Below are 57,671 nucleotides of genomic sequence, written 5' to 3'. Positions count from 1 at the left end.
TCTCCGATTCTTCCCTAGAATACGACAAAAGTGTGAAATTACCTCTCTATGCCGAAGCTGGTATTTCCGATTATTGGATATTTAATTTAGTTGACTATCATCTTGAAGCCTATCACGAACCCTATCAAGATAGTCAGGGTAAATTTGGTTACTTGTATAAGCAAATTTGCTTACCCCACCAAACAATCAAAATACCTTGTTTCCCGGAATTGGAAATTAATTTAAATCGAATATTTCCTGGAAGATTGCGATCGCCAAAATTTTAACTACTTTTTACTTTGTTACATAGTGAGGTTTATTTCCACCGACTTACTGAAGAACAGAATTTTAAAGGTATTGACAGCCAAAAATATTGAGATATACTGAGTATATAAGTACAGCTAAGTAAGTTGTCAAACACATTATTGATTTTTGCCTAAGATTTACTAGTTGTCTTATCCTTGCTAGCGTTCGGTAATCCATTTAGCCGAGTAAACCCCAGACTCATAAGAAACCTTCGTTTCAAATTATTTAATGGGCTTCAAATATCACTCGTCTGCTTGGATTATCGAGGGCTGGTAAGAATAGGATAATTAGTGGGACTTAGACTTTAATCAATAATCAATTAATAATACTTAAGCAGTTCTAACTTATCTGAATTGATGATGAGTGCCTAGTTTGCAGGATTTGGTACTGCTTATTCGTTTTGACGTTTTGCTGCTGTTAACTCAGAATCACTAAACTTTTTGGAGTTAACAAAAATATGTCTTCATTTAACAGCGAAAAACAAGCTTCCGTTGCAGTTTCCGTGTATTGGGACTACCAAAATGTCCGTGTGAATGGCAACAAAGTCGGATTACTGATGGAGTTTGTGAAACAGCAAGGAAAACCTATTGGATGTTCGCTATTATTGATACGCACAAAAAGATGAAATATCATGGAGGTATAAATGCATAAACTTCTACAATTTAAAAATGAAAAACTACTACGCTGCGCTTTAACCCATCGTTCCTATGTTCACGAAAATCCAGATGCTGGAGAAGATAATGAACGACTAGAATTTTTAGGAGATGCATTATTAAACTACTTAAGTGGACAATATTTATTTTTCCGTCATCCCGACATTAATGAAGACGAATTAACGCGACGACGTTCTGCTTTAGTTGATGAAAAACAGCTCGCAAAATTTGCTGTTGATGTTGGGTTAGATTTCCGGATGCGTTTAGGAAAGGGAGCAATTCGTGAAGGGGGATATCAAAATGAAAATTTACTCAGTAGCACCTTTGAAGCTGTAGTTGCAGCTTATTATTTGGATAATAATTCTGATGTTGAAGCAGTGCGAGCAGTCGTTGAACCCTTATTTGATTCGGTTCCCCAAAGTGTTGTTACTTATCGCTCAAATATAGATTCTAAAAATCGTTTTCAAGAGTGGGTACAGCGCCATATTACCACTACTCCACCTAAATATATTACCGAACAAATAGGTGGGTATCAACATGCACCGGAATTTTTGGCTAGGGTGATGGTTGGGGATAAAGAATATGGTCGTGGTCGAGGAAATAGTAAGAAGAAAGCAGAAATGGCTGCTGCGGAAAATGCTTTAGAGTTGATTGCGACAATTATGGAAGGTGGAAACAAAAAATCAGCAGCTATTAATCGCAAGATAGGGAAAGGAAATGTTTAGGAGGTGGTTTTAAAAGTCATTGGAATATTGAAACTATTGTATTTGGGAAGAAAAGAGATGCGATATATCGCGTCTCTCCCTACCTCACTACTCCCTGAACTTAACGAAAATTTTTACCACCCACTTACTTATCAGCTTTAAAACAGCATTTTGGGACTTAGGAGGATAGTCAAAATAGTCGTAACTGACATTTTCAAATATCCTCTAAACTTTATCGATTATGAGCATTATGGTGATGGGAAATTTAACATCGTTTGTCAAAGCGAGTGTACAAACCTCCATACTTGAACCAGTACTGTCTGACCTGATTACAAGGAACATTTAAACTAGCTTTTGCGCGATATAAAAATACTTGACGATGGTCTCCCATCCAAATTTTATCGATGGTATCAACGGAGATTAAACTACCTCCTAAAGCGGATATGCATGTGTGGAATCTCTCAATACAGGAGTAATCAATAGTATCAAATATAAAAAAGTTGCCATCACAAATGAGGTGACGACTGCGTATCCAAGATTTTAGTTTTTTTTCTGCTTCTGGTGGCAACATTTCTAACTCGTTACCAAGTAAGTAAATGGAAATGGAATTTAATTAATTAGAGTTTTCAAAAAGTAGATAAATAAGGATTTATTGACGAAAATCCGGTTTGATTCCAGAAATTATAAAGCCGTAGGAAATAATTAGTCCGGAGTTTGGAGGTAACTATGCAGGGAAGTAAATCGTGATACCTTTGAAGTCCGTCGGGTTTTTAAAAACCCGACTTCTCACTCCGGAAAAATTTTACTGGCATTTATTACTTAATAGGGGGAAATTTGCGGTAATAAACCCATGATTGGCAATAGATAATAGGAACCAATTACAAATATCAGGGAAACAACTAACCATAACACCACGTCTTTATTAGAGCCCTGGAGAAATGCTTGCAGACCCCAGGGTTTAATGGTTTGAGCAGTGATGGGTTGGGGTAAGCGATCGCGGTAATCTTCACTGTAGCGAGCTGTACGGAAAAAGGGTGATTCTCCCTGACTTCTCCCTGGTAGGATACGTCGCTGTTGGTAGGGTACTTGGTGTTCCCCAAAGTTTTGCAGATATTCTTGACTATCTAATAATGCGTCGATAAAAGCTGGTAATCCCTGGGTCGCAAGTACAATTGACCAGGCTAACTTTTCGCGATCGCTGTACACTTGACGACCTAGTAGTCGCTGTACGCAGATTTCCACAAATCGATAATTATTGTTGCTATCGTAGTTTAAGCGTCGAAATGCGTCAGAGGTCGCTAATCCCCGGATAAAACCCCGAACGGATATTTGACCGTTGCGTAACTGGGATTCTAAAGCTGGTTGACGGGTACTAGATAACATCTGTTGTTGATGGAACACTTGATAGTAAGCACTCCAAATCAATTCATCCATTTCCTCTGCTGATGGTTGATTGACAGCGCTATAAATTCGTGGTTGTTCCTCACTGGGTACTTCATACCCACAGACACGATGATTACGGGATGACAAGGGATAATCTAACAATGGTAAAGCCATAGGTTTTTCTGAAAATTTCTATAGGTTATTTTCTATTCTGTGGAGGGATAAACTATGCCAATTTAGTTAAGTAATTATATAGTCTGTCAAAAAAACGATTCATATATACACCATCGTCTATAAACCTAAATGCGCTCAGGATTCCCGCAATACCATAACTTCGACAAGCTTGCTACAAGATTCCGCCACAATTAAATTGACAGGCTAGTTGTATTGCAAGACAAAATTGACAAACTTACCCCAAATAGACAATTACATAGGGAAAGTAAGAAAGGTGGTAAGTAATTTGTAAAGAAATCGGAAAGATTTCCTCAAAAGGAAATATTGTTACTTCCTGCAATTTTTTTTCGTAAAAGTTAATAATCAAAAGGAAGGTTGGCTTCTAGCAGTTAAAATAGGTTTAAGCTTAAGATAAACAGTTCCCATGTCCCAGCAAATAGTATGCGCATTCTCCTGATTGAAGACGATGTAAGTCTTGCTGAAACCCTAGCAGAAGCTTTGATAGACCAGCGTTATGTGGTGGATGTGGTGACGGATGGAGAAGCGGGGTGGAATCAAACCCAGATGTTGGATTACGATTTGCTGTTGTTGGATGTAATGTTACCAGAGCTAGATGGGGTGAGTTTGTGTCATCGTTTGCGATCGCATAATTACACAATGCCTGTGTTGATGTTGACAGCTCGTGATACGGTTAGTGATAAGATTACCGGGTTAGATGCGGGTGCGGATGATTATGTAGTTAAACCAGTTGATTTACAGGAATTATTTGCTAGAATTCGCGCTCTACTCCGTCGTGGTCATGTTGCATCAACACCGATTCTGACCTGGGGAAATTTGCGTTTGAATCCCAGTACCTACGAAGTCAGTTATGGACAAGAATTATTACATTTAACGCCTAAAGAATACGGGTTATTAGAATTATTATTACGCAATGGTCGGCGAGTAATGAGTCGGAGCGTAATTATTGAACATGTTTGGTCACTGGAATCTCCCCCAGAAGAACATGCAGTCAAGGTTCATATTCGCAGTTTACGACAAAAACTGAAAGCTGCTGGAGCTAGCGGGGATTTGATTGAAACAGTACATGGAATCGGTTATCGTTTAAAGCAGTTGGAGTGAGTTTTGTCCCTATGGGCAAAATCGGGAGAATATTTAATTAATTAGGGTCTGCAAAAAAGTCTTTTCGTGAGGGTAGGGAACAGGGAGCAGGGAGTAGGGAATAGTTTTAACCGAACAATTCCACTTTTCATATGACTACAAAAAATTGCAGATGTGAGATTTTTTGAACTCTATAGGTCTATTTGTTTGTACTTTTTCAGAAGAAAATATCCTCCAAAGCTTACAGGATAAGAGTTTTACTATTTTTCAGCAAGCCCTAATTAGGTAATTAGGGTCTGGGGAAAAAGTCTTTTCGTGAGAGTAGGGAACAGGGAGTCGAATTTATAAATTTAAATTTCATTACATCAGCTGATTTTAGAAGCTCTAATTATTTTAGGATCAAAAGCAAACCATAAAATCACCCATCTCAAAACCTAGTTGCTCCCATCGCGATGAAGCAATACCAAAAACTCCTCCGGGTTTCCACAACCGCCAAATCCCTGCGCAATATTACATCGGAAATCGCCTCAATCGTAGCGGAATCAGAGGTAAATACGGGGTTATGTACCCTATTTTTACGCCATACCTCTGCCAGCTTAATTATTCAAGAAAATGCCGACCCGGATGTCCTCAAAGACCTGGCAAACTACATGGCCAAATTAGTACCCGAAGGACCCTACTATATCCATGATGCCGAAGGTCCCGACGATATGCCAGCCCATATCCGTACAGCTTTGACCCATACATCTGAGAATATTCCCATCAATCGCGGACAACTGGTACTAGGAACTTGGCAAGGAATATATATTTGGGAACATCGCCAGTATCCCCACACCAGGGAATTGGTAGTCCATGTTTCCGGAGTTGCGTAAATGCCATGAAAATCAGCAGAAAAAGGAATACAAATGGCATCAAATTTACTCCCTCTCCATCACTTTGAGCAACTCGACCAGATTATTTATCAGCATCAGATTATTACGCGATCGCTCAACCCACACAAAAATCAATGTACCAGTTTTCAACAACTAGGTGATTTAGTGGTGACGGTTTGTACTGATGGTAAAACCATCGATTTAATTCAAAATAGTCTGGAATTAATTTTAATTGCCCAAATCCAAAACTTTCCCGAAAACATCTTTTGGGATTTTGATTATATTGTCCGAGAAATCTTGCAAATAGCACTGAATAATCAATACAGTATTGAGCAGCACCTGGAAGAGTTTACCAACAAAATGGTATCCTTAATGGACTTATTTGGGAACAATCACGAAATTTGTTTTCGCTACGTCCACGACTTTAGCTATGGATTTGATTGGGCTAGATGGGTACAAAAACAACCACAACAACGCAGCCAAACCCATCCATTTAACGATACCTTTTTAAACGACCTACTGCAACGCGGTCACGCCATGATTCAAGCGATCGCATCAGACAGCAACGACCAATACCGCACTTGTCAAAACTCCTACCGCAACTCCTTTAACTTTTCCCGCGAACCAGAAGACGAGTACCGACTCATGACCATCCTCGCTAGCTACCAACTCATCCCCGTACCCACCTGGGATTGGAATGCGACCCCAACCTGGGATAAACCCTTTGATCAACTCCGCGAACAAGTATCGCGGAACTTAGGGAGTAGTTAGAGACGCGACATACATGTCGCGTCTGTACGAACAAAGCGAGGAAGGAAGATTGGGGTTTAATAGATATTTAGGATATGCGGGTTTTCCGTATTAAAAATCATTTCCCTTTATCTTCCGTCTCCTATCTCCTATTTACTCCAACGCCAATTATAGCGATTCCACTCATATATACCGTGGATTTGATACTCTGCACCATCAGGGAAACGAATCGTACAACTAGTAAAAGCCTCCTCCCCATCTTCCACTCGGTCGAGACCGATAACGGTACATGAAAACCACTCTTTTGTGGACGGATTACTTTCCTGTACCCATTCCCAAAGAGCATTACAAACCTCAATGCGATCGCCGATATGTAATTGCACCTCCGCAGGTTGTTGGTATTTGAGGAGATGGTGGGGTTGAATACGATCCAACCATTGCAAACCATAGCGATCGCGGATAAACTGAACCGCACCGGAGTCAAGTTGATGCAGCCAATCATTAAGTAATTTGACCTTCCACGATTGGTTTTCGGTTTCGTTGGCTTTGACAAACATGAAAAATGCTTCTAACTCATCACGAGTCAATTCATCCAATGGATTATTGTCATCACCTTGATTCTGTTCTGAAGATGCTCCCTGGAAATGTTGCGCAAATGCTTGCAAAAGTATTTGCTTTTGCTGTGCAGTCAGAGGACACCTCGCAATTTCACACTGCTCCAATGCAGCGCTTAAGGCAGATTCTATCTCCGAAGGCTTCATAGGCTTTTGCTTTCATCCAGGGTTGCTTTATTAAATATTACAAAAGTTAAATGTTTCACTCCAGTTTCTAGTAGACTTTTTGCAATATTATCGAGATAAAATTACAGAATAGTTAACCAATAACTCTATATTTGTTCGATACCTTTCCCCAAAGCAAAAGCAAGCAATACAACTTGAATTCCCCAAAACCCCATGCGAAAGTTCAGCTATCCCCAATTTTTCCAGCGACTCTTCCATATCGGCTTTCCAAGCCGAAAAAATAAAATATTTCTCTCCCTAATTCCTGTACAGACGACCCGACCACCTGTAGAGACGACCCGACCACCTGTAGAGACGACCCGACCCCCTGTAGAGACGACCCGACCACCTGTACAGACGACCCGACGGGTCGTCTCTACTCCCGACATCCTGTACATACGACCCGACGAGTCGTCTCTACTCCCGACTCCCAAATTCATGAAATTCCCCATACCCAAACTAACACTCATTTGTAGCCTGATACTTGTACTTTTCCTACTAATTACCCCCAATGCATTCGCACTGACACAAATTAGGTTATTTGATATTTCCTATAGCGAATGTCCCGAAGCGATTGGTAAAGGTGCTGTCACCAGTGGTGGAACTACAATGGCTGCAAACTGTTTTATCGTCACTGGTAAGGCAGAAAATGCAACCAACAAAACAGTCTACGATGCAGATGTTTTTGGTCGCATCTACGACGCAAATAATAACCCCGTTATGCAAAACCGCACCCGGATTGGTTCCATTGCTGAAGTTCCCCCCGGTGTGAGTGATTTTTCCATGCGGATCTCCGTCGCTGCTAACCAACCACTTCCCCTACAGCTAAAACAGTTTAAAGCCGCAGGATTTAGCGCTCAAGTACGTCGGTGACGAGGAGATATCTGATTTCCCTCACAAAATCCACAGGATTTTTCCCTAGCATGACAGTTAATGCCGGGGATAATCACATCACAAGGGGGAAACCATGAACTATCACTGCATCAACAAATTAAACCAATTATTGCTGACCGTTTACCCCTACAAGCTGCTGCTCATGCTCATGAATTACTGGAAAGCTCAAATGTTAGGGGACAACTGGTACTTCTATGTGATCACCAATCATAGATAGCTAATTCGGGTTTGCGTTCTTCGTTTCAGAAAGCTGTTTTCCTAGCTGGAAAGTGAGTAGTCTAGACCCGTAATATCTTTCCCCAGGGTGTGGGAAAAAACGATTTTTATCAGCTCTGGTGTCAGCAGTTCTCGACTAAAAGACTACTCCCTACTCCCTCTATTTAGAAACCGCAACCTGAATCATTGCTTCTAACTGTTCCTGGTCAAGGTCTGTGACAATAAATACCTCTTGCACTGATTTTCCATGACGAGCGATCGCTTTAAAACCTCCACGAATTGGCACGGAAATACGCAGTTGGAAATGGGGTGAGTGACCCTTGACTCGCCCCAAGACACCCGGTGTAATGGTATAAATTCCCTCATTCTGACACAGCCGTTCCAGGATAGGTATTAATCCGGCAATATGCGTAGAATGATTCCAAACTAATCTGCCTGTGGAGGGTTTTGTCATGGTGATTTTACGCAGTTTCTAGAGGAGCCATTGTTAAACCAGCACGAGAAAGTTGTTCGTGGTACAGTTCTGCTGGTTCTTGCGGTCCAACCCAAACCGTAGCTAAACCTTCAAAGTGAATTTGGTTGGTTAATTCCCAAGCGCGATCACTGGTCATCCCCGGAATATATTTCATTAGGCATTGGGCGACATGTTGAAATGTATTAAAATCATCGTTGAGAACGATGACTTTGTAGTTAGGATAAGGTTTTTGTACAACCTGGTTCGTCCGTTCAGGGGTTACAGTCGGAGCTGTCGCCATGCTGTACACTGCAACTGAAAGGCTCTTCACCATAGGAAATGTTCGCTCGTAAATATTTACAAAACTACACTACACGTAACTAGTTTAATCGATTGTTCGCCAGGCGAGGTTAAAATTGGTAACTTTGACCAAATTTTCATCTGGGAATATTGCCGCAGTTCATTTTCACGGAGTAGGGAACATTTATACTATACTTTTATACTTTGCAAACTGATATATTTCCCTTTTGGTTTGTTGATTGTTGAAACATGTGGCAATGGGAATGCTATGTCTCTCATCCCAGCAAAGTATAATCCAAAATCCAAAATCCATTTACCCTAAACTCACCTCATCTGCAAAGCTGTTCCATCTGACAAAATGGAATGGTCCAGCAATTGAACCCCAAGCATGTTCGTCGGTTTCGATATCCCGTCCCCGGTCTAAGCTCAAAAAAGTATCGGCGCTAATTTCAAATTCGTTATCTAGGTAAGTTTCCCGACCATTGCGGTTGACGCGACATCCCTTACCTGGTTCCACCCTACCTTTGAAACTGTTTCCAGTCCACTCCACAATCATATTACAACCATTCATTGGTTGCAATTCTTCTAAAGTCAGAGCTTGTAAGCGTTCCGGTTGACGAGATGCACCATAGTATTTTTGCTCTTCCTTCACCGTAAAATGCTCAATCACGATTTTTTCCTGTTCCGATACCATCAATTTCATCACCCGCATCCGATAGGGTTGGTTGAGGGTAAAATCGTAGGCTTGTTCTAAAAATAATCCCACACCTGACAATAAATCATAGGGTAAAGGACGGATGCAAACGCGGATATGGGCAAAAAAAGGAGGGTTTTCAAAAGCCTGTTCCTGGTTACTAAAATCAGCTGACATCCAGCGTGCTAATGTGGCAATATCAGTTGAATGGGTCATTATTAATAATTTTTCCTTACAAACAAACTAGGGAGAATTCACTACACCCGCATTTCTCACAAAACCCTAAAACCCACAGGGAATAGGGAGTAGTTAGAAAATCAATCCGTTACTCAAGGCTTACAACCTACTCGTGAGAAATCCAGGCACAAACCTCATTATAAAGTTATTGGGGTCGGGAGGTAGCAATGCTACATCTCTACCAAATGCAAAATACGATAGAATCAGATTATGAAGAAATATTAAGACACGACAACAGGATTTTCATGGGTGGGTTGTTTTCTGGACTGGGATTGATTGTGGGACTAATTGGATTAATTGCGATCGCAATTATTGTATACCTATTTACCGCTCGACGTTACCAATCGTCGGATACCGTTGCGAGTTCCTATGACCAGTGGACGGAGGATGGTATTTTAGAGTATTACTGGGGTGAGCATATTCATTTGGGTCATTATGGTTCCCCACCGCGAAAGAAGGATTTTCTAGTTGCGAAGTCGGATTTTGTCCATGAAATGGTACGTTGGGGAGGTTTAGATAAATTTCCCCCCGGTACAACTGTGTTGGATGTGGGTTGTGGTATTGGTGGTAGTAGTCGGATTTTGGCACGGGATTATGGCTTTGTGGTTACGGGTATTACTATTAGTCCCCAGCAGGTTAAACGTGCGATTGAGTTGACACCCCAGGAAGTTAGTGCCAATTTTTTAGTTGATGATGCAATGGCTCTTTCCTTTCCCGATGAGAGTTTTGATATTGTCTGGTCAATTGAAGCAGGTCCCCATATGCCAGATAAAATGGTGTTTGCCAAGGAGTTAATGCGGGTATTGAAACCGGGGGGAGTTTTAGTTGTTGCGGACTGGAATCAAAGGGATGATCGACAAATTCCCTTGAATTTTTGGGAAAAAATTGTCATGCAGCAATTACTTGATCAATGGTCACATCCAGCTTTTGCAAGTATTGAGGGATTTTCGGAGTTATTGACCGCAACGGGATTGGTGGAAGGGGAAGTAATCACCGCAGATTGGACTCAGGAAACCCTTCCTTCCTGGTTAGGTTCGATTTGGGAAGGAATTGTCAGACCCCAGGGATGGATACGTTTTGGTTTACCTGGTTTGATTAAGTCTTTGCGGGAAGTACCTACTTTATTATTAATGCGGTTAGCTTTTGGTACTGGTCTGTGTCGGTTTGGGATGTTTCGCGCTGTTCGCTCAAAATCCAGTGTATAGATTCAGATCATATTCATCAGATCATATTCACATCAATTACATAACTATTCGATTTGCTGTTGACGGTTGACTGTCATCCATCAAAAGTCGTGAATATACAATTTAAATGCGCAACTGCTGATCACTGTTTGACAACTTGTAAGGTCTGCAAACTCGGATCAGCACACCCGGTAATCGAACCACCGAGACTTTTAACAGTTTGTAAATATTCTAAAGCTTCAGCAGTGATTAATTCACCCGGTAGCAAAATCGGAATACCCGGTGGATAGGGACAAATCGTTTCCGCACAAATGCGATCGCATACTTGGGTCATTTCGATGGTTTCCGTTGTTGCAAAAAAAGCATCCCGTGGTGTTATGACTAATTGTTGGTTAATTGAGGTGAAATTTTTCGCCAGAACTTCTGTATTGATAGAGTTGAGAAGATATATATCCTTTTCGCAGGAGAGTAAATTAGTTAAGGCTGTTAATCCGGTAATTAATTTGTCAATATCTGCTGGAGTGTTACCAAAAGTAATGATAAATGTCAGATAATGTAGGGAGGAAAATTCACAGCGAACGCCATATTTGGTTTCTAAAAAATCATCTGCGGTAAAACCTGTGATTCCTAATGGGGAAACTATTACTGTTAATCGAGTTGGATCAATTTGGATTTGTGATTTGGGATTTTGGATTTTGGATTTTGAATTTAAGTTAGTGTTCAATTCAGGTTTCTGAACAGCATCATCCATTGAATCTACAGGTGTTTCCAGTACCAATAAACCGGGGATTTTCGCAATCTGTTCACGGGCAAAATTCGCCAAAGATAAAGCCTGCTCCATCAATTCTAAACCCATTGTTGCCATTTGATAGCGTGCTGCATCCAACCCAGCCATCAGAATATAACTCGGACTAGTAGACTGCACCATACGTAAAGCTTTCCTGAGACGATTTAAATCAATTAAATTCCCCTTCCCATGCAACATCGACCCTTGGGTCATCGCACCTAGGGTTTTGTGGATCGATTGCACGGATAAATCCGCACCCCCAGCTAAAGCGGAAATCGGTAATTGGGGGTGAAAACAGAAATGGGAACCGTGGGCTTCATCCACCAACAAGGGTATACCATAACTATGGGATAACTCTGCAAATCCACGGATATCCCCACAAAGCCCCTCATAACTAGGATAAACCACCATCACAGCCTTGGCATCCGGGTGTTGACCCAAGGTCAAAGCGAGGTCGCTGACGGTAATTCCGTAGGGAATCCCGAACTGAATATCATATTGGGATTGGATAAAAATTGGCACAGCTCCCGTCATAATTAGCCCAGAAATTACGGAAGCATGGATATGGCGTGGCAAAATAATTTTATCACCAGGATTGCAAGTTGCCATGATTGCCGCGATGATACCACAGGTAGAACCATTCACCAAAAAAAAAGTGTAATTTGCTCCAAAAGCTGCTGCTGCAAGACATTGTGAACTTGCGATCGCGCCACTCGGTGCAGCTAAATTATCCAACTCACTCAACTCCGATAAATCAGCGAAAAACAATTTTTCACCCAATAATTCCCGCAACCTCCCATCAATTCCCATCCCCTTTTTATGACCAGGAGTATAAAAAGCTGCATGGCCATCCTGAATGCATTTTCCCAGTGCATCCAACAAAGGTGTTTGGAACTGTTGTGAATTTTCCCTAACCATTCAATTTGAGATTTGATATCTGCAATTTTAATAATCTATCAATTTTATTGATTTTTTGATTGATTTTTGCATAAAACAAAATTACCGTAGAGACGACCCGTCGGGTCGTCTCTACAAACCGTCGGGTCGTCTCTACAAACCGTCAGGTCGTCTCTACAAACCGTCGGGTCGTCTCTACAAACCGTCAGGTCGTCTCTACAAACCGTCAGGTCGTCTCTACAAACCGTCGGGTCGTCTAATCCAAAATCCAAAATCTAAAATCCAAAACTATCCTCACCAAGCTTGAGTCGAACCACCATAATCATCATTACTGATTTCATAGGCTGTGGTTTTACATAAATTAACTTGATGAATCTCTCCCTCAGTTTCGTGTTCGCTCACAATCTTCATATCGTAATAACATTGCTTCTCATCATATTCGTATCGCATCTGCACAGATTCACCCTGTTTAATCATATATTCATGGGGATGCTGTGGAATATAAGCTTGTGAATTGGGGTGATAATCATCATTTTGATACTCAGCATCAACCTTCTTCCTATCATGATGGGGAGCATGGGATTCTAGTAAATTATCACTCCAGTGATTTTTCCCTGCATGGGACATGTAAATACCACGTATTTTATGCTGACTATTATTGCGAATCTGTAAATCACACCATCCCGCTAAAGCAGCAGATGACATGGATAAAAATAGGGGAAATGTCAGCAATACTACAGCACATTTTTGCAGCGATTTCAGTGCTTGGCAACCCAGAGATTTGTTCATATTAATTAATTGGAAGAATTTTATCTTCAACCAAAGTATGGAGATACAGCAGATTCGAGGTTTATGAGGTACAGTAGCAACAATTAGTAAACCAATTTTTTAGATGCTTTGGATCAACTAATGTCAGTGCAATTTTAATTAAACCATCAACTACAGATGCACTTTTAGGAGAAAACTGTTTTAAGAACGCTTTTAATTGTGACCACCAATGTTCAATTGGATTAAATTCAGGGGAATAAGGAGATAGATAAAGAACACTTGCTCCTACAGATTCAATCAAAGGCTTAATCTCTTCGACTTTATGTGCTGGCAGATTATCCATTACAACGACTGCACCAACCCATAATTGTGGAAGTAAAAAATGCTCTACAAAAACTTTATAAGCTTCTCCATTCATTGAGCCATTTAAAGTCATCACAGCTAAGACTTTTTTGAAGCTAATTCCTCCAATTACACTTATTTTTGCACCTCGGTAATATGGTTTAAAATCATAAGCTCTACTCCCGCGATCGCTTCGAGCATGAGTTCTAGTCAAACCAAGCAAAACACCCATTTCGTCTATAAACACAAGGTTTTCTGGGTCTATGTGTTTTACTTTCTCCCAATATTCTAATCTCAGTTTTTGGACTCTTTCTGTTTTCGCTTGGCTGCTACGTAAAGTCTTTTTTTTCGAGTTAATTCTTGTTTTTGCAATGCACAACACATCACACTTGCACACACCCAAATGTTATATTTTTCTCCAAAATACTCGCAATATTCCAATAAAGTTAAATCCGGGTAACTTTGAACCATTTCTGCTAATTCGCTACCGTAATCATCTAGCTTACCCTTCATTGCTCCACCTTGCTTTTTGGGTTCTAGATGCCCTTCCAATCTTTTTTGCCTGATTAGCTTCTGCACATAGCTTTTTGCTATACCAAACTGCACAGCTACTCCTCGAATTGATGTATCACCCTTTTCGTAAGCACTTACTATTTTTTCTCGTAAATCGATTGAGTAGGGTTTCATTTTAATTTTTGATGCACTAATAACAAGTGTACCTCATTTACCTCGAAAGTGCTGTAACATTACTTTACTCAATGTATATCTCCATAATCAATAAAATTTTTCTTAATCTTGTTAATCAATAAGTATGCTGTCAATATTCATCTATTTTTGACCTACAAATACCCCTGAGAGAATGTTTGTCAAGTGTCAATAAATACTTTATCAATCACTTATTGAACATAGTAAATAGGCTCAAACGGTATATTTATCATTAGAAACTGTACAGACGCAACATGTCGTGTCTCTCCCTATTCCTGGATTTCTCACGAGTAACTCCCTATTCCCTATGAGTTTTAGGGTTTTGTGAGAAATGCGGGTATTGCCTACTCCCCATTTCCCAAAACGATAATTCAAGTATTAAAATCGACTTTTAAAACATCCTCTGAATAGTAAAATATAGGCATAGTATTTGATTTTTTGAAAAAAAACAACTACACCTCCATTCTCCCTTCCCTAGCGACCCAAGTCATTTCAATATTCAAATCGGATTCCTATAGAGTCGGGACTTTACTAAAAACCATCACCACACCAGACGAAAATTCTGATATCCTGACAAAGGTAAAGATAAACAGTTAGATATACGGATATGCTCAGAGCTGGAATGGTCGGACTCCCAAATGTGGGAAAATCAACTTTATTTAATGCTTTAGTGGAAAATGCTAAAGCCGAAGCCGCAAATTTCCCATTTTGTACAATAGATGCCAATGTGGGGGTCGTTTCAGTTCCCGATGAACGTTTAGATGTGTTAGCCAAGATTTCCGCTTCTAAAAGTGTTGTTCCCACCCAAATAGAATTTGTGGACATCGCGGGTTTAATTCGCGGTGCAAGTCAAGGGTTAGGACGAGGTAACGCTTTTTTACAAGATATCCGCGAAGTCGATGCGATTGTGCATGTGGTCAGATGTTTTGATAATGATGATATTATTCACGTTGATGGTTCCGTTGACCCAGTGCGTGATATTGAAACTATTAATTTAGAATTGGTATTAGCTGATTTAGCTCAGGTAGAAAAGCGTTTAGAACGGACAAAAAAACAAGCTCGTGCCAATAAAGAAGCCCAGTATGAGCTAAGTGTTTTAGAAAAAATTGTCGCCGAATTAAACGAAGGTAAATCCGTTCGTCAGATGGATTTAAATGAGGAAGAAAAAGCTGCAATTAAATTTTTAGGATTATTAACTGCCAAACCAATTATTTTTGCTGCCAATGTTCCCGAAGATGACCTAGCAACAGGGAATAAATATGTAGAACAAGTGCAAAAAATTGCTGCCGAGGAAAATGCAGAAGTTGCAGTTGTTTCCGCACAGGTTGAATCGGAATTAATTGAATTACCAGAGGAAGAAAGGGCTGATTTTCTTGCATCTTTAGGGGTGAAGGAAGGTGGTTTAAAATCCCTAATTCGCGCAACCTACAAAATTTTGGGATTACGCACCTATTTTACCTCCGGAGAGAAGGAAACCCGTGCTTGGACAATTAAAGCAGGTATGCTTGCTCCTCAAGCAGCAGGTGTGATTCACTCAGATTTTGAACGGGGGTTTATCCGTGCAGAAACTGTGGCTTATGATGATTTAGTCACAGCTGGTTCGATGGTTGCAGCTAAAGAAAAGGGTTTAGTTCGTAGTGAGGGTAAGGAATATGTGGTGAAGGAAGGAGATGTGATGTTGTTTCGATTTAATGTCTGACCGTAAAAAAATACCCTTTTTCTGCTATAAACAGAAATATGGGTATTCGCAGCTACAAAAACGTATTCGGTCAATTTTTCGCAGTTTTCCGCTACAGTGGACGCGCTGTTCATCTGGTTTGGACTACTAACCGCAAACTGATGATTGTTTTGGCGGTTTTTACCTTGGTTGCAGGTTTATTGCCTGGGGTGGTGGCTTATCTGGGTAAACTTATCGTTGATGCGGTCATAGTTGCAAACAAAAATTCCACCCCTGGTTCAATTTACCATCCCCTCAAATTTGTGGCAATTGAAGCGGTGGTGGTGGCTATACTTGCAGCTAGTCAAAGGGGATTGACGGTTTCCCAAACCCTGTTACGGGTGCAATTAGGACAAAGGGTAAATGAGTTAATTCTGCATAAGGCTTTACAACTGAGTTTAGAACAGTTTGAAGATGCGGAATTCTACGATAAAATGACCAATGCTCGACGGGAAGCTTCTGTACGTCCGTTGTCCTTGGTCAATCGCACCTTTGGTTTAATCCAAAATTCCCTGTCTTTGATTACCTATGGTACGCTGTTACTCAAGTTTTCGATATGGGCTGTAATTATTTTATTTATGGCTGCGATTCCTCCTTTCATTGCTGAGACCCGGTTTTCGGGGGAAGCATTTCGGCTATTTCGAGGACGCGCACCTGAAAGCCGCCAACACTACTATATCGAAACTTTGGCGGCGAGGGAAGATTTTGCTAAAGAGGTGAAGTTGTACCAATTGGGGGATTTTTTACAGCGACGCTATCGACGTATCTTTGAGTTGTTTTATCGAGAAGACCGGGATTTAACTGTTAAAAGAGGGGTGTGGGGATATTTATTGAGTCTGTTAAGTACAGGAACGTTTTATCTCGCTTACGGTTGGATTGTCTGGGAAACGGTGATGGGGAAAATTTCCTTGGGGGATATGACGATGTATTTAACAGTCTTTCGTCAGGGACAAACTACTTTTGCCAGTGCTTTAACAGCAGTGGGGGGAATGTATGAAGATAATTTATATCTTTCTAATCTCTACAGTTTTTTAGAGGTGGAGGTTCCAGCTTGTTTCGGGACCGCAAGGGTCGGTTTAGTTCCTGGTGATGGCATTCGGTTTGAAGATGTTTCCTTTATCTATCCTGGTCGGGAACAACCGGCTTTAAGTCATATTAGCTTACATTTACGACCAGGGGAAAAGCTAGCGATTGTGGGTGAGAATGGTTCTGGGAAAACTACTTTAATTAAGTTATTAACGCGGTTGTATCATCCGACTTCTGGACGGATATTATTGGATGGGTTAGATATCCAGAAGTGGGATGTGGATGTTTTACGAAGGCGAATCGGTGTAATTTTCCAAAATTTTGTCCGCTATCAATTCACCGTGGGTGAAAATATCGGTGTGGGGGATGTGGAATATATTGATGATAGCAGGCAATGGCAATTTGCTGCCCAACAAGGTATGTCATGGGATTTTATTCAAGAGTTACCTGGCCAATTTAATACCCAATTAGGTAAGTGGTTTAAAAGTGGACAGGAATTATCTGGGGGTCAGTGGCAAAAAATTGCGCTTTCACGGGCTTTTATGCGCAGAAATGCTGATATTTTGATTTTAGATGAACCGACTTCTGCTATCGACCCCCAAGCGGAATATGAAATTTTTGAAAGATTACGGTTACTGACAAAAAGACAAATGGTGATTTTGATTTCTCACCGGTTTTCGACGGTGAGAATGGCTGATAAAATCGCTGTGATTGAGTCGGGAAAGATGATTGAATATGGTACTCACCAAGAGTTAATTAATCTGGGTGGTCGCTATGCAACTTTGTTTGCGTTGCAAGCTGCTGGATATCGTTGATTTTTTTCTGTGAAGGAGTGGGTAATTGGGAGTAGGGAGTAGTTGACTGGGATGCTAAATATGTTTTTGTGTGAAGATTTTTAAGATAAATGGATTTTTTTACCTTTTTTGTAGGATAATCATCCTGTATATAACATAATGGGATGGTTGTAATTTTTTTTTGACTAGACGCATTCCCATTATATAAAAGTCAAGTTTATTCTTTTCATAAACTAACCTTACCAGAAAACAAATCAAAATTTTTCCCAATTCAGCCAGTTTGAAAATTGTCCTTGACGAAAGGGGGAACTTGGGGAGCGCGTTTTGTGGGTAACAGTCCGAGAAATAGGAATCAACAACCTACTTGGCAGATATTTATTTTTGGGACACAAACATTGAGAATCAACAAAAATTCGCATCCGATACAGGCCAACAGGAAAACTATGCGCTAAGTGTAGAGACGCGAACGACACCTCTGTAGAGACATCGCAGTGCTACGTCTCTAGAATTGGTGGAACAGACTTCTAGGATGGGTTGGCGGAAATATCCAGACCATTTATCTGGTGACTATGTTCTGCGTGGGGACGTATTTCCGGAGGTTTCCTCCTACTTCCAATTAGAGACAGAGCCTCCCCTCTGGGTTCCCACGCTCCGCGTGGGAAGCAGTTATTCCTCTTAAAATGGGATGGAAGAGGGGGTATCAAGGGTTAGAGGTGCTGATTCCGGTTTTGTTGGGGAATTTGCTCCTTGCCAACTTTGCCAATTAACTAGTTGAATTCTGGTCAACATTTGTTCATCACGATATTGCCAAATTTGAAAGATTTCGGTTCTACCATCATTCATAGTTTCTGGGTCAATTTGATAGACATTGTAACCACAGCGCTGTAATTTTAATCCCAGTAACTTTAATAGTCTTCCCAGTATTTTCAAGGGCGAAATTTGTTCATTGTGATGGACTAAATTAATTCCCAATGCTCTTTTAATATGTTGACTACATTGAATGACAGAACTTTTGAGGAGAATTAAATCCGCATCATTTTCTGTAAATTTTCTTTCTGGTTGCAAGAAATCCAACATTCCCAAAGCACGCAAAGCTTCAATTTTCAAAGTATAATTTTTCAAATCTGGTAAAAACAACTTTCCTTCCCCGACCCACAGTTGCTGATTCATTTCCTGTTTATCATGCCAATGGAAATATTCACTTTCATGGGTCAGATAATAATGGGTCAAAAGCTGGGAATAATAACCTTGGTCATCGCGGATTTTTAAACTGGGAGTCACCTCTACTCCATAGCGCTGACGCAATACATACTTAGCTAATTGCTGTCGTTCCTGACTAGTTAAAGCATGTTTTGCTGTGAGGGATTCATATTGACAATAATCAATATCTACCGCGTGAGCAACAGCATTTGCTTCTTGGAGTTGATGTTCCCGTTTAATCTGTTTAATACTGTGACTAATTTCTTGATGCTTTTGACGGCTTTGCCACCAATCTTTTTGGACTTTCACTATTTCTAAAATTAATCGCTGTCGGGTTGCTGTATCTTGGGGGTCGGTAGCTAAAAAAGCATGACGTAAATCACAAATAATATTTTTATGGATTGCTTGACTGCGGAGGGTGACTTGATGTCCGTCACTAATTAATCCTTCTTTCATTGATTGTCGATAAATCGTAATCGATGCATTTACCCTCGCGGAAATTTTTGCCCAGGTACGTAAATGAATGGGGTCATAAACTAAGGGTAAATCTACATCAATTCGGTGTAAAGGACTTAATAAAGCTAAATTTTCCCTTTGATTTTCTTGATACCAATCGGCTAAAACTCGATAGTTGGTACTACCACTACCAATCATCCCGATTCCCCGTTTTGCACACCAAACAATTCGGGGTACATTGCTGCGTACCCTCGCTAAAGCTTGTCTGGCTTCGCTGTCGGGAATCACTCCCTGAAAAATGCCATAAACCCGGTCAAAATGCTCAATATCAATGCTAACACCCGTTCCCAAACTAGGAGTGACAAACACCGCATCATAGTTACTAACTTGCTGGTTAATATCAGCAATTAATTCACTGGCTTCATGACCAGGTATATTAGTAGTTAAACTACTCACCACTAGAGTACGGGGATATAATTTTTGTAGTTTGGCTAAACGTTCTTGGAGATAGCTAGCAATGGTTTCACAGCTATATCTTCCGGTGCGGCTGTCGGTGGTAATATAACATTTACGACCAGCCATTAAATCAAATTCTAACTGTTGAATTAAAGGGGTGGGATTGGGAGAATCATAAAATGTTACATCCCAGCCTTTTTCTGGTTGCCATTGATTATGCAGAATCCAAGGATTAATATTTATTCCCGCTAATTGCTGTAAATATTCCAAAGAGACATCCGATAAATCGGCATCTTGGGCAATAATTAATCCTCCACTGGTGAGGATGGTCGCAATTAATTGTTGAAAAACTTTGAGGATTTTGACCCGTCGTTCTTTACAGGTACTACTATTTAATAAATGCCATAGGGACTGTTCCACCTCATCCAAAATTACCACCGCACCACGCCAATTTTCGGGATTGAGTTTCCAAATCGAATCCACACACAATCCAAAAGCTAAAGGTTCCCAAAGGGATTTTTCTTGAATTCCCCAATCAATACCTATTTTTGTACATAAAAACTTACCCAGTTGAATCCGATGGGTAATCAATAAAACTGGACGGCGTTGATTTTTTGCTTGCTGAATTAATCCCTGTAAAGCAGTTGTTTTCCCTGTCCCTTTGGCCGATTTTACCCCCACTAATCCCGATGTCGGAAAAGCAATATCACCCAAATAACGACGATTTACGGTTAAATTTGGTGTAATTGTTAATTGATTATGGGGTTTAGTATAGGCAAGATAAACCTCCAAATCCAGACTTTGCTGATAAACCTTTTCAAACTTTGCCGCACCCTGATTGACAATAAACTCGTCCACCCCCTTCTCCTTTCCTGGAAGTTGCACCACTTGCACAGGACAGGATTGAGCTTGAAACAATAAACCTAACTGGGCGATCGCATTACTCACGGCATTGATTTTTCTCGGTTCCGTTTCATAGTCAAAACAGATATACACCGTCCGTTTGGTCAAGGCAAACACCGCTAAATCCGGGATCAACTGACGACCCATCACCCGACCAAAGTCGTCCTTAATCACCCGATACCCACTAGTTATCCCCGGAATTGCGATCGCGGCATAACCCTGGGATAATAATGCAGCTGCCTTCTTAGCTCCCTCACAAATAATAATCGGCACATTACTACCCATCACCCAACGCCAAAAACCCTGTCCAACCTGACCCAAATCGGCACAGTTAACCACCTCTTCTGGTAAACTGACATTGTATCGTTGACCCACTTTTTGCCAAATTTCCCCCGTCACCCGTAAACAAAATATTCGAGTCGGTGTACTGGGAGGATGTTCATACTTAATCGCCTTCCCTTTTTGATTTTGACGCGGTTGATTCGGCTTAAAACAACCCCACTCCATTACCTGCCAATCATTCAATGGGTCCAATCCCGAACACCACCAACCACCACTTTCCACATGGGCATAACGATTTAACCAATTCGTCCGTACCATTCCCGTATTAGTACGGGGTAACTGCTCGGAAATTAGCAAATAATCGTAGGCGTTTCCATCCTGAAGAGAACTAAAGTTTAAGTGAGCAATATTGAAATCAATACCGCTATCTTTAACTAACTCTTCCAGATGTTGGGGGTGGAGATGGGTCAAAGGAAGCATGGAAAATCAGCGCATACAAACTTCTTGAAGTTCAAAACTTACCATGCCTCAACTGGTTTTAACAGAAGTGTTTTCCACAGATATCTATGCTATTTACAACACATTGTTGCTTCAGACACATCGGTTGACAAATTGAAGTTATATTCCACCGGAATTAAACTCCAAAACAATAACTATGTATTGTACTTTTTATACTAAAATAATTTTTGTGAATCAGTATATCGTTGCCGACGAAATAATTCCCAATTGTATTTACTAATTGTAATATTCACTTTATAAAAAAATAATTTTTTCAGTATTTATGGGAAAATAATTTATTTAGCGAGGGTTGTAACTATATTTATTTCTCTCGGACTACCGAAAATAGTAGTGATTAAATTTACGTAATACCGGTAAAGTGTCAATTTTATCGGCTATATAGGCAATTTAAGTTTTCCCCTGCATAAAAACTTAACATTTTTGTCGTATAAAATTCAACTAAGTATTAAATTCCTGACTGTCCACATATTCAACATTAATTGCTATTGACATGACATCGCAGATGGTGAGTTGATTTTGATATTGACTGCGTAAAATAACTAAAGCTTTCCAAAGGGTTTTCCTTGAGCGATCGCTGTTTGAAATTGGTTTTTTTGCTCCGGATTGAGAACATTTTCAACTTGAGGGAGGGTTTGTTGACTTAACTGTTGTAATTAGCTTTCCTGCTCTTGAGTTAGGGAAATTCTGATAAAGCGGGAAATAGTTGAGTCAGGGAAGTTGAAATTTTGCAACTGATTGCTAAAGGTGCAAAAAACCGCGAAATATCACACCCATTTTCGACCGGTTAAACCGATGCGATCGCGCTCAAGCTGATCATGGCTAATTCGTCTTTTGAAACTCCCAACAGGTAAGATTTATCGAGGAAAGCGGGGGAAATCACCGCAAAAACTAACCTATCAAACCAGCTCGTTGAAATACTTCCTGGGGAGTAAATTCCAATCCTGGAAATAAATCATCACAAATGAACAAATCATCTCGATACGTTACAGGAACAGAAGCGGGTGCAAATATAGTAATAGTTTTAGCTTTTGTATCCACCACCCAAACCCGTAAAACCCCAGCATTGAGATAATCACTAACTTTTTCGGTTATCTCACCAAAAGTTTGACCAGGAGAAATAATTTCCACAACCAATTCCGGTGCAACCGGACAGGGTTCATCTTGCAACCAATCAGCAGGAAGCAGGTTATAGGAAACATAGGTTAAATCAGCTACCGGAACCCAACATTGATGATGACGTTTAAGTTTAATAGCCCACTCTATCACAACCCTTCCCCTTCCTTGTGCCCATGCAGACAACAGTATAAATAATGCACCAGTAGTCAAACTGTGAAAAAACTTCGGGGACATTTCATCGTTTTTAAATTTCGGGACAGCTTCTGCGTCAACTAGCTCATAAATGACATCACCTTCCGGGAGTGCAAGAAATTCTTCAAGAGTGAGTTGCTTTTTCAGTTGAGTCATAGTTAATTTTGGGATTGTGGGATACGACTCTATTTTAGGTTTTTGTATCGATACACGGGATTTATTAACGCCTATCGACATTTCATTTAAAGGTTAATTATAAATGATTGCAACAGACGGAAATATCAAAAGCCTGTACAGCAAATATTTCACAATCTAAAATCCAAAATCCTATTTATCCATACCACCAAGGGCAAATCATCGGATAAGATTGATCCGGTTTTGTTTTGCAGGTAACTTTTGGAGAAACACATGGGTCGCGCCAAGAAGGTCGTGTTAGCATATTCGGGTGGGGTGGATACTTCCGTATGTATTCCCTACCTCAAGCATGAATGGGGTGTGGAAGAGGTGATTACCCTTGCTGCGGATTTGGGTCAGGGTGAGGAGCTAGAACCGATTCGGGAGAAGGCTTTAAAATCGGGTGCAAGTGAGTCTTTGGTGATTGATGTCAGGGAAAGTTTTATTCGTGATTATGCATTTGCTGCGATTCAGGCTAATGCATTGTACGAAAATCGTTATCCTTTAGGAACTGCTTTAGCGCGTCCTTTGATTGCGAAAATTTTGGTAGAGACAGCTGAAAAATATGGTGCAGATGCGATCGCCCATGGTTGTACTGGTAAGGGTAATGACCAGGTGCGGTTTGATGTTTCCTGTGCTGCGCTGAATCCAAGTTTGAAAATCCTTGCTCCAGCGCGGGAATGGGGGATGAGTCGGGAGGAAACCATTGCTTATGGGGAAAGGTTTGGTATCCCTGCTCCAGTGAAAAAGTCTTCTCCCTACAGTATCGATAAGAATTTGTTGGGACGGAGTATCGAAGCGGGTGTGTTGGAAGACCCGAACGTGGAACCCCCGGAGGAAATTTATGAGATGACAAAAGCGATCGCGGATACTCCTGATGTTCCTGAATACATGGAAATTGGTTTTCGCAATGGTATTCCGGTGACAATCAATGGGGAGGAAAAATCACCTATTGGGATGATTGAGTGTTTAAATACTGCTGCGGGGAATCACGGGATTGGTCGGATTGATATGATTGAAAACCGGTTGGTGGGGATTAAATCGCGGGAGATTTACGAGTCTCCAGCAATGACGGTGTTAATCCAAGCTCACCGGGATTTGGAGAGTTTAATTTTGACCGCAGATGTCACCCATTACAAACGGGGAATTGAAGAGACCTATACCCAAATGGTTTACAATGGACTATGGTATAGTCCCTTGAAGGCGGCTTTGGATGCTTTTATTCAGAAAACCCAGGAACGGGTCAATGGTACTGTGCGGGTCAAACTATACAAGGGGAATGCAATCATTGTCGGTCGCAGTTCTGGAAATTCCATGTACACACCAGATTTAGCCACCTATGGCGCAGATGACAAATTCGATCACAAAGCTGCGGAAGGTTTTATTTATGTGTGGGGTTTACCAACACGAATTTGGGCCCAAATTGGGAAATAATGGGGAATAGGGAATAGGGAGTAGGGAATAACCTAGTACTCCATGTCATGAATAAGGTTCGTAGTAGCGCTAGTCTACGACAACCCTGCGGGTATAGCGCCCTTACCTTAATACTTTTTTTATACTAGAACCATAACTACGAACCCATCAGAACTAATGACACAGAGTACTACCCACTTGAGACTCAACATATTCCCCAACACTCTCAGTGGATGTTTGTCAAGTATTAATTATCACTATTTTGACTATCGTCCCGACCCTGGACATAGGGTTATAAAGCTGATTTTTCCTTCGAGGGAGAGACGCGACATGTCGCGTCTCTCCCCATTCCCAAGAGCGATAATTCAAGTATGAAAAATGACTTTTTAAACAATCTCTCAGTATATACTCTGAGGAAATAGTATAAAAATCCGGAATTAGCGTAATTACTGGTGTAGTCAACTGTATCTTTCATAGTGAGAATACAGACCTATGGCTATGCATTCATACGTAGGTAAGGATTTGACTGGAAGAGATTTTTCGGAAAAAAATTTGAATGGTTACGATTTCAGTAATGCAATTTTGATTGGTGCAAAGTTTAGAAAAGCAACGCTGGAAAATACAAACTTTACTGGTGCAAAGCTACATAATGCTGATTTTCTGGGTGCGAATTTGGCTGATGCAAAGTTGACTGATGCAGATTTAAGTGGTGCTAACCTGGAAAATGCAAATTTTAAAAATGCCATCCTCCGCAGGACAAATTTAACTCAAGCGATTCTCGTTAATACAAAGTTTCGAGGTGCAATTTTAGAACACGCGATTCTGGAGGATACCGATTTACGACAAGCAATATTTAATGGTGCATCTTTGCATTATGTTAACTTGTCGGGAAGCGATTTCTCAGAGATGGATATGAGCGGTGTTAGTTTTTTGAACGCAATTTTAATTAATGCCAAGTTCATCAAAGCTAAACTGCAAATTACTGATTTTAGTGGTGCAAATTTGCAACATGCTGATTTCAGTGATGGAAATCTGTTTGGTGCTAAATTTATTGGTGCAGATTTAACGGAGGCAAATTTTCTCAACGCTCATTTAGAAAGTACGGTTTTCAGGGATGGGACCTTAAATCAAGCCATACTCGTAAATGCTAAATTAAAAGCAGCAATTCTGGAAAATGCCACTTTAATCAAAGCAAATCTGACCAATGCTATTCTCACTGGTGGTTTTTTAGATGAGGTGAATTTATCCGGTGCAAATCTCAGTGGTGCTGATTTTAGCCATGCGAAGATGGAACATGCGGATTTACGTAATGCCATATTAGACCAAGCCAATTTTAGTCATGCGAATCTGCAAAGGGCTAATTTTCAAGGTTTTAATTTGATTCAAAATGTCAAATTTGAAAATACAAATTTAAAATCGGCTACTTTTTGGGGAGAAACCTTAGAAAACGTCAACTTCCAATCCGCTATCCTCGACAATGCTGATTTACAACAGGTCAAATTAACGAATGTCAGATTTCGCTTAACCAAACTACGAGGAGCGAATTTACGTAATAGTGATTTGTCGGAAATCTACTTCCGCAGAGCAGATTTAACAAATGCGGATTTAACCCACTCCAACCTAGAAGCAGCAAACCTGAGTAAAACTAATTTGACTCAAGCTAATTTCCAAAATGCGAAACTTGCAGGTGCAAATCTCGAAGGTGCAAATCTTCGTGCTGCGAAATTAGAAGGTGCTGACCTCCAGGGAGTCAATTTACAAAAAGCTAACCTGACGGTCACTGTTTTAAAAAATGTCAATTTGACTGGTGCTGATTTACGCAAAGCTAATTTACAAGCTGCGCAATTGTTACAAGCAAATCTCTTCGGTGTTCAGTTAGATGGTGCGTCTTTACAACTGACAAATGTTCAATCAGCCAATCTGGAAGGTGCAAATTTATACGGAACTGATTTATCACATATTAAAAACCTCACCCTTACCCAATTACAATCAGCCAGATGCTGGGAATGTGCAAAATACGATAGTAAATGGTTTGATGTTTTGTTTGTAGAGTCAAAGGTCGCTGATGTGCAGTAGATAAAAATAATTAACGTTGCGTGTAGAGACGTAGCGATGCTACGTCTCTACACTACATACAGCGATGCTACGTCTCTACCTTTTGCAATTGCGCTACCCTGGGGTCGATGATTTTTTGTCCTAGTTGATCAAACTTGATGGCAACGGATATTTTCTTGCCATTACCGAACACATGAGTAATATTACCGATACCAAACGTCTTATGTAAAACCCTATCCCCTACAGACCAAGTTTGATTTGTATTTGTGTCCCTGGGTTGGTCAGGGGTGCTAACTGGGGAAGTGTTCTTGGATGAATGACCTTTGCGACTGGGGTTGTAGGGGAATATGAACTCAGTCGGTAATTCATCGAGAAATTGCGATCGCACTGCTGGTTCTCGATTTCCGTACAATCTCCTTTCCCGTGCATGGCTGATGAATAATTGTTCTTGGGCACGGGTAATACCAACGTAGCATAATCGGCGTTCCTCTTCTAGGGCTGCGGGGTCTTGCATGGAACGATAGTTGGGAAATAATCCCTGTTCTAGTCCTACCAAGAATACCACGGGAAATTCTAATCCTTTCGATGAGTGCAAGGTCATCAAGGATACGGCTTCGTCCCCTTCTTTGAGGTTATCGAGGTCTGAATTGAGGGAGGTTTTTTCCAGGAATTTTTGTAAAGTCGCCTCATCGTCATTTTCCCGACTTTCCTCCTCAAATTCCAACACCGCATTATATAGGGATTGAATATTCTCAATTCGGTCTTTAGCTTCGTCGGTTCCTTGCAGTTGCAAATCCTGGATGTATCCCGAATCCTCAATTACTCCCTGAACCAGTTCGGAAAGGGGAACCTCTGCAATTTGTGCTTGCCATTTGCTAATCATTTTAGCAAAACTATTTACCGATTTAGCAGCCCTTCCAGCCAAGGTATTCACTGATGTTTCGTCGCTCAGTATTTCCCACAGGGTTGTCCCTAATTCTTGAGCTGCATTTGCCAAGTTATCCATGGTGGATTTACCGATACCCCGTCGAGGTGTATTGATGATGCGTAATAAACTTAAGGTATCTGCGGGATTGATGACTGCTTTCAAATAAGATAAAATATCCTTAATTTCCCGACGGTCATAGAATTTAAATCCACCGACAACCGTATAGGGTATCTGATACCGTACCAGTAAATCTTCAAAGGGTCGGGATTGGGCGTTAGTACGATACAAAATCGCAAAACTACCCCAATTTAAATCGGGATTACTACCAACTAACTGACGGATTTGATTAATCACAAAATCTGCTTCTACAACCTCATCGTCAGCGCGGAATAAACAAATTTTTTCCCCGGCTGACCGCGTTGGTTTGAGAATTTTATCAATTCTCTGGGTATTATTTTCAATTAATTGATTGGCAACTTCTAAAATATTCTCACAGGAGCGATAATTTTCCTCCAATTTCACCATTGTAGCGGTGATATCATCCGCTAAACCGTCGCCAAAATCATCTTGAAATTCCAACAAAATCCGGAAATCAGCCTGACGAAAACTATAGATAGACTGGTCTGCATCCCCCACCACAAACGTAGAGCGCTGATGCCAATTCCATTTTTGCTTATCAGTTTCCCCATTAGTTGTTAACAACCGAATTAACTCATACTGGGTACGATTAGTATCTTGGTATTCATCCACCAAAATATGACGAAACTTGCGATGCCAATATTCCAAAACCTGGGGATTTTGTTGAAATAACCGCGTCGGCATTAAAATCAAATCATCAAAATCCAAGGCATTATTTTCTGCTAACTTATCCTGATAGCAACTATATACCTGGGCAATGACCTTCCCCTTATAATCACCCCGTTCCCGTTCATATTCTTGCGGTGAAAATCCCTGATTCTTGGCATTCCCAATCGCATAGCGAACCGAACGCGGGTCAAACTTCTTCTCATCCAAATTTAAAGTCTTCGTCACCAACTCCTTAACCAGAGTTTGAGCATCCCCATCATCAAAAATGGAAAAATTCCGATTCCACTTCCGTCCCTTCTCATCCTCATACTTCTCAATATCCAACCGGAGAATCCGAGCAAACAAACTGTGGAAAGTACCACACCACATATCCTTGATCACACTTTTATAAACACGCGATCGCAAAATTGTTTGTTCATGTTCCGGTAGTAAATCATACCGTTCCCCGTACTCCCGTTGAGCAATTTGTTCTGCAAACAACTTTTGAATACGTTCCTTCATTTCTCTCGCGGCTTTATTGGTAAAAGTCACCGCTAAAATGTGTTCCGGTTCGACCTGATGTTGCAAAATCAAATTAGCAATACGATAGGTTAAGGCCCGAGTTTTTCCCGAACCCGCACCCGCAACCACCAACAATGGACCACAAAAATGTTCCACTGCACGTCTTTGACTAGGGTTGAGGTGACTAAGGAAATCGGCAGTTGTCGTCATCATAGACTTACATATCTAACGCAGGTTAATTCAATAGCACCCACGTTTTATCAAAAAAATACGGGTTACTATTGTTTAGCCTACAACATCTTACCCATTCTGACGCAACTAAAAGTTTAATTGTAGTCCGCTCTGATAAACCTACCCAAAATCACCCAAGTTTAGACTTAACTGGACATTAGAAAAGAAATTTTGGTGTTAACTTCCTGCTTCCGAAGCGGTTTTAGGATGACTCTACGCTGTAAATGCTTCATGCGCTGATTCATACGTTTGTAAGCTTTGGGATTTTTGAACACCTTACCATAGCGTTAATAATATAAAGCGCTATACCCGCAGGATTGTCGCAGACTAGCGCAACTACTTGCTTTTTCTCACGAGGGGAAAGGCAAGTTTTTTCACTATCTTTGCAGATTTACTGGTATGACGGGGAGGGCCAATTTCTCAGCCTAAAACATATCCATAATCAAGATGATGCTGAGACTTGTCAAGAGGACAACAACACCCATTGCAATTGACACACTAATTGAATTCGGAACTTTAGTGTCGTTCATTTTGTCGCACCGGATCAAATGTAATTTGTGATGCTATTTACAATATCGATATTCTTATTACTAAGATGAGAATAAACTTAAAACTTAATTTAACTTCACTTAACTTTGTCTATTTAGCAGTATTTACTAAGAATTATTTACATTTTATTTCCACAATCATAGCTCTTTACCAGTAAATACACGTAAATACACTGAGCTAAAAGGCAAAAAAAATAGGTTATGAGTTAGGTAATGAACCATATCATTACCAAAACCCATGTTAGAAGAAGTGGCAAATGCGTTTACCCATAAGGATTATGGAACTGCGGCAAAATTATTAAAAAAATTATTCCAAGAATCGCCTGATGATTTATGGGTACAATTTTACATTGGTCAATTAAAGGAAGTTTCGGGGAAAGAAGGGGAAGCAGAAAAAATTTACAAGCGAATTTTGCGCAAAAGCAGCCATCATCAGCTAACACTGCAAGCGAGAAAAGCTCTACAGCGTCTGGAAGTAATTCCCAAACAAAGCCAACCAGACCTTAAACCCGTCACAGATGAACCTGGTTTACTAATTTTAGAGCCAATTCCCAGGGAACAAAAACAACAAGCAGCTCAACAACTAGCAAAAATCATGCAAATAGACCCATACACAGCAAGATTACAGCTACCGAGTCGGGGATGGCGATACTACAAAACCGGGGGTATGGGGGAATTAACATCATGGGGTGAAGCCTTACAAACAGCAGCAATTCCCTGCTTTTGGGTTGATTTTGCGGCAATATCACAAATTCAAATCTTCCAAGTCGATTATTTTCAACCAGACACCAACCAACCAAGGGTTACTTGTCGTCATCATCGCACCCAAGGCAGTTTAGCATTTAACTGGTCAGAGGTGACAGATAAGACTACTGGTTTACTACCGATATTTGAACAAGTTGTGGACATAAATCTCCGTCGTCAACTGGAACGCAAAACCCAGACACAGGATTACGCCAACATTTGTGACCTCCACCTTCCAGGGAGAAACTCAATTTTACGTATTTGCGATCGCGCATATCAATTTTCATCTCACCCCCTTCCATCCTCCACGGAACAGAATACTCTGCGTAGCAGTTGGAATCAACTTCAGCAATGGTTAAACCAGCAACTTCCCCAAATTCCTACCTGGTCAGAATTTACACCATTTGCCGAATCAATTCTCGATCAAACCGAAATCCTCAGCAAATTTGACCCCCAGATGAACTTACACCGTCCCCAACCAAGTTTCTGGGATAATGCATTTCAACTCTACAGTTGTCTAATTTTCTTAAAAAACATCAAATAATTTGTAATTCGTAATTCGTAATTTGTAATACCCGCTACGCGGGAAGCTAGCTACGTAATAGCCTGCGGCAACGCTTCGCGTACGTAATTACAAATTAATAATTAGTTTCTTTTCCTCGCACCCATGCTCCGCGTGGGTGGGGAATCTAGGAGGCTCCTGCCTCGTGAATTAAGACGGAGCCTTTGCTGACTAAGCGACTATGCAGAGCATTGTCACTTGATAATTCGTAATTTGTAATTCGTAATTTGTAATACCCGCTACGCGGGAAGCTAGCTACGTAATAGCCTGCGGCAACGCTTTGCGTACGTAATTACAAATTAATAATTGGTTTATTTGGGTTTTAAGCCTTTGGTTTCAATCGTGGAGGGAGCAACATTTTAGGTCTACTATTTCCTGCTTGAGGTAAGTCCTGAGTTTTATCCTCCTTTTACTTGTCTCGGCATTTTTGCTTAACCAAATTGCTTCTCTACATCTAAATTAAATAACATTTGTAAAGATTGCATACAGCGACGACGAGCTTCTACGTCCTGTTGAGCGCGTAATTGCACCATCGGGTCATGGAGAATTTTATTCACAATTCCTTTGGTCAAGGCTTCTATTACTTCTTGATGTTTTTCGCCAAATTCTGAGCCTAAACGTGATAAGGCTTTTTCTAATTCCTGTTCGCGAATTGTTTCGATTTTATCCCGTAAGCAACTAATTGTGGATACTGTTTCTAAACTACGCCACCAAATATCAAATGCTTCTACTTCCTCATCTAAAAGGGTTTCTGCTTCCTGAGCCATTTTCCGACGACTTTCTTGGTTCTGAGCGACTACTGCTTTTAAATCATCCACATTAAAGGCACGAATATGTTCTAATTCATTCACATCCGCGTGGACATTCCTCGGTACGGAAATGTCAAATAACATTAAGGGTTGACCTGGTTCTAGGGCCATTTCTAGTTTTGCGCGGTCTAGTATTGGTTCTGTGGCAGAGGTGCTTGTAAAAACTATATGACTTTCGCTAATTACGGACATCATATCCGTCATGGGGCCGGTTTTGAGGGAATGTTCGGGATAATTTTTCGCCAGTTCCTGGGCACGAGCAAGGGAGCGATTTAGAATACAAATCTGTGTGGCTCCTTTGGATACCAGGTGTTGTACCAATAGTCTGGACATTTTCCCTGCGCCCAGAATTGTGATGCGACAGGCACTGAGATTTTCGACTTTCATCTGGGCTAATTCCACGGCTGCCGAGCTAATTGATACTGCTCCTGTACCGATACTGGTTTCGGTGCGAACTCGTTTTCCGGCGGTGAGGGCTTGTTTAAAGAGGCGATTGAGGATGGTTTTGATACCTCCATACTGTTGACCGAGTTTATGGGTTGTTTTTACTTGAGCGAGGATTTGTCCTTCTCCTAACACTAAGCTGTCTAAACCGCCTGCTACACGCATTAAATGCATTACTGCATCTTGATGGAGCAGCATAAATAAATGGGGTCGTAACTGGTGAACAGGTAGTTTACTGTGGTCGGACAGAAACTGGGTGACTTCTCGAATCCCTAACTCCGTTTCCGTTGTCACCAGATAAATTTCCAAACGGTTACAAGTACTGAGAATTGCCACTTCATCAACATGAGGATAATTGAGAAGTTGGGCGATCGCGCTTTCAAGTTGCGCTTCGGGAATACTCAGTTTCTCTCTCACCTCAACGGGGGCTGTTTTATGACTCAAGCCTACTACCGCAATCTGCATATTCGTCACTTTTTATCCGTTGTTTGTTATTAGTTTCGTCGTAGTTTCTCGTCTAATCTTTTTTGACCTGTTTGCTGCTTGGATACAGCTTAAGTGGCTTCATCTGTGGATCTAATCCCAAATGCATCAGTACGAGAGTTGGGTTTTTCCTACTAAGTACATTTCACAGCATAACGGGTTCAAGGTTCAAATATTTAATATTTTTGAGTTAAGTAATGTAAATATACTTTACACGCTCATACATTTTTCTTGGGGTTTGTTGACGGTGGACGGGTAACTGTTGACTTGTAATATTTATTTACTTTGATGTTGATATCTGACGGGGAGTTTTTGGGAGCAAGGGAAGAAAATGTATCAAATTTTGGGTGAAATGGTATGAGGTGTGGTGGCTGAATTCCATCCCTGAGTAGAGACGTAATATGTTACGTCTGTACATGTTACGTCTCTACATAATTACGTTAGTGCAGTTGAATTACCTTGGGTTCTTCAAACATGTGGATGGTATCGACGAAGCGAGCGGTTTTGGATTGGCTGGAGATGACCAAGCTTTGAGTCCGCGCACCACCGTGGAAGAAACGTACACCTTGCATTAAGTTTCCGGAGGTAATTCCGCAGGCTGCAAATAATACGGTTTCACCGGAAGCTAGTTCATGGGCATCATAAACCCGGTCGGGGTCTTCAATTCCCATTGATTTGAGACGGTCGATGTTGGCTTGCTTGCTTTCGCCGATTAAACCGGTTTTGACGACTTCCGGGTCATAAATTAACTGACCTTGGAAATGTCCGCCTAAAGCACGCATTGCCGCAGCCGAAATTACGCCTTCTGGAGCTGCACCAATCCCCATTAAACAGTGGATATTAGTTCCGGCAAAGCCGCAGGAAAGGGCTGCACCTACGTCACCATCGGAAATCAATTGTACCCGCGCTCCTGCCTCGCGGATTTCCTTAATTAAATCATTATGGCGATCGCGTTTCATCACAACCACAACCAATTCTTCGATGGAGCGGTCTAAACACTCAGCCAGAATTTTTAAGTTTTCGGTTGCGGATTTATTGATGTCTACTTTTCCTTTTGCTGCTGGAGGTGCAGCGAGTTTTTTCATGTAAAAGTCAGGAGCTGCAAACAGTCCGCCTTTTTCGGAAATTGCTAACACCGCCATCGAACCCGGTTGTCCGTAGGCAACCAAATTCGTCCCTTCACAAGGGTCAACGGCGATATCAATTTCAATTAATTCATCTGTATTGCAGAATTTGTCAGCATCGGGACGGGAACAAATGCCAACTTCTTCGCCGATGTAAAGCATTGGTGCATCATCCCGTTCTCCTTCTCCGATGACAATCCGTCCCCGCATGTAAATTTTATTCATGCGTTTGCGCATTGCTTCAACGGCGACTTGATCGGCGGTATTTTTTTCGCCTTTACCCATCCACCGCGCAGATGCGATCGCGGCTTGTTCTACTACCTCGATAATCTCTAACCCAAGGGTATTTTCCACAGACTCTGACCTCTCAATTGCTCGAATTTGCGTTGTTTCTGAAAGCGATCTCAGTTTTCAAGTCTACCAAAGCACGTATCCCTCTGGAAAATTTATTCGAGAATATTCGAGAAATTTTGCTTTCGATAAATATTTGAGTTGGGAGTGGGGAGTAGAGATGATCCGGTGGGTCGTCTCCAGGGGAGTAGTGAATCGGCAAAAAACCTTTTTATCTCTAAGATAAATGCCCTATGCACATCTGGGGTTTTTGTGTTGGCAATGCATCTAGGCTATTCCCGATTTTGGCTTTAAACTTTGGGTGGAGAGTTTTTACGTTACTGTTGGCTCTGAGGATCAAATGCGTTATCGACGATTTGGCAGAACTGAGTTGCAAATGCCTGTGTTTTCCTGTGGAGGAATGCGTTATCAATACAAATGGCAGGATGTACCACCTTCAGAAATTCCAGAGGATAATCAAGCTAACCTGGAAGCGACGATTCGTACTGCCTTTGAATTGGGTATTAATCACATTGAAACTGCACGGGGATACGGTAGTTCGGAGATGCAACTGGGGCGGATTTTACCTCAGTTACCGCGTCAGGAGTTGATTGTGCAAACTAAGGTCAGTCCGAAGGCTGATTCTCAGGAGTTTGCGCGGGATTTTGCCAAATCTCTGGATTATCTCCAGTTGGATTATGTGGATTTGTTGGGGATTCACGGGATTAATAATGCTGAGTTGTTGGCATATACGATGAATCCCGGTGGATGTTTATATGTGGCACGAAAATTACAAGCAGAAGGAAAGGTTCGCTTTATCGGCTTTTCCACCCACGGTTCCCCAGAGACTATTATTCAAGCGATCGCTACTGATGCTTTTGATTATGTGAATCTGCACTGGTACTATATTAACCAAACTAATTGGCCGGCGATTGCAGCTGCGACACACCATGATATGGGAGTGTTTATCATCAGTCCGGCGGATAAGGGGGGTAAACTGTATAATCCATCACCCAAGTTAACCAGGCTTTGCAGTCCCCTCAGTCCAATGGTATTTAATGATTTATTTTGTCTCAGCCATAGGGAAGTTCATACCCTGAGTTTAGGTGCTGCACGTCCTAGCGATTTTGATGAACACCTCAAAACACTGGATTTACTAGACTGTGCAGATGAAGTTCTCCCCCCCATTTTGTCCCGGTTGGAAGCCGAAGCAATGGCTATGCTGGGAGAAGAATGGGTCAAAACATGGCAGGAAAATTTACCTTCCTACGAACAAACCCCTGGCAATGTGAATATTCCCGTGATTTTGTGGTTACGTAATTTAGCGATCGCCTACGATATGGTTGATTATGCGAAAATGCGCTACAATCTGCTGGGCAATGGTGGCCATTGGTTTCCCGGTAATCAAGCTGCCTATGTTGACAAGTTGGATTTCACCGATTGTCTCCGTAATAGTCCCCATAAAAATATCATCCCTGATCTACTCCGGGAAACCCATCAAATGTTATCTGGAACTGAAGTCAAACGGTTATCAACCAGTTAGTTGAATTAGATTCATTAATTTCGATACATTTTCTTCCCTTGCTCCCGAAATTTCCCCGTCAGGTATCACCTCCAAAGTCAAACAATATCAGCATTATATGTAGGCTATTCCCTGTTCTTTTTTCCACTGTATTTGTAGCAAAAATACTTGATTCTATCAATTCACAAATGTTTTATTGAGGAGCGTGTTAACTTTTGTGAAGGCAATTGAGTGTGATTTATTTTTGGTCTGCGTTTATCCCATCAATTATGAAATCTAAGCAGACTACAATCAGTTTGCTAATTGCGAATTTTATCATCACATTGTGGATAGTCAGTATATATAGCTCATTGCATTTAAATCTAGAAGAATTAAATATAATTGGGATTTTAGCGATAGTATTTTGGCAAACTTTTTTACATACAGGTTTATTTATCACAGCCCATGATGCAATGCACGGAGTCATCTGTCCGCAAAACTTAAAAATTAATAACTTGATTGGCTCTATAGCATTGATATTCTATGGTTTTTTCCTATTTGCCAAGATGCAGAAAAGACATGGACAACACCATCAATATCCAGCTACCGCATTAGACCCTGATTACCATGACGGAAAACACCAAAATTTCCTGATTTGGTATCTATATTTTATGTTCCGTTATTGGGATTGGTTGCGATTTGCGGTCTTAGTCACAACCTTCCATTCCATCAAAGCTATCTTCCATATTCCGGAGCCTAATCTTCTACTATTTTGGATAATTCCCTTTGTTCTGAGTTCATTTCAATTATTTTATTTCGGTACTTTTTTACCCCACCGTGAACCAGTTAATGGTTATCCGGATCAACTAAGAACCCACAGCACCTATCTGCCATTTCTTTTATCTTTAATTACCTGCTATCACTTTCTTTACCATCGGGAACACCATGAAAATCCAGATGTTCCGTGGTGGGGTTTACCTCAAGTTACGATGAAAAATCAGGATTAATTGACCTGATATTGGGGGTATTCCTGATGTGTAGATCCGATGGTGTTTATATCTTCATTTTGGGTAAGTTTTTCTAGTTGTCCATCCATGTTAAACAAATAATTCAACGTCTCCTGGGAATTCATTGATTTTGCTGTATGGTGCTTGTTAACTTTTCTAATGATTTGCGCAATTAACCTCGGTTGAACCGGACATAATCTGAGATACTTAGCGATTTGTTCCGGATTGGGTGATACAACTTCTCCAAATCCAATCCAAGGATTATCAAAGCGGTATTTGACTGCTAACCACGGATTTTCACCTGATGGGGACAAGCATATTTTTAAATAAGCATGGTTTGTATCAAATTGTACAACAGTCCAGCAGTATTCCTGGTTATCCACCAGGATTTTTCGTATTTTTGCGGTCGATTGGGATAATACCATGATGAAAATTTTACGAATAGTAGATATTACCCGTAGTATATCTTATATTTTTGGTTGTCAAAGTCAAATAGATTCGACTTAACATAGAAAACGGAGAAAAATCCAGTAGATAGACTAGTACTTAACTATTGACTGCTTGCGGACTTTCATCTTCAATGGGAGGATGACTAGATAATTCCGGGGAACGATAACCATCTGGTTTGGGATTTTGTCCAGTTTTTGTGCCAGAAATGGGTCTATCGGGTGGGTCAAAGTTGTCAATTAAGGCTTGTAAACGTTTGATTTTCGTGAGTGCATTCGCTATTTCCACGTTTCTATTTAAATTTGAGGTGTTGCGGTTTTGAGCAGTATTGAGGAGATGGGTGGAAATTTCCTCCGTAAGTTGTCGCAATTGCTGTTTAATTTGGGAATTTTGTTTGATTTGCGGAAGATTAGTGCTATCTACTGTTCCTCGAATTGGACTTGATTGTCCAACTGCTTCGGTGACGACTTCTTTGGTGAGGTGCATTTCCACGGGATCGAGCAGACGTAATAGATTACTTAAGGTGACTATACCGATACCTTTTCCCCAATCCCAAGATACAACTAACCTTCTGACCCGCAAGCGTTGCATTTCTTGGTGAGCTGTCCACAATGAATCTTCCGGACTTAATAATAATAAAGGTGTACTCATCACCAAGTCGGCGGTTGTGTTGTGAAAGTCCACATAACATGATTGAAACTGAACTAAATCCCGCTCTGTGATGATACCAACGGGAAAATCATAAGCATCGTTACCATAGACTTGACGCAATTCGACAATCACAACACAGCTAACCCGTTGGGTTGACATTAATTGAGCGACTTCGGTTAGGGTGGATTGTAAGGGTGCGCAAATTACAGGAGTAGTCATGACTTCTCCTACCCGACGTAATTTCAGAAAATCGGCTGGACGAATGACTCGACGTAAACTTTCAGACGAAATCACCCCAATAATCTCACCGCGATCGCCGATAATGGGTAAATGGCGAACTTGGTAGCGACGAAACAAAAATAATGCCCCAAATACGTCCTGTAAGCCGTTGAGCGGGAAGGTAATGACTTTTTTTGTCATCACATCCCCAATCGTTAACGCGTCTAAATCACTTCCATTCGCTGCAAGACGCACTAAATCCCGTTCTGTAAAAATACCTACTAAACCCCCATTTTCCACAACTAAACCGCAACTAGAGACAACCGCTCGCTTTTGGGTATCGCTGCTGTTACTGTTCTGATTGATGCGATCGCTCATTTGCTGTACCGCTAGACGCACAGGTTGTTCCGGTGACAGAATTAGGGGCTGGTAATCGATCGCAGTTTCTAGATTCGCGGGTCTGTCTAGAGGGTTGTCTGGCTGCATAATAGGCTAAACATCTAATTTTTTCTCGGATCGGCTGACACCCAGAATTTGGTTTTGTGTGCACCGAAAAATTTCATACTCCATCGTTATTCTAAGGACATGGATGGAACACTTAAACGAAAACAAACAAAAAACACGTAACTGTGTACCAGCCTGACAGCTAAACGATACACAGTTACGATTGAAACATATTATCAGGGATGTAACAATGCAGTGACAATTATTCTTTGATTAAAGTAATTGGATTTATTCCTGCTTATCACAAGTTCGGGAAATTACTGATCCCGGATTTCTCACAAATCCCTAAAACCTGTAGGAAGTGGGGAGTAGTAGGAAAATCAACCCGTTACTCAATGCAGATAATTGGTATAGGAATGAGAAATACACCTATCTATTTAATTTCCATTCCTCGGTCAAATTTATCTACCGGAGGATTGTCCATTGGCTCTATGGTGTTCAATCCAGATAGAACGGGTTGATGCTCTTGGTCTAAATCCCTATGGGTTTGACAGGCGCTGGGATTTTTGCCGTACATGCGATCTAAAACCCTCTTGACAGAAATACGCTGCCACTTCTGTCCTCGTTTGGTGGTGTAACCACGCTCATTCAGCCAATTGGCGATTTGCTGTAGGGACTTTCCTGATTTATGGTGGCGACGAATTAGTTCAATCACAGCTTGCTCCTGGGGATGATCGACCAATTCTCCATTCACAGATGTTAATCCGTAGGGCGGAGAACCGTAACCAGCGTAACCACCTCGCAAAGCTTTTAACCTTCTTCCTTTTTCTAACCTTTCCCAAACACTTTCTGTAGGGGATTTTTCCGCAGTCATGAGTCTCAAAGTACACACATCATTAGTTATATTAACCGAACGACTCTAACTTGCGAATCCGTAAATCCATTACTTTTTTTAATAAAATATTAACATTTGTACGAATAATTAAGCACAAAAAAGGGTTTGAATCCGGAGCGGGAAAGGGCGAACAAGGGGAAGCATGGAAAGGAGAGGATGAGACAGAGAGTTTAAAACCTGCTATTTTTACCCTCTGTCTTTCCATCACGACTCCCCTGAAAATTTCAATATTTTTTAACAGATGGGGGATTTTGTCATATAAATTAACAAATGGGTTAATATTTGATGAAATTAATTTTGCTATCTGGGCATTCTGTCTGGATAAATGCAGGGTAAACTGAATGTGCATAGTTGGGCTGTAATTGCGGTGCAACAGTTATATGCACATCTGAGCGACTAGAAAACAATTCAGGATTCTGATGTTCAAAAAAATTGAACCGAGGATACTGATTCTATCTCATCCTGTGGCTTAATGACTAAGGATGTTTTTCCCAGTTAGACTTATAGTTTAATTAGTGAAGATCCATCCAAGGGCATCTTTAGGAATTGAAGTTGGATTAATTTTAATTCCTAAACAACCTCTCCGAACGGAATGCTTGTAGGCTGTTTCCCAGGAATCAGCCTGGTGATTATCGTCCGGATGAGAATAAAATCTCACTTTCAAACAATATGGAAGCGCAAATGCAAGAATCGGAAACTATGGAAACTAAGTCCCCAGAGGCAGCAACAATGCCTGAAATTAACAATCAAGCTGGAACCATCACCAAGATTCAAGCTCCCCAGTCTCAAGAACAGATCCAGAAATACCTCGATCAAGTTTCTAACTTTTTAAGTGGACTTCCTGAATATTTAGGAAGCATTTTTAACAAGTATAAGCAGCCTTTAGTGATTATCGGGTTGATTATTGGGGCGATTGTTACACTCAAAGTTGTCTTAGCAATTTTAGATGCACTCAATGATATTCCTTTGGTAGCGCCAACGTTTGAGCTAATTGGTATTGGTTACTCAGCCTGGTTTGTCTACCGTTATTTGCTCAAAGCGAACACCCGTCATGAATTAACAAACGAAATTCAAAGCTTAAAATCTCAGGTTGTAGGCAAAAATTAAGCCACTATCATTAATTCTATCAGCATATGACCATTTAACACAAAAGTGCTGATGTGCGGCATATATTCAGTTGGGTGCGGTCAAATTGAGTGATTAATCACTGGAAATTGACCGCATTTTTGTTTTTTGGCTTGAAAATAGGGAATAGCCCCCATGTACTGTTGAAAGTGGTTTTTCCTACTCCCTACTCCCTAATTTTCTAGGGAGGGAATAGGGAATATGAATCAGAATCTTGGAGAAAATCCTTACCGTCGAGGTTTGACAATATATTCGGATTCGATTGCTGGTAATCGACCCATTCTGACTAGGGTTTGGTGAATCATGGCTGTGACTTCTGCTCTAGTTGCTTCCCGATTGGGTGCAAAGGCTTGTGGGTCTGGGTGGTTGACAACTAATCCATTCGTGGTTGCGATCGCGACTTTTTCTTTGGCATAGTTGGGAATATCTTTGGCATCCTTATATATGGAAATCACCTGTTCTGGATTAGCAGGTGCTTTGAGGTTTCCTAAACCACTTACTAAAGCCACAATTACTTGTACCCTGGGAATTGGTTGCTCCGGTTTAAAGTTACTGTCGGGATAACCACTTAAAAATCCCATCCCCACAGACTTATTAATTGCTCCCTTTGCCCAAAAATCACCGGAAATATCAGAAAATTGTAACACTTTTCCAGTTCCAGCCTTATCAAAAGCTTGTTGCAGTATCGATGCAAATTCGGCACGAGTTACGGGTTTATTCGGAAGAAATGAGTTGTCATTAAACCCTTTGATCACATTTCGGGAGGATAGGGTGTCAATAAACTTACTTGCCCAGAAGTTATCAGGAACATCTGTAAATTCCTTGGGTGCTGGAATGGTAGGCATTTTATCCACTGGACTGGTCACCAGGAAATTACCGTCTGTAGGTGTTGCTGGTGGTACTATCGGTAACACAGGAGTTGATAAAGATGGTTGGGAGGAAATAATCTCCGTATCTTTGTCCTCTTCTGGTTGCGCTGTTGTTCCCGTTGTCGGTGTCGGAACAGTAACAGTGGGAGTGGGAACAACCGGGGTCGGAAGAAGATTATTTGCACCAGTGCTGTCGGGAGCAGGTGCGGTAGGGACTGGACGGTTAAAGGTAGATGGTAAACGAGTCCAATCCCAATCCGGAAACCGTCGTCCCAGCACCCAAAAGAGAATACCACCAATGGCTGCAAAGGCAACCAAAATACCAATTAGTTCATCATAATCCCAACTGCGACGCTGGGAAGAGGAGCGAGGGTCGGAGGGAGGTAGATTTGTCATTTTCCTTACCTGATTGAAAATTACAAGTTAAACAATTTTGAATTTTGGATTTGGCGGAAAGTTGAGCTTTTGCTGCATTATGATTCCCCGCATTTTCGCAACTGTCGCTGGTGGGAGATTTATTTAAATCAAACAGAACTTTAGAGATATGCTCCCAAAAGTTCGCTGTAGTTTTCTTATCGTTCAAAAGCACTACATTCCGAGCAAAAAAAATATTTTTAACTTTTAGACTTACTGGAAACAGTTACTTTGTCAAGGAAAGTGCGTAAATCAGGTTGTGTTATACAAATTAATTACCGATAAATCTGTGTAGGGTGGGGTTTTTCCAGACAACCTTTACTGACCGACAGATAGGAAAATAAATGTACCGGGCATTTTCCTTTCATTGAGCTATATTAGGGATGGGTCGTCTGTCCAGAATTCTGTTTTTGTCAGCCAATATCAGTTTCTATTTGACACATTAAGAAAAATGGAAGAAACAGTAGACTCCACAAAATTGTTATATTGTGTTCTGGAAAAACCTTCAGTTCCAGTGAAGTATGTATTCGTGTCAGTAAGTTAAAAGCTAGAGGTTTGAATGCGCAAGTATACCCAATCTTTATCGGTGAATTCATCCCATGATTTGAATTCGCAACCTCGTCCCGATATCCAATCCTCTAATCCATTAGGGTATTTATTAGCTTTAATTCCCGTCTTTCTCCTAGCCAGTATCATTAGTTATAAAAGTTATCAAAGCTACAGGCGTAACCGTCATCGTCGTCGCATCGAAATGCTAGAAAGGATATGGGAGGTAGATGCAGACCGTAAAACTCATTAATTAAATTTTATATTTAAATGTTAAATATTTTAATATTTTGAAGTCATTACTTAACTTATAGAAGTAAGTCGGTGGGTATATTTATCGCCTGAGTAAGTCAGCACCAATAAATCTCATTGTGTAACGGATTGTGAACAAAATTAACAGCCTGGAGATTGCGTCCTTTCACTACGTTTCACAAGCTTCGGATATACTTTGATTTTTTACACCGACTTACTTAAACTATTCCGAACAGGTGTGCTAAAAAATCAAATCTGTTCCCTGTTTGCTGTTATTGATTATGGGTAAATAAAATTAAATACTTTGATTGGAGCTTGATTTTATTACCGAGAAATACCAGGAATTAGGGCAGAAATCAATACCCACAGGAAATAAATCGCTAGAATATTCAAAATTAAAGTCAATCCTAATTTCCATTTATTTTTGGCACTAATTGGTAATCCTGTAAATAGGAGATAGACTAACAAAGATAATGAGTATAATTGCAGGAGAAAAAAGGGGAAGCCAAACAATCCAATAACTGCGACTTTAAAGGCTTGATTGAGAATGCGATCGCCCTTCGGGATAATTTCATTTTCTGATTCGATTTCTGCTGGATTAATATCTGCTCCTGTTTGATGAACTACCGGATTAACTTCAAAATTATAAGCAGTTAAAATATCAATAGCTTCTTCTAGATGGGATTGGGGAACCTTTAATTTAATCCAACCTACAGCAATACTTAAATGCCAAGCGGTTGTCACTGTCTCATCGTCCATTACAAAAGCCGGTATATTCTCTGCTTCTAAAGTTTGCTTTGCCAACGATGCTTCAAGGGAATTAGGAAAAGTGGCAATTGTTACAAGTTGATTACTCATAATATCAGTAATTATCAAATCGTTAGGAAGTTGACCTAATGATTTGCTGAATTTTCAGGGATTAAATTGTGAGAATTTTACCAAAAGACAGAGTTTAAAATCTCAGATTTTTGATTTAAAAATAAGCAGGGAGTAGGGAAAAACCTCTAACCACTCCCGACTCCCAAAAATAATAGGTTGATTATTCAAAACGACTTTTCAAACAACCTTTAAGAACAAAGTTTAGCTGTCCAGGTTTGACTTCCCCGTCCCCGTTGACATTTATTTTGTTCTCCCACCCATATCACTGACCAGCGACCGTTTTGATTACGTTGCATTTCGATGCGTTGACGCAAAGCTCTGACAGAATCATCTGCTAAACCTTCTTTGGTTAACATAATTACAGCTGTGTTGTTGCGGGAATATTTAATATCTATGCTTTCTGACTGTCTCCCTTCTGCTTCTTCTTTGTCTGCAAACAGTTTGACTGCGGTTTGATTAGGGTTTAAACCAGAGATACGGTTTTGGGATACAAATTGTTGGACATTAATTGCTCGATAGGGAGTACGACTTGATGATTGTGCTGGGGTTTGATGATTTGTCCATCCTATCACAGCAGCAGAAGTAACAACGCCGGCAATAGCTGCAAATACTAATTGATTTTTTAACATAATTTTTTCCATTTCTTAATTAAAACCCAGGCTTCTATTCTAATTATACAATTCTTATCAATGATTTTACGGATAATACCAATTTATTCATTAGAGACGTAATATATTACGTCTCTAAAAACTCTACAAACAAAATTCATCCGTCCCATTCCTTTTTCAAATTGGTGTAATCATCAGAAAATTTTGCGATCGCGTAACCATAGCATCTGTCTCCCAAGGTACGACGAAGAATAGAAACTGATGACTGCGATCGCTAGTTACTAAATATATTGACTCGATTATTTATGGTGCGGATACTACTTCCACTTTGACAATACCAAGTTTATCATTGAAAGTATAAGCTAAATAATTTTGACCATTAGTCACAAATACTTTCATCCAACATTCTTTGCCATAGTAATTAACATTTGCTGAACTACAGCCTGAAGAAATTTGAATTTTATCTGAAGGAATCCGCAAATTTTGAGTTGGTGTTCGTAACCGCTTACTAGCATTTCTGATGATTTTTTCAGCCAAATCATTAGGTAAATCATCAGTGCGAGGAGGCATATTTTTAATACCTTCTAATGCAATTTCATAATTTCCTACACTTGCATCTCTTCCTTTTCTAATTCGATAAACTGCGGTTTGCTGATTTTTAGTTTTGATGGTGACGCGAAGAGCGGGGAGGGAAGCCATTGTGCAAGCTTCCCAAGGAGCAGCTAAACCAAAACATCCGTCCACTTGAATATTTTCGACTTTGGTGAGCAAAACTTCTCCAGGTTTAACCTGAAAGTTATTAGTCACCCTACTGATTAATGCTAGTGTTTGTTCCGGTGTAATTTTCGATTTCAAGTCATAGTTGACTTGTGACCAGATTTTGAATTGACGAGGATTTTTTTGATTGACAAAATAAATCCAACGACTATTTCCATCAGCAATAATTACTTCCCAAAATCGATTGGATGGGTTTGCATCTGAAAAGTGCGGTTTTATAGGTAAGGCTGTAAAATCTTCTGCTGATGGCTCTAAACTTGCCCTTACACTAACAATTTGACCGCGATTTGGCAGTAAATCCCAGTTTTTTTGGGCATCTGCTAAAAGAATTTTTTCTACATTTCCAGGCAGTTTATTGGCTTTACCAAGATATTCCCTACTCCCTAACTTAATTGTTCCTGTATCACGCACATAATAAACAAGACGCTCAAAATAGGTGTCAACTGTAACCTTCCAAGTATCTCTATTTGCTCGAAGATTACAGGTTATTGGTTGATTTCGATTAGCTCCTAATTCATCACAATGAAATGGGTAGGAAACTCGCTTCGCTTCGACAATTTTCTCCACCTGACCTGCGTAATCAGCAATAGCTCTGCGATGAATCTGGTTCATGATTTTTTCGGGAAGTTTTTTATCGGCATCCGCAGGTTTTCCCGATTTTGTTTTCACCGAGGTAGAAGATAAATTATTTGCGATCGCAGGTGCAGAGTAAGAGTTTTTGGACGAATAATTCGCTGTAGCTAGTTGTCCATTGGCAGGTAAAATAGTCATAGATAATGAGATAAGTGACTGTATAGAAATCAAGCTTAAGAATACAGCAGATGAAGATTTGAACATATTTATTAGACCATTAAAATAGTTTCTATTTACTTTATATTCGATGCCATTATCTCAGGGAATCTGGTTACATTTTTAGCAACAATAATTTCCATGAGATTGCTAACTATCTGAGCATGAAAATAGGAACAGTCAAGTCGCTATTTTCCACTTTGAGAAATAAGTGGACTTATGCAACGACCTCATCAGAGTTATCGGAATCTGATTGGAATCTTGAAATAACTTAGGTAGCTAGGGAACAGGATTGGAGGAAACTCTTAGCGAAGGTGTACTTGGTTTTTTCCGCATAAGTACAAGCTACACCCAAAGAAATCAAGTACTAATCCTATATACTTGTGATAGTTGGCAACATTTCTAGCTATTAATAGACGACCCATGAATAAGTGTTGTCAGCAACCAGAATCAAAATTCACTGAACAGTTTTCCTCTAGACTCAAGCTAGAGGAAATATAGCATCAACGCATAATACAACGGCAAAATTGAAAATTCCGCAAGCAAATGAAAAATTTTGTTTGATTTGCAATACCCATGATTGCGTAGCGACTATTGTAAAGTATTGCACTTTAAATCGACTCCCTTCTACTCGGAAATTAATTAACCTACCGGGACTCAAACATTTTTGAGGTATAAATAAGCCTCAAACCCATACAGGGGAAGGAAAATACATTACAGGTTCCAAAATGCTTGAAACCCAGATATAGCAAGAAGCGATTCCAAACGATGTCAAAGTCTTGCTATATATACATTTGAGTAGTTTTTCTGGCGACTTTTTGTCTAAGTCCCACTAGGAGAGGTAATGACATGAGTATAAAATACTACATTTGTTTCGCAAAAATAAGGGTCAGGAGCATCTTCCGTAGCTTCTGACCCGAAAAATATCATTTTTTGGTTATTCATCTATGTACGAAAACATCACCGACTATTTTTCTGGAATTGCGGAAGAATGATGTTCTACAATTAGCCAATTATCGCCGATTTTTCGGTAGACAAATGTATAACGTGCTTTCACTTGGTTGACCTGGTTATGATTAGTTAAATTAAAAGTATATATACCAGAATTAATTGCTAAATCACAATATATACGTATATTCTGTTCGTTAATCTTTCCATAGGGTTTCATTTTTAAAAATGTCTCGAAGTATTCTCGTATTTCCCTTGGACTGTTCAAAACATGGTTTGATACTGTTGCTAACAAAACCGCATTATTGGCATAATTAGCAGCAACTTTTTCTGGCTTTCCCGTCTGTAGTGATTGATTCCATCGCTGAAAAAGTGATTCAATTTCTTCTGTACTAGATTTATGACATTGCCGATTTTCAGTCTTAGCTTCAATTTTATTTATTTGATTTGCATTTTGGGCTTGAACTGGAATCATCATCGATACCGTACCAATTATTCCTAGTCCAAATAAAGCAATAGTTTGATTCGGTTTATGCATCGGATTAATTTGATTAATTATAGTCAATTTGCTGCTACTTACTTCCAGAAAATTTTTAGTGATGACTATATAATGATAATAACAATAATCATCATTTGACTGATGTTTTGACTACAGATTTAACACAAATCAATTGTATAATAAAAGACGTTTTATCCGCTCAATCTATTTTTAACTTTCCCAGAGTACCTAAAGGTCTTTTTCCGCATTTCTCACAAAACCCTAAAACTTATAGGGAGTAGGGAGTAGTGAGTATAGGGGAAATTAGTCCGTCACTCAAGGCTTACAACTTACTCGTGAGAAATCCAGGTTTTGGATGACAAACCTGTATGTAATATCAATTCTCTTTTACTTTGAAATAAATGAAACTAGAATAATCAACGGTTATAGCTCCTGATATGTAGCAACCATTAGCGTAAACGATATCAACCTAGGATAATCCAAAATCTAAAATCCCAATGTCCCAACTATCCCTCCCCCAACCTCTCCACCCAGATTTACCCCTGACTGCTCTTGCTCCCATGCAGGACGTGACAAATCTTTGGTTTATGAAAATTATTGCCGATTATGGTAGTCCTGATTACTTTTTTACCGAGTATTTTCGCGTATACGAAACATCGCGTCTGAGTCCGAAAATTTTGGCATCAATTACCGAAAACGACACAGGTCGTCCCGTGTTTGCGCAAATGATAGGTGAAAGTATTCCCGATTTGGTGAGAACAGCACGGGAACTTTGCCGTTATAATGTCGCTGGAATTGACCTGAATATGGGTTGTCCAGCACCCAGGGTCTACCGTAAAAATGTTGGAGGGGGATTACTGCGGGAACCGGAAAAGGTAAATCGAATTTTGGCAGAATTGCGTTCCACGGTTAATGATCGCCCCTTCACTGTTAAGATGCGTATAGGTTTTGAGAATACGGATTTTTTTGGGGAAATTTTAGATGCGATCGCTCGTCACAATATTGATTTACTGTCTTTGCACGGTCGTACAGTCAAAGATATGTATCGGGGGGAGGTAAGGTACGATTTAATTGCCGAAGCAGTGAAGCGGGTTGACTGTCCCGTGCTTGCCAATGGTAATATTAATTCTGCTGCCAATGCATTGGAAGTGTTATCCCAAACGGGAGCAGCAGGGGTGATGATTGGTCGCTGGGCAATTGCCAATCCTTGGATTTTTCGTCAAATTCGCCAAGCTTTGCGAGGAGAAGAAATTACCCCTGTTCCTTTGGTTGAGGTACGCAACTATATTGATCGTTTATTGCAGACTCCTAATTCAGCAACAGTTCCAGATAGAGCGCGTGTTGGTTATCTGAAGATGTTTCTGAATTATATTGCCCTATTGGTTGATGCTGAAGGTCAGTTTCTGCGATTGATGCGAAAGACACAGACCGAGGTGGAATTACTCAATCTATGCGATCGCTTTTTGCTTGATAATAGTCATCAAAATTTCGCTTTCGCACCTTACTTGCAGGTTTAGCCGACAATTAAGACAACTTCGTCAACAATCCCAAAATCCGTTTTGAGGTTGGTGTTAATAAAGTCCGACGATAAGCATCTGCGGCTTTTTTAATGGCTTCAGCTTGGGTGGGATAGGGATGGATGACACCAGATAAACCATTTAAACCAACCTTATTAACTATAGCCGTGGTGATTTCACTGATAGTTTCCCCTGCGTGACGGGAGACAATGGTTGCACCCAAAATTTGATCCGTACCTTTTTTGTGAATGATTTTTAAAAACCCATCTTCTTCCCCATCTGCGATCGCCCGATCCACACTACTAAAAGGAATTTTAATCGTGTTGACATTAATACCCTGTGCTTGAGCTTGTTGTGCGTACATTCCCACATGGGCAATTTCCGGGTCAGTATAAGTCACCCAAGGCATCACCAAACTACTCAGCTTCGATTTTCCCAATCCAAAGGGAGAAAATAAAGTATTTTTAATCACAATTCTTGCGGCGGCATCGGCTGCGTGGGTAAATTTCCAATCCATGCAAACATCTCCAGCTGCGTAAATTTTCGGATTGGTAGTTTGTAGATAATCATTAACTTTCACTCCCTTGCGTTGGTCATATTCCACCCCAACCGCTTCTAAATTTAAACCTTCCACATTCGCTGCGCGTCCTGTACCCACTAAAATATCATCAACAACAACGCATATTTTAGAACCATTACTAATCCCGTGGATAATTTTTCCTTCCGCAGTTTTTTCCACACTGTGGATTTGACTATTTAAAAGTAGCTGAATTCCTTCACGCAGGAAAACATTTTGTAAAATTTCTGCCGCATCGGTATCTTCCTTATTTAAAATATGGGAAGCATTATGGAATAGAATTACTTGACTACCTAAACGTTGAAAAACTTGAGCCAATTCACAACCAATCGGACCACCACCAATCACAGCTAAACGTTTGGGTAATTTGGTCAGGGAAAAAACAGTTTCATTGGTCAAAAATCCTGCTTCCATAATCCCTTTAATTGATGGTCGCACAGGTCTAGCTCCTGTTGCAATTACAGCCTTTTTGTAGGGTAGAGTTTTATTCCCCACTTGCACCACGTTATTCTGCAAAAAATGACCACTACCCAAGAAAACATCAACCCCTAACTTTTGAAAACGCTGGGCAGAATCATGATGACTAATACCCGACCGTAAACGACGCATCCGTTCCATCACTGCGGGAAAATCAACGTCTATTTGTACTGGTGGATTAATTCCCAATGCCTTCGCTGACCAAATTTCACCGACAACACGAGAGGAACGAATCATACATTTAGAAGGAACACAACCCACATTCAAACAATCCCCACCCATTAAATGTTTTTCGACCAAAGCCACTTTTAATCCCACATCTAAACCTGCTGCACCAGCTGCAACTACTAACCCTGCTGTACCCGCACCAATGACAACTAAATCGTAACAATCAGCAGGTTGGGGATTAACCCAATCGGGGGGATGAACGTGGGAAATTAATTTTTGGTTATACTCATCCATCGGTGGAAGAGTAACTTGTTTAAATGGAGAATTCGCCATAAATTAGCTCCAGGAATCGTGAAAATAGTATGTAATTTAACTCGCTTTAAAAGGTATATAAAAATCCTTTTTTATTGTTGCATCCAGTCCACTTTGTACTGTAATTATTTAAGGCTTACACACTCATTACGAAAAATCAGGTGTTTACGTTGTCCTTGCATAAGTCCTGTTATTTTTCCGAAAGCGAGTTATTTGCAGATTTAGAGCCACTCCGTGCAGCTTACTAGAGAAATCATAAAGTTAAACTTTTAAAAAATTATGAAATATCTAATTCCTCTAGCAAGTTAGCAAGCAGTAAATATTGGAATTCGCTTTGATTTTTCAAATTATCTGTGTTGGTAGGGAGTAGTATTCGACAACATTAATTTTGATACAATCCGTTACGTAATTAGGTTTATTTATGCTGACTTACTTTGTGATTAATTTGACGCTTTGCACACTGATATATTTTCCTTGGGTTTTTTTGAGAGGTGACAGTAGAGATAGGACAATCCCAAGTATAGGAATCCTACTTGAATCTTGAACAAGACCCAGTAAAGTTTCTACTCACTACTCCCTGACCTTGACAGGTAAATTCAAAAATCAAAGAGGACTGCTATATATTCAAGTATTAAGCATCTGAACGAAAAGCTCACTTATTGACAGTGTAAAGTATAGAGTAAAATCAAGCTTAATTTTTGTATATTACATTCTTGATCCTGTTATGCTGTATTCTGTATCCCCCATTCTGCTCATTAAAAAAAGAGTAACCGATGACTACACATTTTATTGCCGCCGAAATTGACTTGCAAGCTAACCCTACTGAATTAGAAAAGGCGATTACCACCGAGTTAAAAAAACAAGGTGAACCCCTTCGCTGGGCTATAACATCCGTTGATGAGGACAAACAAAAAGTCACAGTTGAAGCGGTTGTGACGAAGTAGTCAACTACACCTAATTCTCCGGGATGATTGAAGACCCATAACTCCCGGATTTCTCACAAACCCCCCAAACTTTTGGTGAGTGGAGAGTGGGGAGTAGTAAAAACCACTTTTATCGGTTCTAAGTAAGTCGGCGTTAAAAAATCAAAGTATGTCTGAAGCGATTGGAACCCAGTTAAAGGAACCAATATCAAGGATTACGGACTATTCCCTATCCCTATGATTTTTAGGGTTTTGTGAGAAATGCGGGGTAAGCATTACTAAAAGAAATTTAGAAAAGGGAACATTGTTCTTAGGGTTCTGAGTAATTGAATCAGAAAAATTGTTTCCCGAATACTAGAATCTAACTTAGGTGGTGGAGCATTTTGGATTTTTGCCTGTAATTGGGCATATTCAGCTGCACTGAGGGGTTTGCCATCTATTGGCGATCGCGCAATTGTAATCACCTCTGTACGCAAAATTTCTTCGGGGATGTCCTCGACAGGAGGTAGGGAATAGGCAAAGTGATGATTGGCTAACAGCACTATCATCACCGTGAATATGACCATAAAGCCAAAGCGAGAAATTAGACGAGTACTCGCAATTTCCATCACTAACTAAATCTCCTAACAACACATCCCACACCTGACCACCAGATGTGGGATTAAATAATTTTTACTCAAGCTACAGCAGCAAACTATGGAGTTGTGGCTGGAGTTGCTGCTGGAGTTCCTGCTGGGGTTGTTCCTGCACCATCAGCAGGTTCCGCAGGAGTTGTGTTTCCACCTGGAGAGGTTTCTGTACCAGCTTCACAAGCCCCTAAAACAGCAGCCATGCTTAACATCAATGCTAAACCAAGTACTTTAATCTTCATAACTCCTCTTTTCACCAATAAATGGCATTTACAATTTTTAGCCTGTTCAATACGATACCTTATTTGTTTGTTTTTTTAAATTGTTTTCCTTTTTGTGATGCAATTTAGCTTTCTTATGCTTCTGCCCACGGAACTGGTATCGTCGGAGGATGCACTAGCAACCAACAGGAAGCCGCCTAGTCAACTATAATCTCGGGGAATTTTTCAAGCTCCTCGAAAAAATAGTGCCCATTGACCGAGATATCATACCAAAAATTTCTCAGAAATTACATCCTACTGAAAATTGAATTTATTCCCACTTGCTTAGTAAATTGGTGAGTGGGGAGTAGAGACGACCCGTGGGGTCGTCTCTACAGGGAGTGGGGAGTGGGTTCTTTTTTGGTTGTGTCCAAAGGACGTGGAGGACTGACTTGAAAGTGAGTGGGAGAAAAACCGCTTTCATCTTCGCTTTCATCTTAGATTTATATCTTGCACCTTTACGTATACATACGTTGAATTTCAAAATATACGCGATATAGCGACAGTACTATTGTTTGTTTTAAATGCTAAGATAATATTTTTAGCTTTATACTGGGTATTCTATTTCCATCAGTTTTTCTTGGTGCAAGATGTGAGTTAAAGAGAAACTGCGCTACGCGCATCTACGGTTCTGGTGTACTCAGTACATATAAACTACTCCCGACTCACCCTATTTACAAGGGAGAAATAAAATCAAACGCGGCAAGATGCTGAGATTTCTAGTTAAAATTGTAAATATTACGTCAAAAATGCAAACAAAACTCGATCCAAATGCCAAGTTCTGAAAATGGCAAAACCCAACCTCGCGTTATCGTTATCGGTGCTGGAATTGGAGGTCTAACCGCAGCTGCTCTTCTGGCTCATCGTGGTTATAATGTCCTTGTCCTCGAACAAGCTTTAATTCCTGGCGGTTGTGCATCCACATTTCAACGTAAAGGATTTACCTTTGATGTCGGTGCAACTCAGGTAGCAGGTCTAGAACCTGGTGGGATTCATCACCGTATTTTTACGGAACTAGGTATTGAATTACCAACGGCTACCCCCTGCGACCCTGCTTGCTCCGTCTTTTTACCAGGGGAAAATTATCCTATTAATGTTTGGCGTGACCCAGAAAAATGGCGGGCTGAACGGGAACGTCAATTTCCTGGTAGTGAGATGTTTTGGGATTTATTAGGAATTTTGTTCCAAGCGAGTTGGGACTTTCAAGCTCGTGATCCTGTTTTACCACCCCGCCATCCTTGGGATCTATGGCAACTCATCAGGGCTTTACGACCGAAAACAATGGTCACTGTTCCCTATACCCTATTCACGGTCGGTGATGCTTTGCGAGCTTACAAACTAGACGGAGATTATCGATTACGATTATTTTTGGATTTACAGTTAAAACTATACTCCCAGGTAGATGCGGAAGAAACTGCTTTGTTGTATGCAGCGACAGCCTTAGCCGTGTCCCAGGAACCCCAGGGGTTATTTCATTTACATGGAAGTATGCAAGTGTTATGCGATCGCCTGGTGGAATCTTTACAACGGGATGGTGGTCAACTCCTAACTCGTCATACCGTAGAAAGTATACATGTGGAAAAAAATCGAGCTTGTGGGGTGACAATCCGCAACCAAAAAACTGGTGAGGTTTGGCAAGAAAGCGCAGATCACATTATTGCCAATGTCACTGTCCAGAATCTTGTGCAACTATTAGGTGACCAAGCACCACGGGGATACAAACATCGTGTCGCCAAATTACCCCCCGCATCCGGTGCATTTGTGATTTATTTGGGTGTCACAGCAGCCGCCATACCCCCCAACTGTCCGCCCCATCTCCAGTTCCTCTATGATATGAATGGGCCCATTGGCGAAAATAATTCCCTGTTCGTCTCCGTGAGTCGTCCCGGTGATGGACGCGCTCCTACAGGTTATGCCACCATCATCGCTTCATCATTTGTTGATCCACAACCCTGGTGGGATGGGGACAATTATCCAGCCTTGAAACAAAAATTTACAGACGAAGCCATTTCCCATCTCAGTAAATTTTTTCACCTCACCCCCGAAACAATTGTTCATGTAGAAGCCGCCACACCCCGTACATTTTACCGTTATACAGCCCGTGAACGGGGAATAGTCGGTGGTATTGGTCAGAGAATTTCCACCTTTGGTCCCTTTGGTTTTGCCAATCGCACCCCCATCGACAAGCTTTGGTTAGTCGGTGATTCTACTCACCCTGGAGAAGGAACCGCAGGAGTTAGTTATTCGGCTTTGACGGTAGTCAGGCAAATTCAGGCAAGTAAGTAGTGGTCGATAAAAAACTAAAAAACTTGCAGCGTCGTGATTGCGGATAATAGCTCCCTAGTCACGGCAGCAGGGAAATAACCCTCTACCCCACGTCCGGAATTGAGAATAAAACGGAGAGAATATTCCTGGGGATAACCGGATATTTCTAGCCAAACAATATCACTTTCAACTTCAAGGGTAACTTTTTCCTCATCCATCAATTCCGATGCGATCGCATTCATCGCTGCAAGTAATTCCTCTAGCAACCGACAAAAGTCATCATACTCAGTTGCTGTCATTTCCACAGCCCAATCATCGGTTCCCAGTAAAGCTGTAAATTCTGCCACTCCTGGATTATAACCTACACGCCACCCTTTCCCTGATTTAACAACTCGCTTCATCTCATTTTCTGACTTTTTGGTTGATTGTACCTTATCCAGTCAGCGAGCTTTTTGTTTAAATAGTTAACTTTAGTTAACTTCAACTGATCACTATTACTCCATGTCGTTAATTTTGATGGGTTAAAAAAGGCACGTAGTAGCGCTTTAGCACCTTTATATTAAAGCTTTTTCGACACTAGAGCCACAACTACGAACCCCTCATAACTTACCTTGTGGAGTTTTCTGTTCAAACTTCCCCAATAATTTCTGGTTGGGTTAACTCGTCAGACATTTCGATAATAGCCCGCAAAACGGGTTTCATCACCATATCGTCACCACTATCAAAATCTTCATAGCGACGACGTTTAGCTCTATTCGCAACTTGAACCGTGATCCGATAACGGTTAGATGCGGCACTAATTAGGTCTTCCGCACGGTGCATAATCTGTGTCTGGGTAGTCTCGAATCGAGAGCGTTTGAGCATAATTACTGATTTGTGAATTCACTATTTTAGTTTAACAGCAAGAACTGGGAGATTTTGGATTTTGCAGAAAGTTGGTAGGAGATATATTCTTCCACCAAACTTTCCAAGACGAATTTTGGATTTTTATTTTCCCAGATGACCCGACAGGTCGTCTCTACCTGCGTTTTCCCCTCAAGAACCGTTGAGCGCGATCGCGAATATCGTTTAAACTGTAGTTCAGAATTTTTCCTCTGGTAATCAGTTGATAACCAGCAAATAACAAACCTGCGGCAATTATTACTGCTAACAAATTTACAGACGCAAATACGTTTCCGGTCAGGATAATTAAAATCCCCACCACGATTAAAACCCAGCCAATGTTTTTATTGATGCGGTGTTGAAATTGCAAAATTGCTCCAGCTGCACACAATATTAATCCTGGTATACGCACAAAAATCCCGATTTGGGTATTACTGGCAATCAAAACGATGGCGATCGCAATTAGGGTCAGTCCGGTTATTTTGCTGGTACGATTCCCAGTCCCCCCAGGATGGGATTTTTGCAGCGAACCACCCATATTCCGGGTTTGGAGTACCGTTTGCGAGGTCTGAGGAGATGGATTCACACCCAACGGAGTTTTGGCTTGAAAGATGAAAACTACCTTTTCCCCCATACCTAAAGAAATGCGATCGCCTGGTTTTAACTGGTAGGAATCTATTGGTGTGAGTTTTTCCCCATTCAGGTAGGTTCCGTTCGCACTACCATTATCCACCACATAATAATTTCCGCCTTGAACACGAATCAATGCATGTTGACGGGAAACTATTTCCTGATTGTCAAGGTTTGATACATCGATTTCCGGTACTAGCGAATCGTTCGCCTTACCAATTCGGAATACTCCTTTCCCTGAAGGTAAGTGAAAAACCCGATTGCTAGCCACATGCAATAACTCAAACTCCCGCAACATCTGATTCAGGATTTGTGTTTCGTCCATAACCGGCTGATCCTTTTTCCCCTCTTGTGCCCAACTAGCCCAACAGGATATAATATAGGTCTACTGTATTTGAGTTTAGTCGAAATCTATTTCAGGATGTACTAACTTTGTACATACCTAATCTAATTCGCAATTGTGGGGCATTCATATCTGACCTGGCGACAAAATCGCTTTGCCATTGTTCCAATTTCTCAGGCTCTGGCAACCCCTCAGTCTGCGCTGGCATTGTACTCGCGTTTTGCTCTTCCCTAGTTAGCCATAAACCATTCAAATCCAGGGATTCATCAATCAACTTTGTCCATATGTCGCTATTCCCCGTGTCCCCATAGGGTAAAGAAGTAATTTCACCATCACCACTACGAACTCTGATTCTCAAAGTTCCCCATAAATATTGAGTGATAAGTCTATTGACCCCGACTCTGGAATTTTTGAGAAATCTCGGTCGAAGTGTATAAGGTTTATCTAGATCGATTCAGGACGTGCGTTTATCATCCACATTAAATTTTTCTATAAATAGCAGGATCGGCAATCGTATACCAATAACATGGTAACACCATATCTGTAAGTTGTGGCTTTGGGTTTAGCGGTAGAAAATATCTAAGGCAAAATCTCAGACGAAAAACTATATAACTACACACAAGTATTAATCAATTCCGGAGTCGGCAAATTTCGTATCATTACCCATTTTTCGGGGAAATAGGGTTCGGAAATCTAGAACAGAACTGAAATCCGTTCTACACTTTTTCGCGTCACTATATACGTATGTGGTTTCGCCAGCGGATTTTTCGATTAGTTTGGCAATCGCACCATTTTAGTTTATAATGGTAAATTTTATCTGACTGCTTTACTTCTGCGAAAAATTGTCGTATTATATAGGTTAAGTAGAACTCGTACTGACTTCGTTTTAAATCCTCATTGTTTGTTTGCGATGGTGGGAATCAGGAATTGTAGGAATGCCAGAGTGTAGTTGTGAGAAGAAAGAAATAAATCCCTGAAGGGGGGGAAGGTAGGAACCGAAGAGGGGGGGCAAAACGTCTTGACAGACTTAAGTAAAGTAATTGTGATGAACCGTACCCGATGCTGCGTCAGACATCTACTGCTTTTCCAGGATTGCCCCAATTAATTAAACATTCATCGTGTTTACGGAGTAGAGGATAGCGCACCAATGCCAACAGTTAACATACAAGCAGATAACAACAACACCAAATTCACGGCTGATATGGTGCGAACCTATTTGCGCGAGATTGGTCGTGTGCCACTATTGACCCGAGAGCAAGAGATTGTGTTCGGGAAGCAGGTGCAGCAAATGATGATATTAGTGGAAGCGAAGGAGAAGTTAAGCAAGAAATTGCGACGGGAACCGACAGCAGAGGAATGGAGTGAGTATGTTGGTTTATCATCAGAGGAAATCAATCGGACATTGCGTCAAGGGAAATACGCCAAACAGAAAATGATTGAGGCGAATTTGCGCTTGGTTGTAGCGATCGCCAAAAAATACCAGAAACGGAATATGGAGTTTCTGGATTTAATCCAAGAGGGGACACTCGGCTTGGAGCGGGGGGTAGAAAAATTCGATCCGATGCGGGGTTATAAATTTTCTACCTACGCCTATTGGTGGATACGTCAGGCAATTACTCGTGCGATCGCCCAGCAGGGGAGAACCATACGCTTACCGATCCATATTACCGAAAAACTGAATAAAATCAAAAAAGTGCAGCGTGAACTAGCGCAAAAACTGGGTCGTTCACCCTCACCAGCCGAAATAGCCGAAGAACTGGAGTTAGAACCAGCCCAAATTCGTGAATACATGAATATGGCGCGTCAACCAGTATCCTTAGATGTGCGG

Annotated in this window: 52 protein-coding genes (2 of these 52 cut by a window edge); 21 read left to right on the top strand and 31 right to left on the bottom strand. The window is 40.7% G+C overall.

The features are described 5' to 3' along the window. Positions 1 to 266, top strand: partial view of a Uma2 family endonuclease gene (locus tag CDC37_RS21810; RefSeq protein WP_096625081.1) — the final stretch only. It extends 334 nt beyond the left edge of the window; only the last 266 of its 600 coding nucleotides appear in the window; its start codon lies beyond the left edge, outside the window; it ends in the stop codon at positions 264 to 266. Between the two features lie 662 nt (positions 267 to 928). Then, complete coding sequence (gene rnc / locus CDC37_RS21805; protein ID WP_096625079.1) at positions 929 to 1,663, top strand: ribonuclease III; 735 nt, start codon at positions 929 to 931, stop codon at positions 1,661 to 1,663. A 244-nt stretch (positions 1,664 to 1,907) separates the two neighbouring features. Here the strand turns inward: rnc and CDC37_RS21800 are convergent, their stop codons facing one another. Both CDC37_RS21800 and CDC37_RS21795 read right to left on the bottom strand, forming a co-directional pair. Then, complete coding sequence (locus CDC37_RS21800; protein ID WP_096625077.1) at positions 1,908 to 2,213, bottom strand: CpeR family transcriptional regulator; 306 nt, start codon at positions 2,211 to 2,213, stop codon at positions 1,908 to 1,910. 248 nt (positions 2,214 to 2,461) lie between these two features. Continuing rightward, positions 2,462 to 3,199, bottom strand: a complete 738-nt coding sequence (locus CDC37_RS21795) for a phycobilisome rod-core linker polypeptide (protein WP_096625075.1) — start codon at positions 3,197 to 3,199, stop codon at positions 2,462 to 2,464. Positions 3,200 to 3,640: 441 nt separating this feature from the next. Between CDC37_RS21795 and CDC37_RS21790 the strand changes: the two genes are divergently transcribed. The 3 genes from CDC37_RS21790 to CDC37_RS21780 all read left to right on the top strand — a co-directional run bounded on the left by CDC37_RS21790 (position 3,641) and on the right by CDC37_RS21780 (position 5,940). Continuing rightward, positions 3,641 to 4,318 carry a response regulator transcription factor gene (locus CDC37_RS21790; RefSeq protein WP_096625073.1) on the top strand — a complete coding sequence of 226 codons (678 nt, stop codon included), beginning with the start codon at positions 3,641 to 3,643 and terminating at the stop codon, positions 4,316 to 4,318. A gap of 431 nt (positions 4,319 to 4,749) precedes the next feature. Then, positions 4,750 to 5,169: a secondary thiamine-phosphate synthase enzyme YjbQ gene (locus tag CDC37_RS21785; RefSeq protein ID WP_096625071.1), complete on the top strand. Its 420-nt coding sequence runs from the start codon at positions 4,750 to 4,752 to the stop codon at positions 5,167 to 5,169. A 33-nt stretch (positions 5,170 to 5,202) separates the two neighbouring features. Continuing rightward, positions 5,203 to 5,940 carry a hypothetical protein gene (locus CDC37_RS21780; RefSeq protein WP_096625069.1) on the top strand — a complete coding sequence of 246 codons (738 nt, stop codon included), beginning with the start codon at positions 5,203 to 5,205 and terminating at the stop codon, positions 5,938 to 5,940. A 128-nt stretch (positions 5,941 to 6,068) separates the two neighbouring features. Here the strand turns inward: CDC37_RS21780 and CDC37_RS21775 are convergent, their stop codons facing one another. Continuing rightward, positions 6,069 to 6,680 carry a hypothetical protein gene (locus CDC37_RS21775; protein WP_096625067.1) on the bottom strand — a complete coding sequence of 204 codons (612 nt, stop codon included), beginning with the start codon at positions 6,678 to 6,680 and terminating at the stop codon, positions 6,069 to 6,071. A gap of 456 nt (positions 6,681 to 7,136) precedes the next feature. On the opposite strand from CDC37_RS21775, the gene CDC37_RS21770 reads away from it, so the two are divergent. Beyond that, on the top strand, positions 7,137 to 7,571 hold the full coding sequence (locus CDC37_RS21770; protein WP_172892846.1) for a hypothetical protein: 435 nt from the start codon (positions 7,137 to 7,139) through the stop codon (positions 7,569 to 7,571). A gap of 60 nt (positions 7,572 to 7,631) precedes the next feature. After that, positions 7,632 to 7,805 carry a hypothetical protein gene (locus CDC37_RS24580; protein ID WP_157780815.1) on the top strand — a complete coding sequence of 58 codons (174 nt, stop codon included), beginning with the start codon at positions 7,632 to 7,634 and terminating at the stop codon, positions 7,803 to 7,805. Between the two features lie 163 nt (positions 7,806 to 7,968). Here the strand turns inward: CDC37_RS24580 and CDC37_RS21765 are convergent, their stop codons facing one another. The 3 genes from CDC37_RS21765 to CDC37_RS21755 all read right to left on the bottom strand — a co-directional run bounded on the left by CDC37_RS21765 (position 7,969) and on the right by CDC37_RS21755 (position 9,472). After that, positions 7,969 to 8,262, bottom strand: coding sequence for a DUF2103 domain-containing protein (locus tag CDC37_RS21765; protein ID WP_096625065.1), 294 nt, complete (start codon positions 8,260 to 8,262; stop codon positions 7,969 to 7,971). Between the two features lie 7 nt (positions 8,263 to 8,269). Continuing rightward, positions 8,270 to 8,596: an ATP-dependent Clp protease adapter ClpS gene (clpS, locus tag CDC37_RS21760; protein ID WP_096625063.1), complete on the bottom strand. Its 327-nt coding sequence runs from the start codon at positions 8,594 to 8,596 to the stop codon at positions 8,270 to 8,272. Between the two features lie 279 nt (positions 8,597 to 8,875). Then, the gene (locus tag CDC37_RS21755) at positions 8,876 to 9,472 is read right to left on the bottom strand and encodes a chromophore lyase CpcT/CpeT (RefSeq protein ID WP_096625061.1); all 597 of its coding nucleotides are present in this window, start codon (positions 9,470 to 9,472) and stop codon (positions 8,876 to 8,878) included. A gap of 266 nt (positions 9,473 to 9,738) precedes the next feature. Between CDC37_RS21755 and CDC37_RS21750 the strand changes: the two genes are divergently transcribed. After that, entirely contained in the window at positions 9,739 to 10,698 is a 960-nt protein-coding gene (locus CDC37_RS21750) for a methyltransferase domain-containing protein (RefSeq protein ID WP_096625059.1), read from the top strand. A gap of 121 nt (positions 10,699 to 10,819) precedes the next feature. Here CDC37_RS21750 and CDC37_RS21745 read toward each other — a convergent pair whose 3' ends face one another. The 5 genes from CDC37_RS21745 to CDC37_RS25040 form a co-directional block, all read right to left on the bottom strand. Next, the gene (locus CDC37_RS21745; RefSeq protein ID WP_096625057.1) at positions 10,820 to 12,382 is read right to left on the bottom strand and encodes an aminotransferase class I/II-fold pyridoxal phosphate-dependent enzyme; all 1,563 of its coding nucleotides are present in this window, start codon (positions 12,380 to 12,382) and stop codon (positions 10,820 to 10,822) included. A gap of 44 nt (positions 12,383 to 12,426) precedes the next feature. Continuing rightward, the gene (locus CDC37_RS24575; protein WP_157780814.1) at positions 12,427 to 12,633 is read right to left on the bottom strand and encodes a hypothetical protein; all 207 of its coding nucleotides are present in this window, start codon (positions 12,631 to 12,633) and stop codon (positions 12,427 to 12,429) included. Positions 12,634 to 12,655: 22 nt separating this feature from the next. Next, positions 12,656 to 13,150 (bottom strand): hypothetical protein, encoded by a 495-nt coding sequence (locus CDC37_RS21740; RefSeq protein ID WP_157780813.1) that lies wholly within the window; start codon positions 13,148 to 13,150, stop codon positions 12,656 to 12,658. Between the two features lie 61 nt (positions 13,151 to 13,211). Beyond that, positions 13,212 to 13,853, bottom strand: coding sequence for an IS630 family transposase (locus CDC37_RS24570; RefSeq protein WP_197707004.1), 642 nt, complete (start codon positions 13,851 to 13,853; stop codon positions 13,212 to 13,214). Next, positions 13,766 to 14,158: a helix-turn-helix domain-containing protein gene (locus CDC37_RS25040; protein WP_096619923.1), complete on the bottom strand. Its 393-nt coding sequence runs from the start codon at positions 14,156 to 14,158 to the stop codon at positions 13,766 to 13,768. Before CDC37_RS25040 ends, CDC37_RS24570 begins: the two co-directional genes overlap by 88 nt. A gap of 625 nt (positions 14,159 to 14,783) precedes the next feature. Here CDC37_RS25040 and ychF point away from each other — a divergent pair. Together ychF and CDC37_RS21720 are read left to right on the top strand one after the other, a co-directional pair. Next, positions 14,784 to 15,875 (top strand): redox-regulated ATPase YchF, encoded by a 1,092-nt coding sequence (gene ychF, locus CDC37_RS21725; RefSeq protein WP_096625053.1) that lies wholly within the window; start codon positions 14,784 to 14,786, stop codon positions 15,873 to 15,875. Positions 15,876 to 15,913: 38 nt separating this feature from the next. Continuing rightward, a complete protein-coding gene (locus tag CDC37_RS21720) occupies positions 15,914 to 17,734 on the top strand; it encodes an ABC transporter ATP-binding protein (protein ID WP_096625051.1) in 1,821 nt (606 codons plus the stop codon). 654 nt (positions 17,735 to 18,388) lie between these two features. Here CDC37_RS21720 and CDC37_RS21715 read toward each other — a convergent pair. Together CDC37_RS21715 and CDC37_RS21710 are read right to left on the bottom strand one after the other, a co-directional pair. Beyond that, positions 18,389 to 21,490 (bottom strand): plasmid replication protein, CyRepA1 family, encoded by a 3,102-nt coding sequence (locus CDC37_RS21715; protein ID WP_096625049.1) that lies wholly within the window; start codon positions 21,488 to 21,490, stop codon positions 18,389 to 18,391. 927 nt (positions 21,491 to 22,417) lie between these two features. Further along, the gene (locus CDC37_RS21710; RefSeq protein WP_096625047.1) at positions 22,418 to 22,993 is read right to left on the bottom strand and encodes a Uma2 family endonuclease; all 576 of its coding nucleotides are present in this window, start codon (positions 22,991 to 22,993) and stop codon (positions 22,418 to 22,420) included. A gap of 252 nt (positions 22,994 to 23,245) precedes the next feature. On the opposite strand from CDC37_RS21710, the gene CDC37_RS21705 reads away from it, so the two are divergent. Both CDC37_RS21705 and CDC37_RS21700 read left to right on the top strand, forming a co-directional pair. Beyond that, a complete protein-coding gene (locus CDC37_RS21705) occupies positions 23,246 to 24,445 on the top strand; it encodes an argininosuccinate synthase (RefSeq protein WP_096625045.1) in 1,200 nt (399 codons plus the stop codon). Positions 24,446 to 24,916: 471 nt separating this feature from the next. Further along, on the top strand, positions 24,917 to 26,500 hold the full coding sequence (locus tag CDC37_RS21700; RefSeq protein ID WP_096625043.1) for a pentapeptide repeat-containing protein: 1,584 nt from the start codon (positions 24,917 to 24,919) through the stop codon (positions 26,498 to 26,500). Between the two features lie 67 nt (positions 26,501 to 26,567). On the opposite strand, the gene pcrA is transcribed toward CDC37_RS21700, so the two are convergent. Further along, the gene (gene pcrA / locus CDC37_RS21695; protein WP_096625041.1) at positions 26,568 to 28,925 is read right to left on the bottom strand and encodes a DNA helicase PcrA; all 2,358 of its coding nucleotides are present in this window, start codon (positions 28,923 to 28,925) and stop codon (positions 26,568 to 26,570) included. 807 nt (positions 28,926 to 29,732) lie between these two features. Here pcrA and CDC37_RS21690 point away from each other — a divergent pair. After that, entirely contained in the window at positions 29,733 to 30,782 is a 1,050-nt protein-coding gene (locus CDC37_RS21690; RefSeq protein WP_096625039.1) for a tetratricopeptide repeat protein, read from the top strand. Between the two features lie 449 nt (positions 30,783 to 31,231). On the opposite strand, the gene CDC37_RS21685 is transcribed toward CDC37_RS21690, so the two are convergent. After that, a complete protein-coding gene (locus CDC37_RS21685) occupies positions 31,232 to 32,518 on the bottom strand; it encodes a glutamyl-tRNA reductase (RefSeq protein WP_096625037.1) in 1,287 nt (428 codons plus the stop codon). A 458-nt stretch (positions 32,519 to 32,976) separates the two neighbouring features. Next, positions 32,977 to 34,014, bottom strand: a complete 1,038-nt coding sequence (gene glpX, locus CDC37_RS21680; RefSeq protein WP_096625035.1) for a class II fructose-bisphosphatase — start codon at positions 34,012 to 34,014, stop codon at positions 32,977 to 32,979. Positions 34,015 to 34,351: 337 nt separating this feature from the next. Between glpX and CDC37_RS21675 the strand changes: the two genes are divergently transcribed. Both CDC37_RS21675 and CDC37_RS21670 read left to right on the top strand, forming a co-directional pair. Further along, positions 34,352 to 35,533 (top strand): aldo/keto reductase, encoded by a 1,182-nt coding sequence (locus CDC37_RS21675; RefSeq protein WP_096625033.1) that lies wholly within the window; start codon positions 34,352 to 34,354, stop codon positions 35,531 to 35,533. A gap of 248 nt (positions 35,534 to 35,781) precedes the next feature. Beyond that, the gene (locus CDC37_RS21670; RefSeq protein ID WP_096625031.1) at positions 35,782 to 36,498 is read left to right on the top strand and encodes a fatty acid desaturase; all 717 of its coding nucleotides are present in this window, start codon (positions 35,782 to 35,784) and stop codon (positions 36,496 to 36,498) included. On the opposite strand, the gene CDC37_RS21665 is transcribed toward CDC37_RS21670, so the two are convergent. The 3 genes from CDC37_RS21665 to CDC37_RS21655 form a co-directional block, all read right to left on the bottom strand. Continuing rightward, the gene (locus CDC37_RS21665) at positions 36,495 to 36,923 is read right to left on the bottom strand and encodes a hypothetical protein (RefSeq protein WP_096625029.1); all 429 of its coding nucleotides are present in this window, start codon (positions 36,921 to 36,923) and stop codon (positions 36,495 to 36,497) included. The genes CDC37_RS21670 and CDC37_RS21665 overlap by 4 nt on opposite strands. Positions 36,924 to 37,044: 121 nt before the next feature. Further along, a complete protein-coding gene (locus CDC37_RS21660) occupies positions 37,045 to 38,301 on the bottom strand; it encodes a CBS domain-containing protein (RefSeq protein ID WP_096625027.1) in 1,257 nt (418 codons plus the stop codon). A gap of 391 nt (positions 38,302 to 38,692) precedes the next feature. After that, the gene (locus CDC37_RS21655) at positions 38,693 to 39,133 is read right to left on the bottom strand and encodes a recombinase family protein (protein WP_096625025.1); all 441 of its coding nucleotides are present in this window, start codon (positions 39,131 to 39,133) and stop codon (positions 38,693 to 38,695) included. 690 nt (positions 39,134 to 39,823) lie between these two features. Between CDC37_RS21655 and CDC37_RS21645 the strand changes: the two genes are divergently transcribed. Beyond that, on the top strand, positions 39,824 to 40,261 hold the full coding sequence (locus tag CDC37_RS21645) for a CAAD domain-containing protein (protein WP_096625021.1): 438 nt from the start codon (positions 39,824 to 39,826) through the stop codon (positions 40,259 to 40,261). Between the two features lie 245 nt (positions 40,262 to 40,506). Here the strand turns inward: CDC37_RS21645 and CDC37_RS21640 are convergent, their stop codons facing one another. After that, entirely contained in the window at positions 40,507 to 41,544 is a 1,038-nt protein-coding gene (locus CDC37_RS21640) for an S-layer homology domain-containing protein (RefSeq protein WP_096625019.1), read from the bottom strand. 577 nt (positions 41,545 to 42,121) lie between these two features. Here CDC37_RS21640 and CDC37_RS21635 point away from each other — a divergent pair. Next, positions 42,122 to 42,361, top strand: a complete 240-nt coding sequence (locus tag CDC37_RS21635; protein WP_096625017.1) for a hypothetical protein — start codon at positions 42,122 to 42,124, stop codon at positions 42,359 to 42,361. A gap of 323 nt (positions 42,362 to 42,684) precedes the next feature. Here the strand turns inward: CDC37_RS21635 and CDC37_RS21630 are convergent, their stop codons facing one another. The 4 genes from CDC37_RS21630 to CDC37_RS21615 form a co-directional block, all read right to left on the bottom strand. Continuing rightward, positions 42,685 to 43,218, bottom strand: coding sequence for a putative signal transducing protein (locus CDC37_RS21630; protein WP_096625015.1), 534 nt, complete (start codon positions 43,216 to 43,218; stop codon positions 42,685 to 42,687). A 209-nt stretch (positions 43,219 to 43,427) separates the two neighbouring features. Beyond that, the gene (locus CDC37_RS21625; RefSeq protein WP_096625013.1) at positions 43,428 to 43,868 is read right to left on the bottom strand and encodes a hypothetical protein; all 441 of its coding nucleotides are present in this window, start codon (positions 43,866 to 43,868) and stop codon (positions 43,428 to 43,430) included. A 282-nt stretch (positions 43,869 to 44,150) separates the two neighbouring features. Further along, on the bottom strand, positions 44,151 to 45,395 hold the full coding sequence (locus tag CDC37_RS21620) for a hypothetical protein (protein ID WP_096625011.1): 1,245 nt from the start codon (positions 45,393 to 45,395) through the stop codon (positions 44,151 to 44,153). Positions 45,396 to 46,380: 985 nt separating this feature from the next. Next, a complete protein-coding gene (locus CDC37_RS21615) occupies positions 46,381 to 46,899 on the bottom strand; it encodes an SgcJ/EcaC family oxidoreductase (protein ID WP_096625009.1) in 519 nt (172 codons plus the stop codon). 458 nt (positions 46,900 to 47,357) lie between these two features. On the opposite strand from CDC37_RS21615, the gene CDC37_RS21610 reads away from it, so the two are divergent. Next, positions 47,358 to 48,377 carry a tRNA dihydrouridine synthase gene (locus CDC37_RS21610; protein ID WP_096625007.1) on the top strand — a complete coding sequence of 340 codons (1,020 nt, stop codon included), beginning with the start codon at positions 47,358 to 47,360 and terminating at the stop codon, positions 48,375 to 48,377. A 7-nt stretch (positions 48,378 to 48,384) separates the two neighbouring features. On the opposite strand, the gene CDC37_RS21605 is transcribed toward CDC37_RS21610, so the two are convergent. Continuing rightward, positions 48,385 to 49,932 (bottom strand): mercuric reductase, encoded by a 1,548-nt coding sequence (locus tag CDC37_RS21605; protein WP_096625005.1) that lies wholly within the window; start codon positions 49,930 to 49,932, stop codon positions 48,385 to 48,387. A 752-nt stretch (positions 49,933 to 50,684) separates the two neighbouring features. On the opposite strand from CDC37_RS21605, the gene CDC37_RS24790 reads away from it, so the two are divergent. After that, positions 50,685 to 50,855 (top strand): hypothetical protein, encoded by a 171-nt coding sequence (locus tag CDC37_RS24790; RefSeq protein WP_172892812.1) that lies wholly within the window; start codon positions 50,685 to 50,687, stop codon positions 50,853 to 50,855. A 257-nt stretch (positions 50,856 to 51,112) separates the two neighbouring features. Here the strand turns inward: CDC37_RS24790 and CDC37_RS21600 are convergent, their stop codons facing one another. Together CDC37_RS21600 and CDC37_RS24785 are read right to left on the bottom strand one after the other, a co-directional pair. Then, a complete protein-coding gene (locus CDC37_RS21600) occupies positions 51,113 to 51,400 on the bottom strand; it encodes a glutathione S-transferase (RefSeq protein ID WP_231943511.1) in 288 nt (95 codons plus the stop codon). A gap of 128 nt (positions 51,401 to 51,528) precedes the next feature. Further along, positions 51,529 to 51,705 (bottom strand): hypothetical protein, encoded by a 177-nt coding sequence (locus CDC37_RS24785; RefSeq protein WP_172892811.1) that lies wholly within the window; start codon positions 51,703 to 51,705, stop codon positions 51,529 to 51,531. 789 nt (positions 51,706 to 52,494) lie between these two features. Here CDC37_RS24785 and crtD point away from each other — a divergent pair. Beyond that, positions 52,495 to 54,009 carry a C-3',4' desaturase CrtD gene (crtD, locus tag CDC37_RS21595; protein WP_096625001.1) on the top strand — a complete coding sequence of 505 codons (1,515 nt, stop codon included), beginning with the start codon at positions 52,495 to 52,497 and terminating at the stop codon, positions 54,007 to 54,009. 14 nt (positions 54,010 to 54,023) lie between these two features. Here the strand turns inward: crtD and CDC37_RS21590 are convergent, their stop codons facing one another. From CDC37_RS21590 to CDC37_RS21575, 4 genes are all read right to left on the bottom strand, one after another. Further along, positions 54,024 to 54,389: a DUF1818 family protein gene (locus tag CDC37_RS21590; protein WP_096624999.1), complete on the bottom strand. Its 366-nt coding sequence runs from the start codon at positions 54,387 to 54,389 to the stop codon at positions 54,024 to 54,026. A gap of 226 nt (positions 54,390 to 54,615) precedes the next feature. Beyond that, complete coding sequence (locus CDC37_RS21585; RefSeq protein WP_096624997.1) at positions 54,616 to 54,852, bottom strand: DNA-directed RNA polymerase subunit omega; 237 nt, start codon at positions 54,850 to 54,852, stop codon at positions 54,616 to 54,618. Between the two features lie 154 nt (positions 54,853 to 55,006). Then, positions 55,007 to 55,825 carry an FHA domain-containing protein gene (locus CDC37_RS21580; protein ID WP_096624995.1) on the bottom strand — a complete coding sequence of 273 codons (819 nt, stop codon included), beginning with the start codon at positions 55,823 to 55,825 and terminating at the stop codon, positions 55,007 to 55,009. A 91-nt stretch (positions 55,826 to 55,916) separates the two neighbouring features. Beyond that, the gene (locus CDC37_RS21575; protein WP_096624993.1) at positions 55,917 to 56,201 is read right to left on the bottom strand and encodes a hypothetical protein; all 285 of its coding nucleotides are present in this window, start codon (positions 56,199 to 56,201) and stop codon (positions 55,917 to 55,919) included. Positions 56,202 to 56,990: 789 nt separating this feature from the next. Here CDC37_RS21575 and CDC37_RS21570 point away from each other — a divergent pair. Continuing rightward, positions 56,991 to 57,671, top strand: partial view of an RNA polymerase sigma factor, RpoD/SigA family gene (locus tag CDC37_RS21570; protein ID WP_096624991.1) — the 5' portion only. Its footprint extends 303 nt past the window's final position; only the first 681 of its 984 coding nucleotides appear in the window; the start codon lies at positions 56,991 to 56,993; its stop codon lies off the right edge, out of view.

Source organism: Calothrix sp. NIES-3974 (genome assembly GCF_002368395.1).
In the GTDB taxonomy this organism is placed as follows: Bacteria; Cyanobacteriota; Cyanobacteriia; order Cyanobacteriales; family Nostocaceae; genus NIES-3974.
This window is presented reverse-complemented; position numbering and strand designations above follow the sequence as displayed.

What these genes read in the sequence shown, in the direction of transcription:
- rnc (WP_096625079.1), top strand. Translation starts at nt 929, where the DNA reads ATGCATAAACTTCTACAATTTAAAAATGAAAAACTACTACGCTGCGCT.
- CDC37_RS21800 (WP_096625077.1), bottom strand. Translation starts at nt 2,213, where the DNA reads ATGTTGCCACCAGAAGCAGAAAAAAAACTAAAATCTTGGATACGCAGT.
- CDC37_RS21795 (WP_096625075.1), bottom strand. Translation starts at nt 3,199, where the DNA reads ATGGCTTTACCATTGTTAGATTATCCCTTGTCATCCCGTAATCATCGT.
- CDC37_RS21790 (WP_096625073.1), top strand. Translation starts at nt 3,641, where the DNA reads ATGCGCATTCTCCTGATTGAAGACGATGTAAGTCTTGCTGAAACCCTA.
- CDC37_RS21785 (WP_096625071.1), top strand. Translation starts at nt 4,750, where the DNA reads ATGAAGCAATACCAAAAACTCCTCCGGGTTTCCACAACCGCCAAATCC.
- CDC37_RS21780 (WP_096625069.1), top strand. Translation starts at nt 5,203, where the DNA reads ATGGCATCAAATTTACTCCCTCTCCATCACTTTGAGCAACTCGACCAG.
- CDC37_RS21775 (WP_096625067.1), bottom strand. Translation starts at nt 6,680, where the DNA reads ATGAAGCCTTCGGAGATAGAATCTGCCTTAAGCGCTGCATTGGAGCAG.
- CDC37_RS21770 (WP_172892846.1), top strand. Translation starts at nt 7,137, where the DNA reads ATGAAATTCCCCATACCCAAACTAACACTCATTTGTAGCCTGATACTT.
- CDC37_RS24580 (WP_157780815.1), top strand. Translation starts at nt 7,632, where the DNA reads ATGCCGGGGATAATCACATCACAAGGGGGAAACCATGAACTATCACTG.
- CDC37_RS21765 (WP_096625065.1), bottom strand. Translation starts at nt 8,262, where the DNA reads ATGACAAAACCCTCCACAGGCAGATTAGTTTGGAATCATTCTACGCAT.
- clpS (WP_096625063.1), bottom strand. Translation starts at nt 8,596, where the DNA reads ATGGTGAAGAGCCTTTCAGTTGCAGTGTACAGCATGGCGACAGCTCCG.
- CDC37_RS21755 (WP_096625061.1), bottom strand. Translation starts at nt 9,472, where the DNA reads ATGACCCATTCAACTGATATTGCCACATTAGCACGCTGGATGTCAGCT.
- CDC37_RS21750 (WP_096625059.1), top strand. Translation starts at nt 9,739, where the DNA reads ATGGGTGGGTTGTTTTCTGGACTGGGATTGATTGTGGGACTAATTGGA.
- CDC37_RS21745 (WP_096625057.1), bottom strand. Translation starts at nt 12,382, where the DNA reads ATGGTTAGGGAAAATTCACAACAGTTCCAAACACCTTTGTTGGATGCA.
- CDC37_RS21740 (WP_157780813.1), bottom strand. Translation starts at nt 13,150, where the DNA reads ATGAACAAATCTCTGGGTTGCCAAGCACTGAAATCGCTGCAAAAATGT.
- CDC37_RS25040 (WP_096619923.1), bottom strand. Translation starts at nt 14,158, where the DNA reads ATGAAACCCTACTCAATCGATTTACGAGAAAAAATAGTAAGTGCTTAC.
- ychF (WP_096625053.1), top strand. Translation starts at nt 14,784, where the DNA reads ATGCTCAGAGCTGGAATGGTCGGACTCCCAAATGTGGGAAAATCAACT.
- CDC37_RS21720 (WP_096625051.1), top strand. Translation starts at nt 15,914, where the DNA reads ATGGGTATTCGCAGCTACAAAAACGTATTCGGTCAATTTTTCGCAGTT.
- CDC37_RS21715 (WP_096625049.1), bottom strand. Translation starts at nt 21,490, where the DNA reads ATGCTTCCTTTGACCCATCTCCACCCCCAACATCTGGAAGAGTTAGTT.
- CDC37_RS21710 (WP_096625047.1), bottom strand. Translation starts at nt 22,993, where the DNA reads ATGACTCAACTGAAAAAGCAACTCACTCTTGAAGAATTTCTTGCACTC.
- CDC37_RS21705 (WP_096625045.1), top strand. Translation starts at nt 23,246, where the DNA reads ATGGGTCGCGCCAAGAAGGTCGTGTTAGCATATTCGGGTGGGGTGGAT.
- CDC37_RS21700 (WP_096625043.1), top strand. Translation starts at nt 24,917, where the DNA reads ATGGCTATGCATTCATACGTAGGTAAGGATTTGACTGGAAGAGATTTT.
- pcrA (WP_096625041.1), bottom strand. Translation starts at nt 28,925, where the DNA reads ATGACGACAACTGCCGATTTCCTTAGTCACCTCAACCCTAGTCAAAGA.
- CDC37_RS21690 (WP_096625039.1), top strand. Translation starts at nt 29,733, where the DNA reads ATGTTAGAAGAAGTGGCAAATGCGTTTACCCATAAGGATTATGGAACT.
- CDC37_RS21685 (WP_096625037.1), bottom strand. Translation starts at nt 32,518, where the DNA reads ATGCAGATTGCGGTAGTAGGCTTGAGTCATAAAACAGCCCCCGTTGAG.
- CDC37_RS21675 (WP_096625033.1), top strand. Translation starts at nt 34,352, where the DNA reads ATGCGTTATCGACGATTTGGCAGAACTGAGTTGCAAATGCCTGTGTTT.
- CDC37_RS21670 (WP_096625031.1), top strand. Translation starts at nt 35,782, where the DNA reads ATGAAATCTAAGCAGACTACAATCAGTTTGCTAATTGCGAATTTTATC.
- CDC37_RS21665 (WP_096625029.1), bottom strand. Translation starts at nt 36,923, where the DNA reads ATGGTATTATCCCAATCGACCGCAAAAATACGAAAAATCCTGGTGGAT.
- CDC37_RS21660 (WP_096625027.1), bottom strand. Translation starts at nt 38,301, where the DNA reads ATGCAGCCAGACAACCCTCTAGACAGACCCGCGAATCTAGAAACTGCG.
- CDC37_RS21655 (WP_096625025.1), bottom strand. Translation starts at nt 39,133, where the DNA reads ATGACTGCGGAAAAATCCCCTACAGAAAGTGTTTGGGAAAGGTTAGAA.
- CDC37_RS21645 (WP_096625021.1), top strand. Translation starts at nt 39,824, where the DNA reads ATGGAAGCGCAAATGCAAGAATCGGAAACTATGGAAACTAAGTCCCCA.
- CDC37_RS21640 (WP_096625019.1), bottom strand. Translation starts at nt 41,544, where the DNA reads ATGACAAATCTACCTCCCTCCGACCCTCGCTCCTCTTCCCAGCGTCGC.
- CDC37_RS21635 (WP_096625017.1), top strand. Translation starts at nt 42,122, where the DNA reads ATGCGCAAGTATACCCAATCTTTATCGGTGAATTCATCCCATGATTTG.
- CDC37_RS21630 (WP_096625015.1), bottom strand. Translation starts at nt 43,218, where the DNA reads ATGAGTAATCAACTTGTAACAATTGCCACTTTTCCTAATTCCCTTGAA.
- CDC37_RS21625 (WP_096625013.1), bottom strand. Translation starts at nt 43,868, where the DNA reads ATGTTAAAAAATCAATTAGTATTTGCAGCTATTGCCGGCGTTGTTACT.
- CDC37_RS21620 (WP_096625011.1), bottom strand. Translation starts at nt 45,395, where the DNA reads ATGACTATTTTACCTGCCAATGGACAACTAGCTACAGCGAATTATTCG.
- CDC37_RS21615 (WP_096625009.1), bottom strand. Translation starts at nt 46,899, where the DNA reads ATGCATAAACCGAATCAAACTATTGCTTTATTTGGACTAGGAATAATT.
- CDC37_RS21610 (WP_096625007.1), top strand. Translation starts at nt 47,358, where the DNA reads ATGTCCCAACTATCCCTCCCCCAACCTCTCCACCCAGATTTACCCCTG.
- CDC37_RS21605 (WP_096625005.1), bottom strand. Translation starts at nt 49,932, where the DNA reads ATGGCGAATTCTCCATTTAAACAAGTTACTCTTCCACCGATGGATGAG.
- CDC37_RS24790 (WP_172892812.1), top strand. Translation starts at nt 50,685, where the DNA reads ATGACTACACATTTTATTGCCGCCGAAATTGACTTGCAAGCTAACCCT.
- CDC37_RS21600 (WP_231943511.1), bottom strand. Translation starts at nt 51,400, where the DNA reads ATGGTCATATTCACGGTGATGATAGTGCTGTTAGCCAATCATCACTTT.
- CDC37_RS24785 (WP_172892811.1), bottom strand. Translation starts at nt 51,705, where the DNA reads ATGAAGATTAAAGTACTTGGTTTAGCATTGATGTTAAGCATGGCTGCT.
- crtD (WP_096625001.1), top strand. Translation starts at nt 52,495, where the DNA reads ATGCCAAGTTCTGAAAATGGCAAAACCCAACCTCGCGTTATCGTTATC.
- CDC37_RS21590 (WP_096624999.1), bottom strand. Translation starts at nt 54,389, where the DNA reads ATGAAGCGAGTTGTTAAATCAGGGAAAGGGTGGCGTGTAGGTTATAAT.
- CDC37_RS21585 (WP_096624997.1), bottom strand. Translation starts at nt 54,852, where the DNA reads ATGCTCAAACGCTCTCGATTCGAGACTACCCAGACACAGATTATGCAC.
- CDC37_RS21580 (WP_096624995.1), bottom strand. Translation starts at nt 55,825, where the DNA reads ATGGACGAAACACAAATCCTGAATCAGATGTTGCGGGAGTTTGAGTTA.